The organism is Trueperella bonasi (assembly GCF_030811535.1).
Classification (GTDB): domain Bacteria; phylum Actinomycetota; class Actinomycetes; order Actinomycetales; family Actinomycetaceae; genus Trueperella; species Trueperella bonasi.
On the sequence record NZ_JAUSQX010000001.1, the window covers coordinates 1727612 to 1785282 of the forward strand.

Genomic DNA, 57671 nt, shown 5'->3' on the forward strand with positions numbered 1-57671 from the left:
GATCCTCGATCCGCTTCGCGAACTCGACACGGTGGCCTACCTGCGTTTTGCCTCCGTCTATTCGAACTTTGAAACGCTCGAAGACTTTGAAGAAGCAATCCGGGAACTGCGAAGCTCGCAATTCCCGGAAGATTCCCAGGCGCCTGAAAGAACGCAAATGCTAGATAACTCCAGCGAAGATGCGTAAGCCTAATCGCGGCCCTGATCTGACTGATCTTGAGCCTGGGAGCCGCTGCCATCATCATGTCGTGGAGCCGAATGGGCGCTCAGCGCCGATAGGCTGGATTTTGCGCTCGCAGCCTTTTCTTTCACGGCACTGACGTAGCCATCTATCCTGTCTGCAGTGCGATGCGAAGCCGCGGAAGCCCGATCGCGCCACTGGCCCGAAGCCAATTCCAAATTCTCCAACTGCTCCTTGACACGGCGGCGCATCACCTTACCAAGCTGGGAACGCGGAAGATCATCGAAAATCGCGATCGACTTCGGCATTGCATAGTGGGAGAGCTTATCCTCGGTCCACTGGCGAACAGCATCGAGATCCACATTCGCACCGGGCTCGAGCACGAGAGCTGCCACCACGGCTTCGGAGAACGAATCGGTCGGCATGCCAACCACGGCAACGTCCACCACGCCCGGCATATCGCGAACCGCTGACTCCACCTCGGAAGGGTAGACGTTGAATCCGGAGTTGATAATCATTTCCTTGCGGCGATCGGCCATAATTAGGAAACCGTCATCCCAGCGCGCGAGGTCACCCGTATGTAACCAGCCATCCCGGATGGCGATGTCGGTCTCTTCCGGATTCTTATAGTAGCCGGAGAAAACTTGCGGTCCGCGCACGCAAATTTCGCCGATCTCGCCCTCGCCGAGCTCCTTGGTCGGATCGTCTTGGTCAACAACCTTGATCTCAGTCGACGGGAAGGGCAATCCCAACGTGGATGGCCGGCGTCGTTCGCTCACCGGCGAACCAGAAATCACTGGCGAGGCTTCCGTCATGCCGTAGCCCTCAATAATCAGGCCGGACTTTTGTTCCCAGCGAGCCGCCAGCGCAGGATCCAACGGCATTGCTCCGCAAACCGAGTACTGGATCGTGGAAAGATCAGCCTGCTTGCCTTCATCGATCGCGTCCAGAATCTTCTTAAACATCGGCGGTACCCCGCCAAAGAACGTGATCGGATGGCGTTTGTGAGCGGCGAGTAGAATATCCACATCGAAAGTCGGGATCATCACCTGGGTTGCAGCCATGTACACGCACACGAGCATCGATAGCTGAAGACCGAACGCGTGGAAGAACGGAAGAACCGCGCCCACAGTTTCCGTGCCGCGAACCATGTCCACCAGCCAGGCGTCGGCCTGCTTCGTGTTCGACAACAAATTGCCATGCGTGAGTTGCACGGCTTTCGGAGTGCCCGTGGTTCCTCCAGTCATCAACAGCACGGCGAGGGACTCGACGTCGGGGCCCTCTTCACGCGAAAGATCAAGCGGCGCATTGTGCTTGACCTGGTTATCCCAGGAGTGCACGCCCGCCGGCACCTTACCGCGCAGCTTATTACGCTGCTGACGAGCAGCCTTAACCGGCAATTTCAGTAGGAACTGCGACTTCGCTGGCAGCGCCTTGGTCAAATTCACGGCCAGGTATGTGCGGCCCTTAAAGTCGCCGTCCACGATCAGCTTCTCGAGCGTCTGCTCCCAGCCGATGACGACCTTGGAACCAACAAGTTCAATTTGATCTTCGATCTGCTTGCGAGGGGCCAGCGGATTGTGCTCCGCGAGAGTCACGCCAAGAGCCATCGCCGCATAGAACAGCACGTAGTGCTGCGGACAATTCGGCAAGATTGCAGAAATCACATCGCCGCGCCGAACACCAACCATCGTCAAAACTTGCGCCGCGCGTTTAACCTCATCCAGAACTTCAGCATACGTGTATTCCCGACCAAGGAAATCAATCGCCACCCGCTCGGGGAAATCCTCGGCTGCGGAGAACAAAAGCTGGTCGATCGTCGTCGTTACCGGTTCAATCTCGGTTGGAACACCCTCGGGATATCGAGAGTGCGCGCGTTCCATGTTGGTCATTGATGTCCCTTTCGCAGATACTCCTCTAAGGTTACGCGAACGTAACCACGAGTGCTTGGGTAATCACTCACGCGTGAGCAACCGCAAACGAATATGCGCCTTCGCGTGCTCGAGCCTATCCAAAATTTCGGGCGGAATCCCGGCCGCAGTGTCGGTGACCATATAGCCGTATTCGCCGCTCGTCGCCAAGGATTGGAATGTCACGTTCACGCGATGTTCGGCAAATAGGCTGTTGACATCCGCAAGCGCGCCCGGCGTGTTCCAGTGGAACCACACCACGCGGTGAAGCGACTCGGCAGTGGGCGATGCCGAAATATTCGGGATGTTGACGGACATGTCAGTCGATCCCTTACGCCAGTAATTCATCATCTTCATGGCTACAAACTGGCCGATCGATTCTTGGGCTTCGAGGGTGGAACCGCCGATGTGGGGTGTCAAAATCACGTTGTTGAGCCCGATGAGCGAGGAGGAAAACGGATCGCCGTTAGCTAGGGGCTCGGTGGGGAACACGTCCACGGCCGCGCCCGCCACCTTGCCGGAGGTCACGGCCTCTCGCAAGGCATCAAGATCCATCACGTGCCCGCGGGCAAGGTTCAAGATCACCGCGCCGTCCTTGAGCTTCGCAAATTTTTCGGCGTCAAAGTAGCCGGTGTTAGAGCCGCGCCCGTCGATATGCAAACTGACGACGTCGGCACGTTGAAGCAGCTCATCCAGCGAAACCGGCGCCGCGTTGCCGAGCGCAAGCCGTTCGGCAATGTCATGGAAGATCACTTTCATTCCGAGCGCTTCAGCGACGACGGAAAGCTGCGAGCCGATCGAACCGTAGCCGATAATCCCGAGCGTTTTTCCGCGAACCTCGTGCGATCCGTCGGCGGTTTTTTCCCAGATTCCTTGATGGAGGGCCGCATTCTTCGACGGTATCTGGCGTACCAGCGAGATCAGCTCGCCAATTGCGAGTTCTACCACCGAACGGGTATTGGAGTAGGGCGCGTTAAAAACGGCGATTCCATGATCGGCCGCGGCTTCTAGGTCGATCTGGTTGGTGCCAATGCAATAGGCGCCGATGGATGCCAGCTGCGGGCAGGCGTCGATGACCTCGCGGGTCACGTTCGTCTTGGAGCGGATCCCAAGCATGTCGAAACCCTGAAGCGTTTCGATGAGCTCTTTGGTTTCGAGGGAGCCGGAAATCCGGACCACCTCAACCCCGTAGCGTTCGAAGACCTCATCGGCACTGGCATGCGGATTTTCTAGGAGAAGGATTCGCGTCACAACATCACTCTTTCTTTGCACCTTGCCCCTGTGTAGCTATAGGCCGTGGGGCAGTGCGCTTCGGTACAGAACGTCTAGCCGGCGCGTGGGGCGCGTCATGGCCACGTACAGATCGCCGGGCCCGTCAGCCAAAACGGCGTGGGGTTCAACGAGCACGACGACGTCGTATTCCAACCCTTTTGCCATTCTAGCGGTGAGCACATGTATTCTTGCCGAAATTTCAGTTCCGGTGCGATCGAGCGTCCAGTCACTGAGAATGGGCGAGGCTGCCAGTGCATCCCCGACGGCGCCGTGCTCGGCTTGCGCGGTGATCACGGCGATCGAACCGCGCCCTTCGCCGAAGTCTTCGTCGAGCTCGCGTGCAGCTTTTTGGACCAGCGACACCAATTCCGCTTCCCCGCCTTGCGTGCGGCGGTAGGCTCCTTCAAGGTCGCGCGCTGGCCGCATGTGTCCGACGTCGTAACCCGCGCATTCCATGACGCGCGCGGCGCGTTCGAGCACACTTGCCGGCGTGCGGTAGGAGATCGTCAACTGTTCCACGCGATGGAACGTCGATAGCTCACCGAGTGCCTCGTCCCACCCACCTGTTGGGGCGCCAGCTGGCCGCTGGTCAAGATCGCCGACGAGCGTCATTGACTTGGCCGGGTTTCGCCGGGCGATCATCCGCCACTGCATGGCCGAAAGTTCTTGGGCTTCATCAACGACGACGTGCCCGTACGTCCACGTGCGATCGGCGGCTGCGCGTTCTGCCAACGTGTGCCCGGAAGCGGGGGTGCCAAGGCGCTGCGTCATCATCTGTGAATTTACGATACCGCCACCCAATCCCATCGAATCCATCGTTTGAGCGACGTAGTTGGACAGCTCGTTTTCTTCAATTTGCTTGGCGTTGCGCTTGGTGCGTTCGGCATCGGAGAGGAATTCGCCAAGGTGCTCGGCAAGTTCGTCCACGATTGGGATATCTGCCGCGGTCAGGCCCGATTCGCGCTCGCGGCGCAAGAGTTCGCGTTCGCGCTGTGACAGTTCTGGTGCGATGCGCTCGAGCAGCTCGGGCCAGTGGTAGATGCGTTTTAGTAATTCGGTTGCCGAGCTGGGCATCCAGTGCAGGTTGATTTCCCGGCGCGCATCCTTCGATTCGGCGACATCGGAGATCAACCAGTCCGAATCTTCAAGAGTTGTTTCAAAAGCGTTTGCGAACTGCTGGGCAAGTTCGGTGACCAGCTTTCGGGCGTATATGTCCCGCGCTTCGTTGTGTGGTTTACCGCTACGGCGGGCGCGGCGCTGTGCGTCGTCGACCATGTCCGGAGTGAGCCGCACGCGCTTGCCGTTGATCTTGAATGAAACCGTTTCCTTCAACGGTTTTTGGACGATCCGCGAGATTGCGCGCTTGGCGTATGTTGCCCACTGCGCGCGCCCCTTGATTTCGGCAACTTCAGCGCTTTCGCAAGCGGAGACGGCGACGCCGGGCACCATCGCTTCGATGGTTGTGGAGACTACGTCGGACTCGCCAAGTGATGGTAAAACCTGATCGATATAGCGCAAAAAGACGGGGGAGGGCCCAACGATGAGCACCCCGGAACGGGCGAGTCTTTCCCGGTGGGTATACAGCAGGTAGGCGGCTCGATGGAGCGCCACGGCAGTCTTGCCCGTGCCCGGCCCGCCTTGCACCACGAGGATTCCGCTGGCATCAGCGCGGATGATGCGATCCTGTTCAGCTTGAATTGTGGCCACAATGTCGCCCATTTTGCCGTCACGCGCCGCGCTCATCGCCGCGATGAGCGCGCCTTCACCCGTGAGATTCAGGCCCGAAGAATCGGCCTCTTGTGACAGGAGTTCATCTTCGACTCCGGTCACTTCCCGAAACCTGGTCTGGATATGCCGCCGCCGCACAATGCCAGCCGGATGTGCCGCCGTCGCCTGATAAAACGGTTCGGATTGTGGAGCGCGCCAATCGGTCAGCAAAATTTCTTGATCGTCGTCACGAAGCGTCATCCGCCCAATATGCGTGACGTTGCCGCCCTCGTGATCTAGGCGACCCATGACAAGCCGGTTTTCCAAATTGCGCAGACGAATCAAATTATCTTCGTAGTGGGTGGCAAACGAATCCCGTTCCGACACAGAACTCGGCGTGCCACCACCACCTTGCCCGCGAACCCGCGCAAGCTGCTCGGTGTAATACTCGCGCTGGCGATCAAGGGCCTGATAGGCAACATCAACGAAGGCTTGCTCTTCGGCAATGGCCAGATCAATGGCAGATCGATTCTCGTGCAATCGTGCTCCCTGGGTCGGAATATGGCAGTCAATTATTCCTGAATTGCCACCCCGATTGCCAACTCGTGTCCTAACCCACAGCCGGTTAACGCGCGGAATAGTTAGCCAACTGCCAAGCGTTATGAGAATGTAGAAGCGGAGGCATTTTTGACTGACTTTTTCACTCTTGACTCGATGGCAAGCGGCCTAAGTGTAGACACGCTTGTGATCAACCTCGTCGACCCTTTGATCGACGCCGGTGACACCGCGCAGGCCATTAACGCCACCATTCAAACCCTCGACGACGAACCAATCGGCACTTTCGATTCGGACGCTATTTTCGACTACCGAGCCCAGCGCCCAATCGTCAGCTACGCCGACGGGCACCTCGTGGGTGTCACGGTGCCATCGGTGCGCCTCTCACTGGTCACGGACGTGCACGGGAAAAACTTCCTCTACCTTTCCGGCCAAGAACCCGACTTCCGTTGGCGCGAAATCTCCGAAACCATTATTGACATCATCGAACGCTTCGGCGTTCAGCAGGTGTATTCATTCGCCGCCATGCCAGCCCCAGTGCCGCATACCCGGCCCGTCGACATGCTGATCCGGGCCACGGCCGGTGACCATCCCGTCGTCGAAGGATTTGCTGAACACTACGCCGAACTTTCCGACGTCTTCGAATACATGGCGGCGGAAAAAGAAATTCCCGTCGTCAACATTCGCGTCCGCGTGCCGTTCTACCTGGTGCGCGGAGACAGTCCATTTTTTGCCGGAGCGCTCGCGGCGATTAAAATGCTGGCTGCCCGCGGCGGCCCAACGTTCCCGCTCGGTGACCTTGAACAACTCGAGGACAACCAGCAAAAGGCGATCGCCGAATTGCGGGAGGAGGGCTCGGATTTTGATGCGCTCATTAAAAAGCTCGAACATGACTATGACGAATCCGAACTTGGCTTCGTCACCAACGAAGAAATCGTGCCGCGCATTCCCTCGTCGGATGAAATTGGCGACGCCGTCGAACAATTCCTGGCCAGCCAGGACTCCTCACCTTTAGACCGCGTCCAAAAGAGCAAGCAACCACCTCAGTTGGGTGATCAGTACTCAACCGACCAGTACGCGGGAGACCTGCGGCGAATCGGTGAAGATCTACGCAGGGCTAGTCCCGCAGCGCAAGAATCGGCTGGCGAAGAGCTGGCAGATGATGACCAGGCAGCGCAACCGCCAACCGGCATTCAATCCGAGAATCCCGAGATCGAAAACAACGAGGAAAACGAGGGAGAATGACCCGCCACAAAGTGGCAGTTTTCGTCTGGCTCATCGCCGTTGCCGTATATGCGGTTGCCGTAGCGGGACGAACGTCCTTTGGCGTTGCGGGCCTTACTGCAATCGACCGTTTCGACATCAGCGCGGCAACTCTTTCCCTATTCACGGTTGTGCAAGTAGGCGTGTATGCCGCCGCTCAAATCCCGGTGGGCCTGCTGCTCGACAAATTCGGCCCCAGAGTACTACTCGGAAGTGGCGCAATCATTCTCGCCGCTGGCCAGGTGGGGATGGCACTGGCAGACACGGTGGGATTCGCGCTCGCGGCCCGCGTATTAGTGGGCTTGGGTGACGCTACGGCCTTCACATCCGTGATCCGAATCGTTCCATCGTGGTTTGCCCCTCGCCGCGCCCCGCTGTTTACTCAGCTGACGGGTATCATTGGCGGGCTTGGACAGTTCATTTCTTCGGTGCCTTTTGCGTATCTGTTGGCCAACGTTGGATGGGCGCCCGCCTTTGGCGGACTTGCGATTCTGGGCGTTGCTGTTTCCGGCCTTGCCTTTGCTTTCATTCGTGACACGCCAAAGAAATGGACGCTGACGCACATCGAAGAAGATGACGAAGACCTCGCTCGGCAGATGACCTCCACCGTTTCCGACACTGACGACATGACGATCAGCCAAACCCTTCGCGAACCGGCGTCGTGGCTTGGCTTTTGGACACACTGGGTGGGCAACTTTCCGCAAACCGTGTTTTTGCTGTTGTGGGGCGTGCCCTTTCTTCAGATCCATCAGGGAATGAGTCAGGCCGGTTCTTCAGCAATTTTGCTTGTGGTAACGGGCGCTGCGATCATTCTTGGCCCCTTGGTTGGCGAGTTAACCGCACGCCATTCAATGCGCCGGATCTGGATCGTCAATGGGATCTCGTGCACGCTGGCAGCGGTATGGGCACTGGTTTTGGTGTTGCCTGCACCCGCTCCACTGTGGATGATCGTCGTGCTGCTCGTCGTGATCGCGGCCACCGGGCCCGCTTCGAGCATCGGCTTCGACTATGCGCGCACCTCGATTCCGGTCCGCCGCCTAGGAACTGCCAATGGGCTGATCAACATGGGTGGTTTTATCGCCGCGCTCATCACGGCCTGGCTGATCGGCGTCGTTCTCGACTGGTCTTCGCAAGGGGCGCCGTTGGGGGCAGGCGATTTCAAACTCGCGATGTCCACCCAGGTGTTCGCGTGGATCGTGGGCATGGTGATGCTTGAGGTTTTCCGGCGCAAAACCCGCAAGCGCGACGCCGAACGCGGCATTACCGTTCCACCTTTGCGCAAGGTAATAGCGCGGTATCAGGCCCGATTCGAGGCGCGCAAGGCGGCCGCGCGCGAAGCTAAGCGCCGGCCTCGTTAGCTGGCGGCCAACCAATATCGCGATCGTAGAGCAGGCGCGCACCGATCGCCGCTTCCTCGAGGCGTTCTTGACTGACGACGACGGTCGGTAGCGGCAAGCGCCCAACGTGGCGGGAAATTTCGGCAAGCGGTAGGCGGCGGTGCGAGGCAATCAAGATGACGTTGCCGAACCTGCGGCCCTTAACGATCGCGGGATCAGAAATTCCGGCAACGTGCGGAAATGATTCGCGCAAGGCGCGTACTTCCCGATACACCGGGGCTAGACCGGCTTCGCCTGCGATGTTCAGGCAATAAAGGCCCTCAGAGTCAAGCAGGTCCGCCGCCTTGCGATGCGCCTCGACGGTGGCCAGGTGATGAGGGATACGCCCGGCGGCAAACGTGTCGCGGACGATCAAGTGCCAGGTGCCCTTGTTCGTGTCCAGGGTTTGGCGGGCGTCTTCTGCTCGAATGCGAAGGAGTGGCGCTGAGGGTAAGTCGATCCAGTCCCGGACGAGCGTGGCTAGTTCGGCGTCGATCTCAATGGCAAGTTGCCTCGAATTTGGGCGGCTTGCTTCGAGCGCCCGGGCCAAAGCGCAGCCCGCGGCCCCAAGGTGCAGTGCACGCAAAGGCCGCCCGGCGGTAAACATCGCGTTAGTTGCGATACGGATTTGTTGCATGTATTCGAACTCGAGATGCGCGGGATCTGCGAGGTCGACGGCCGAGGACTCCACGCCGTCGACGTAAATGGTTAAAAGACTGCCGCTGTGCTCCACTTCAATGGTAGACATCGAGGTTCGGACGCTGCGGGGCGCATCTTGTTTGTGACGAGGCATGCGATCCAGTGTAGCGCTTAGATGTCGGAGCTAGCGCGTAAACTGGCTGTGAAAGGAGCACAGATGTCCAGGGGCCCGCGAAGCGAACGTGCGAAGCGAAATTGGGGGAGCGACGATTCCCAGACCAATATTTTGCACGTAGACATGGACGCCTTCTTCGTGTCCGTAGAGCTGCTCTCGAGGCCAGACTTGGTAGGCAAACCCGTTGCAGTGGGTGGGCAAGACCGTGGTGTGATCGCCGCTGCCTCCTATGAGGCTCGGCGGTTCGGGGTGAATTCGGCGATGCCGGTGGGGCAGGCGAAGCGATTGTGCCCCGAGCTGGTGATTTTGCCGACCAGCCACGGCCTTTACGGCAAAGTATCGAAGCGGATCATGGGGATCTTGGAGGATGTCACGCCACTAGTTGAGAAAATTTCTGTGGATGAGGCCTTCCTTGATGTGCGCGGGGCTCGCAAGATCTTTGGTACGCCAGTGCAGATCGCTCAGCACATTCGGGAAACGATACGGGCGCGGGAAAATGTTCCGGCGTCGATCGGCATTGCCTCAACCAAACACGTTGCGAAAATCGCCTCCGCACACGCCAAACCCGATGGTCTGCTCCTGATCCCGCACGAGCAGACCATTCCCTTTCTACATTCCTTGCCCGTTGGCGCGCTGTGGGGAGTTGGGCCCGTGTCGCGCGAAAAGCTTGAACGTAAAGGAATTAAAACCACCGGGGATCTGGCTGCCCTGGGGGAACACCGCCTTCGCCGGCTTCTTGGCGATGCGGCTGGTTCGCACCTGTATGCGCTCGCGATGGGGCACGATCCGCGTGCGGTCACTGTGGAATCGGTGGAAAAATCGGTGAGCCGCGAGCAGACCTTTTTCGATCCGATTATCGAGCGGAAGGAAGCCGAGCGGGTTTTGCTCCACTTGGCAGACGACGTCGCGCGTAGGTTGCGGCTACAAGAATTCGTGTCGTGGACGATCGGAATCAAAGTGCGCGCTGACGCCGATTTTTCGACCATCTCGCGTTCGGTGACTCTTGGCGGGCCCACCGATTTGGCAAGTGAGATTTATGCGGCGGCGCGGCGGTTATTTGCCGGGGTGGAAATCCCAGGTGGCGGGATCCGGCTGATTGGTGTGCGGGCCGAAAATTTGGCGAATCCCAGCGCTGGCGTGCAGATGTCAATCGACGACGACGGCCGGCGCGGCAAAGCCGAGGCTGCTATGGACTCGGTGCGGCAAAAGTTTGGTGGCCAGATCTTAAAACCTGGTTCTTTGATTGGCGAGGTCGAGGATCCGCGGGCTCTTGAATAGAGTTTCGTTACGGGCGTGAGCTCCCACTTTAGCCTCGTCAAAATTTTGCTGTATCCTGAATGAACGAACAGATGTATGGGGGAACCATGGCTCTTTCTGATTACGAGCGGAAGATGCTCGAGCAGCTTGAGGCGCAACTTGCCGATGATGATCCGAAGTTGGCCGAATCGCTTGCAGCTAAGGAAAGCTCGGCGATGCAAACTGCGATTTCTCCGAAACATCTTGTTGTTGGGCTGATTGTTGCCGTAGTTGGGCTGCTCGTCGTGCTCGGTGCTGTAGCGATTGATCAGATTGTGTTGGGGATTGCTGGATTCGCCGTCGTGTTTGGCGGATTTTGGTACTTGGCGGCCGGCATGGAACGCGTAGAAGCACCGGCTGGTTCGGGCCAGGCGCAACGAAAGTCCCGCACTTCTTTTATGGAGCAACAGATGGATGAGTGGCGCAAGCGCCAGCAGGGCTAGATCTTTTCATTCCCTGAATTAGCGTGGGCGCTCCCTTCCCGCGATACTTACTCTCACTCCTGCGATACCTATTTCATTCCCGCGAGATTTTTATTGGCACGTAATGTGGCGCCGCAATGATGCAAGTATCGCGCCACGCCGGCCGTGGGATGGGTAAGGCTCCCGTGTCGGCTATTACCCCGATTGGTCGCGTGCCAAACTTATCGCGTCCCAAATTGGTCGTGTCTCGATTTGATTGCATGCCAAATCGGTCATCGCGCAAGTCTGTTATCCCCCAAATCGGTCATGTACTAGACCGGATACAAATCATGGCGTGAAAATTTCATGACTATGGGTGTGCACATCGATGCTCGTGGCTAAAAACCGCTTTTCCTCACGATAAATTCCCGCTCGATGTTAAACGTGCCCTTGATAAGTGTATGGTGCCCGGATTGTGATGGACCCTTCCTAACCCGAGCCGCACCCAGCCCCAAAAACTTCCCACAGCCCAAATTTTGGCTGCCAAAGTGAAAAATCCCTCCACCAGATTTTTTGTTGATTTTCCGCGAAATATTCCAAAACTAAAGCGTGTTTCCTCTTGTAGTTGGAGCAAAGTGGAGTAAAGTGGGGTGCAAGTGGGAAAAGGGGGTGGATTGTGTTCCTAGGTACGTACGAACCACGGCTTGACGACAAAGGGCGCCTCATCCTCCCTGCGAAATATCGAGACCAGCTCCAAGGCGGGCTCGTTATGACGCGCGGGCAGGAACACTGCCTGTACATCTTTCCCATGTCGGAGTTCGAAAACATGCTGGAGCGTTTGAATCAAGCACCGATGACATCCAAGGAAGCACGCACCTATAAGCGCGTGTTTCTCTCGGGTGCCAACGATCAGATTCCAGACAAGCAGGGCCGCATCACCATTCCGGTGGCGTTGCGTGACTATGCCGGTCTTGAACGTGAGGTTGCGGTTATTGGCTCTGGTTCACACGTGGAGGTTTGGGATCTCAACGAGTGGAATTCGTTCTTGAACGAGAACGAATCTGAGTTTGCGGATAGGGAAGACGAGCTCATCCCGGGAGTGTTTTAGCCCCGAGGTCGGTCGGCCTTCCACCGGTGTCCTGAGGTAATTCCCCAACTTCAGGCCGGCGGTGGGGGACCAATCGATCTCGAGCAGAAGGAGGATCGGTGCGCACAGCTGATAACAACGAGCTTCACCAGCCGGTCCTTACGCGTACCCTCCTTGACCTCCTCGCGCCCTCGCTCGCCGGCGATGCGGTGATGATTGACTGCACGCTCGGCCTGGGCGGCCACACCGAGGCATTTTTGCGCGAGTTCCCGCAGTTGCGCGTCGTCGGCATTGACCGCGACCCTTCGGCCATTCGCCTCGCTTCCGAGCGCCTTGAGCCGTTCGGCAGCCGGTTCGTGGCGGTTCATAGCACTTATGACGACGTCGATCTGGTTGCCGCCGAACACGGGCGCGACGGGAAGGTTGACGCGATCCTCATGGACCTAGGCGTGTCCTCACTCCAGCTCGACGAGGCGGATCGCGGTTTTTCTTACGCTCAGGATGCGCCGCTGGATATGCGGATGAATCCCGAAGCGGGCCGCAGCGCAAAAGAAATTCTTGCTACGGCCTCCCATTCTGAGCTTTCACGCATTTTACGGGTCTACGGCGAGGAAAAGTTTGCCGCGCGCATTGCAGAGGCGATCATCCGGCGTCGGGAAACCAAGCCGTTGGAGCGCACCGGCGAACTGGTGGAGATTGTGCGCGAGGCGATACCAGCAGCTGCTCGCCGCACTGGCGGAAACCCGGCCAAGCGCACCTTCCAAGCTCTGCGCATTGCCGTGAACGAGGAGCTCGAGATCCTCGAGTTAGCAATCCCGCGAGCAATCGAGGCGCTGCGTGTGGGTGGGCGCCTCGCGGTGGAGTCGTATCAGTCTTTGGAGGATCGCATCGTCAAGGAAACGTTTGCCAAAGGTAGCGCATCGACGACGCCGGCCGGTCTGCCCGTCGAGCTCGATTCCCACAAACCCTATCTTCGCCAGCTACATCGCGGAGTTGTCAAAGCCAGTGAAGAAGAAATCGCGGAGAATCCACGCAGTGCATCCGTCAGACTTCGCGGCGTTGAACGAGTCGCACCTACACCGAAACACCTATCCATCCCGAACCGAGGTAACCGATGAGCACAGCACTCAATACCCAGCGCGCATTTGCGGCGCCCAGCACACGCCCCGTCATCGAGATGCCGGGATTGGAAGTTGTGCCCACACCCGCGCCGGCACGCGGTTTCTTCGGCACCGTTTTCGTTTGTTTGGCATTGTTCGTAGGTTCGATTAGCGTCGCGTTTCACCTCAACACGCTCATGATTCAGGGCGCATACGACGTGAAAAACATTAATGTTGAACTGAATGAAGTGACAGCTCGGGAAGCCACCTTGGAAAAGGAGGCGATCGGGGTGTCCACTCCTCATGAATTACGTAAACGTGCGAGCTCGCTGGGGCTGGTTCCGGCCGAAGCTGCTTTGCACATTGATCTTGAAACCGGGGTGATCACCGCCCCGGCGAAGAAGTAGGGGATTGGTGCATGGCCAAGTCGCAGGACCAGCAGGTGGGGGATGCTCTTCGTAGCAGCCTCCGCCGCGGTCTTGGCTCTGGAAAAGGTTCAGATGCGCGGGCTCGGCACACCACTCGGCGGCGGTTGAATTCGGTGGCGGTGCTCATTCTCTTCGCCGCTATTTTGCTGTCTGTTCGGCTTGTTTATTTGCAGGTGGTGCAGGCTGACACGCTGTCGGAAACGGCGCGCGAGTTCAGATCGCGCTCATATCCGATTGAAGCTAAGCGCGGTGATATCTACGATGCCAACGGCGCTGTGCTGGCAACGTCCCTTGAGCGGTATAACGTGCGTGTTGATCAGACCGAGATTGTTGATTACGTGAGCCGCGATGAGGACGGCAAGATTGATGGTGCCGGTGCGGCGGCGGCCGCACGCGAGCTTGCGCCTCTTGTGGGGATCGATCAGGCTGAGTTGGGCGGTCTGCTCATGGGCGGGCCGAAGAAGAGCCAGTGGCAGCTTGTGGTTTCTGATATTTCGCCCGATGAGTGGCGGGAGATTAACAGTCTCGGAATCCGGGGAATTTATCCGGAGCGGTTTATGCAGCGCCAGTACCCGAATGGGAACGCCGCGGGTACGGTTTTGGGTTATTTGGGCGAGACGGAGGATTCGACGACGCCGACCGGCCGGTCTGGTATTGAGCAAAGTTTTGAGCAGGTGCTTGCTGGCACGCCGGGTTTGGTTCAGTTTGAAGTGGGGCCTAGTGGCACGGTGTTTCCGAATTCGCAGCGGCATGAAACTCCCGCTGTTGATGGTGGGGACGTGCATTTGACCATCGATCGAGATTTGCAAAGGGCCACGCAGGACGCGCTCGATGGTGTTGTTTCGGGTAGTGGCGCCGAGTGGGGTACGGCGATCGTGATTGAGGTGGGTAGCGGGCGCGTTCTGGCTCTTGCTGATTCTAATTCTCCTGATCCCGCCAACCTTTCGGCCACGGATCCGCGGCACTGGAATTCGCGCGCAGTCTCAGCGATTGTGGAGCCGGGTTCGACTGGCAAAGTGATTACTTATGCGACCGCGTTGAATGAGGGTGCTGTCGAGCCACTTGACCTGTTTCACGTGTCAACTCCGATGAAAATGCCCAACGGTGAGGTGATTCGCGATAATGATCCGCACCCAGCAGAGAATTTGACGGTGGCGGGAACGCTTGCGAAGTCGTACAATACCGGGCTTGTCCAGATTGGCGATCTGGTACCGGATGAAACGCGCTATCAGTATCTTCAAGATTTTGGGATTGGACAAAAGACTGGAATTGAGCTTCCGGGTGAGCAGTCGGGTACTTTGCATCCGGTTGAGAGCTGGGGGCCGCGAGGGCGCTACACGACGATGTTTGGCCAGGCATGGAGTGCCACAACACTTCAGCTGGCTCAGATGATGTCTGTGGTTGCGAATGACGGCGTGTATATTCCGCTCCACATCGTTGACGGCGTTGAGTCGCTTGACGGTGAGTTTACGCCGACGACGGTGGGCGAGTCGCGCCAGGTGCTCACAGCTGAAACGGCCGATGAGATGATGGAGATGATGCAAGCGGTGACCGACCCGTATTCGACGGGTTGGCGTGCCCGGGTTGACGGTTATAACGTGGCCGGCAAGACGGGAACGGCTCAGGTGCCGGATGCTTCGGGTGCGCTGACGAAGCGTGCGGGAACGTTCGTTGGTGCAATTCCTGCGGAGGATCCGCAGATTGTGTTCGCTTCGATTGTGTATAACGCCGGTGGCGCCGGATACGGTGGTGATACTGCGGCGGTGGTGTTTGCGCAGACGGCCGAGTTTGCGATGCGTCAACAGAAGATTCCGCCGTCTACCGAGCCGCTCGTGCGTCTACCGTGGTCGGAGACCGAACTTATTGAGGGGGTTCCCGGTGCGTCCTGAAAACAAGGTGCGGGTTAGTTTGGCCGATATTGCGAGCGAGCTTGGCTGTGCGAACTTGCCTGATGGCATTGTGACCGGGGTGAGCGCCGATAACCGGACGATTCAGCCCGGGGATCTTTTTATTGCGAGCCGAGGCCGAACGGTACACGCGGCAAGTTTCGCGTGCTCGGCTATTGCGGCTGGTGCGGCAGCGATTCTGACGGACGCGCAGGGCGCCGAGCTGATAAATAATGAGATGCTTGGCGCGGAGGCGCCTGTTAGTGTGCCGTTGCTCGTCGTCGAGGATCCCGCGGCGGTTGCGGGGCAGGTGGCTTCGCACGTCTACGGCAATCCGGCGGCACAGTTGACCACGTTTGGTGTGACGGGCACGAATGGTAAAACCTCCACGGTGTACATGATTGACTACCTCTTGCGTCAGCTTGGGCGAAGGACCGGCCTGATCGGCACCGTGAGCGTCACAATAGGGGGCGAGGCGGTGCCGGCTGCGCTGACCACACCCCAACCGGTGGACTTGCAAGGAATGCTCGGGGTGCTCGTCGAGCGCAGCGGGAGCGATCTGGTGATGGAGGTTTCCTCGCACGCGCTCGATCAAAAGCGTACGGATCCGCTGCGCTTCGACGTCGTTGGCTTCACAAATCTCACCCAGGATCACTTGGATTACCACGAAACTCTCAACGAGTACTTCAACGCCAAAGCCAGTCTGTTTGATCCGCAGCGTTCGGTGCGTGGCGTGGTGATTGTTGATGACGACGCCGGGGCGCGGCTTTACGAGGAGGCGGCCGAGAGGCGGCCGGGGGCGATTGTTTCGCTTTCGCTCAGTGGGCGCGCGGCTGATTGGACGGTCAGTTACGACGATCAGCAGTTTACGGTGGAAGGGTCGCGTGGGGTGCTGACAACGCATACGGATCTTCCCGGTCATTTCAATGTTGCTAACGCTGCGCTTGCGCTGGTGATGGTGATTGAATCCGGTGTGGATCCGGACGTGTTGGCGGAGGCGATTGCCCAGGGTGGGGTTTCGCCGGTGATTCCGGGCCGGATGGAAGTCGTGAGCGAACGCCCGTATGTGGTGGTTGACTTTGCCCACAATACTGACGCCTTGGAAAAGGCAATGCTCGCGGTGAAGTGCGTTCGGCCAGGCAGGCTCATCGTGGTGACGGGCTCGGCTGGAGATCGCGATCGTGGTAAGCGCCCGATGATGGCGCGCGCAGTTGCGGACCACGCCGATCATTTGATCGTCACCGACGACGATCCGCACTCGGAAGATCCTGCCCAGATCAGGCGGGAAGTGATCGCGGGCATCCCCGAGGGTTTTTCTTGGCAGGAAATCGCAGATCGCGCGGAGGCGATCCGCACTGCGATCCGTGACGCACATGAGGAGGACGTTGTGCTTGTTGCGGGGCGAGGCCATGAGACAATCCAGGACGTTGCAGGCGAAGCTATCGAGATCGACGATCGGATGGTGGCTCGCGAAGCTCTAGGAATGGCGGAAGAAACATGATCCCGATAAGCCTTTCGCAAGCGGCGATGGACGTTAAAGGTACGCTTGATGGCGCCGGTGATGAGATGGTCACGGGCGTCGTTTCAGATACCCGGCAGATTCGCGGAGGCGAGCTTTTCGTTGCCATTGCAGGTGAACGGGTGGACGGTTCGAGCCTTGCGGGTGCCGCGTTTAAAGCTGGCGCGGTAGGTGTTCTGACGGCCAACGCGAAGGTTGCCTTGGACTCGGGGGCTCCGGTGGATCGCATCATTTCAGTTGATGATCCACTCCTTGCGCTTGGCTCGCTCGCCCGGGAATCATTGCGCCGTGCACGCCAGGCCAATCCTTCTTTGAAAGTCGTGGCCGTGACCGGTTCGGTTGGTAAAACGACGACGAAGGACCTGCTGGCCTCCATGCTCGCCATCCGTGGCCCGATCATTGCTCCACCCGGATCGTTGAACAACGAGCTTGGCTTGCCCCTTACGGTATTGCGAGCGGGCGCGGACACCGCCACGCTCGTGTTGGAGATGGGTGCGGACAGGATTGGAAATATCGAGTATTTGACCTCGATTGCCCCGCCGGATATTTCGGTGGTGCTATCGGTGGCACGGGCACACTTGGGCGAGTTCGGCGGAATCGAGAATATTGCGAAGGCGAAAGCCGAACTGGTGATCGGAACGAAACAAGGCGGCGTCGTGATCCTGAACGGAAACGACGAACGCGTGCGCGCCATGGCGAACTTAACGGAAGCGGACGTCTACTTTTTTGGGGTGCAGGGGCTTCCCGGTCCACATGCTGAAGATGTTCGCCTTGATGATAGCGGCCATCCGAAGTTCACGTTGGTTACCTCTCGCGGTAGAGCAGAAGTGACGCTTGGGCTTGTTGGCGAACACCACGTGGCGAATGCGCTTGCGGCGGCGGCCGTGGCCGCAAGTTTCGGGATCGGCCCGGAACAGATCGCTCAGGTGCTGGCAAATAGCGGGCCCGTAAGCCCGCACCGAATGGCGGTGAGTGAACGCAATGGCGTTCTGATCATTGACGATTCCTATAACGCTAATCCTGATTCGATGCGGGCAGGCCTCGATGCTCTTGAGAGCTTGGGGCGTGACCGCCGTAAGATTGCCGTGATTGGCGCGATGCTCGAACTCGGTGAAGCATCGGACGCCGAACACGCAGCGATTGGTGATTACGCGCATAAATCGGACGTTGATATCGTGATCGCGGTCGGTGAACATCTGCAGGCGCTGGTAGAGGCGGCGAAATCGCACGGTATTGACGTGCATGAAACCGATGCGGACACTGCACTGGCTGTGCTTTCCCCGATTTTCCAGCCCGGTGACGTAGTCTTGTTCAAAGGTTCTAATGGTTCTGGCGTGTGGCGCGTTGTAGAAGCGTTGCTGGGAGAGGATAGCTAAATGCTTGCAATTCTCATAGCGCTGGCAACGTCGCTCATCATTTCGCTGTTCGGCACGCCGCTTCTGGTGAGATTTTTGAAGCGGCGATCTTACGGCCAATACATTCGTGAGGACGGGCCAACCACCCACTTAGTCAAGCGCGGTACGCCCACGATGGGCGGGATCGTGATCATTGGCGCGACTGTTATCGGGTATACACTGGCCAATCTCGCCACCCAGCGACTTCCGAATGCCTCCGGCGTTCTCCTGCTATGCCTGATGGTGGGCATGGGCCTGATCGGTTTTCTTGACGACTACTCAAAGATCCGAAATGAACGCTCCTTGGGCCTGACCCCGATGGGGAAAATCCTTGGGCAGGGCGTGGTTGGCGTTGCGTTCGCGGTGGCATCTCTCCAGTTTAAGAATGACCTGAATCGTACGCCGGCCTCGATGCGCATATCTTTTGTACGCGATACGGAGATGAACCTCGCGTTTGCAGGCACGGCTATTGGCGTGGTGTTATTTGTGATCTGGGCAAACTTCCTGATCACCGCGTGGTCGAATGCTGTGAATTTGACGGATGGGCTTGATGGTTTGGCCGCGGGTGCGGCCTCGATCGCGTTCGGCGCCTATACGGTGTTGACTATTTGGCAGTCCTATCAATCCTGCCTGTCGGTGGTCAATCCTGCGCCCGGGTGTTACGACGTGCGTGATCCGCGAGATCTTGCGATCGTGTGCGCGGCAATTGTGGGCGCCTGCCTCGGTTTCCTGTGGCACAATACCTCACCTGCCGCGATCTTTATGGGGGATACGGGCTCACTGGCACTTGGCGGCGCATTCGCGGGCGTGTCAATCCTGACCCAAACCCAGTTCCTCGCTGTTTTGATTGGCGGCCTGTTCGTGATCATTGTGATGTCGAACGTCATTCAAGTGGGCTCGTTTAAAACAACCGGTAAACGCGTATTCAAGATGGCGCCGCTGCATCATCACTTCGAGCTTAAGGGCTGGAAAGAAGTAACGATCGTGGTGCGTTTCTGGCTGATCGAGGCATTGCTCGCAGCCGTTGGTATGGGCCTGTTTTACGCGGAATGGTTGGCGCAGCAATGATGATTCCCGGTGCCCGCGACTTGGACGGCTTGCGGATCGCCGTTTTGGGGCTCGGCGTCTCGGGCCGGGCAGCCCTCGAAACGCTTTCGACGCGGGTGAGCGCGCAGCTATCTGCCTGGGATGCTAACGCCACGGCCCGCGAAGCGTTCGCCGATCTTGACGGCGGTGCAAACGAGGATCCGGATGCTCTTCTTGATGAGCTACTTGCCTGGAATCCCGATGTTGTGGTGATATCCCCGGCGTTTGCCATGGTGGGCACCGAGTGGGGGCGGCTGCGTGACGCCGGCGTGAAAGTGTGGTCAGAAATTGAACTTGCCTGGCGCCTTCGTGCCGCGCACGCGGACGGCAGCTTCGCGCCGTGGCTGGCGGTGACCGGTACGAATGGGAAAACGACGACGGTCTCCATGCTTGCCTCCATCCTCCAGCACGCCGGATTACGCGGCGTAGCCGTTGGGAATGTGGGCACGCCAGCGGTAGCGGCAGTTAGCGCAACCGATGATGACGCACCACAAGCATTTGCCTTCGAACTTTCCTCCTTTCAACTCGCAGCCACGGAATCGATGGCTCCGGCCGCAGCTATCTGCCTCAATTTCGCCGACGACCATTTGGAATGGCATGGAAATCGGGAACACTACCGCGATTCGAAGGCGAGCATCTATGCAAACGTGCACGGCCCCAGGATTTACCCTGTTGGTGAGCAAGCAGTTGAATCCATGGTGCTCGATGCCCCGAAGCTCGAAGGCGCCTACAACGTCGGCATCGCGATAGATACCCCGTTGCCGGGGCAGATCGGCCTGGTTGAAGACGTGATCGTGGACCGCGCTTTTGTGGCCGATCCCGCGCAGGCCGAAGCACTTTTCGAGCTTTCGGATCTGGCTCACCTGGCGGCGGATAACGGCGTTTTGCCGTTCCACATCCTGAAAGATGCCCTAGCAGCAGTAGCCTTGGCACGATCAATCGAGGTAGCACCGGAACACATTGCTGCCGGGCTGCGAGCCTTTTCGGGTGGGCGCCACCGGTTGGAATTGGTGGCAAACATTGACGGCGTGCGATACATCGACGATTCCAAAGCCACTAACGCTCATGCTGCACAGTCAGCGATTCGCGTGCTGGAAAACGTGGTGTGGATCGTGGGCGGGCAAGCCAAGGGCGCAAGCTTCACCGAACTCGTGGCGAAAGTAGCGCCGCACCTGCGCGCCGTCGTCGTGATTGGTGTGGATCAGGAGCCGTGGCGAAACGCGCTTGCAGACGCGGCAGTGCCCGTTCACTACGTCGATCCCGCTGCGGACAAGCCCATGCGCGAAGCGGTGGCGCAGGCCCAAGCTTTTGCACATTCGGGCGATACCGTGCTGCTCGCGCCCGCAAGCGCGTCGATGGACCAGTTCGCGTCTTACGCCGATCGCGGCGAACAGTTTGCGAACGCCGTGCGAGACCTCGGGGGTGAACATGGCAGCTATTGATGCCAAACCGCTGACTGAAAATGGCCGAATGCGGCGCGATGCCGTTCATCAGGGTCTGATGGTCGTGCTGCTCAGTACGGCGGCGCTGGTGGCTATCGGCCTTGTGATGGTGTTTTCTGCCACCGCTCCCGCTTCGATCAGGGTGGTGGATGCAAACCCGGACCAGGCACTGTTTTCCGTCGCAATTCGGCAGGTTATTTCAGCAATCATCGGTATCGTTTTTGGGATTATTCTTGCGGTACTGCCCGCGCGAATCTTCAATTCTTCGCTCGCACACGGAGCGCTCGGCCTGGGCGTGCTACTGCAAATCGGCGTGCTCCTTCAGGGCGGCGAAGGTGTTGGCGGAAACAATAACTGGCTTGATATTGGCCCGATCGCGATCCAGCCATCAGAGTTTTTGAAACTCGCAATGGTCGTCTGGCTGGCCTATATGCTCAGCTGCCTTACCTTAAAAGAGATCCGAACTCCGCAAATGCTGGTCATTCCCACGCTCGGATTTGCGGCGGCAATCGGGGTGGTCGCCCTCGGTGGTGACCTGGGAACGGCGCTGATATTTGCCATGATCGCCCTGGGCATGTTCTGGATTGCAGGGGTGAGGGGTAAACATCTTGTGTTTCCGATTCTGATCGGCGGATTTTTAGGCGGTATTTTAGTGGTGGCTCGCCCCTCGCGCTTGCGGCGAGTGGGGGATTTTTTTGGAGACCTCGTGAGCCTTCCCGACATCCATTCGCCCACGCAGATTGAATTTGCGCAGTTCGCTTTCGGATCGGGTGGAGTGACCGGCGTCGGTATTGGTGCTGGCAAAGAAAAATGGTGGGACCTGAAAGAGGCGCATACCGATTTTATTTTTGCCGTGGTGGGTGAAGAACTCGGCCTATTGGGCGTGTTAGCCGTGATCGCGTTGTTCTTGGCGCTAGGTTGGGGCCTGAAACAGATCGCGTTCAATCATCCGAATAGGTACGGGCAGCTGGTCACGGGTGGTGCGGCGATGTGGCTGTGCGGGCAGGCTTTTGCCAACATGCTCGTGGTGGCGGGCTTGCTCCCCGTTTTCGGCGTGCCGCTACCATTTATTTCCTATGGAGGTAGCTCGATGATTGCCACGCTTGGCATGGTTGGCATCGTGACCGGAAGTGCCCTGAGCGTGCCGGGGGTGAAGGAGAGCTTCCGAGTTCCCAGTAGACTAGCTCACGGAGCACGAACGCTTGTGAGGAGAAACGGATAATGCCGAATATCGTTCTTGCTGGTGGTGGAACAGCCGGGCATGTAAACCCGCTGCTTGCTACCGCGAATGCTATCCGAGAAGCGAGCCCGGACAGTCACCTCGTGGCGGTGGGCACGGACTCTGGTTTGGAGGCGAGCCTGGTTCCCGATGCTGGGTTCCAGCTGGAAACTATCGAGCGAGTGCCGCTTCCAAGGTCTATGTCGCTTGATATTGCGCGGCTTCCCATGAGGATTCGGGGCGCGACGACGGCGGCCGGCGCAATTTTGGATCGGCACCGGGCTGACGTGGTGGTCGGCTTTGGCGGATACGTGTCAACACCCGTGTATCTGGCTGCTCGGAAGCGAAAGATCCCGGTGGTGGTGCACGAAGGTAATGCTCGGCCCGGCATAGCGAATAAAGTGGGGGCACGCTTTGCGGCCACGGTGGCGTTGACCTTCCCGTCAACTCCGCTTCGCGCGAGAAAGGGCATCACGGTGTGCGTGGGCTTACCACTCAAGCCGGAGATTGAGGAGTTGGCCGCCCGCCCGGGTGGGCGGAAAGCTGCACGTTATGAGGCGGCTGCGCGCTTTGGGCTTAATGCGGAGGAACCGATCTTGTTGGTAACGGGCGGTTCTTCGGGAGCAAAACACCTGAATGACGTGTTTGCTGCAGCGGCCGGTGACATTCGAAGTGTGGGTATCCAAACAATTCACGTGACCGGGCGCGGAAAAGATGCACCTGTGCGAGCCAAGGCCCCCGATTCGGGTTACGTTGTGATCGACTATGTGGACGATATGGAAAACGCTTATGCGGCTGCCGATCTGGCGGTTTCGCGGGCGGGAGCCGGAATGGTGGCTGAGCTTTCTGCGCTCGGGCTGCCTGCGGTGTTTGTTCCGCTTCCGATAGGCAATGGTGAGCAGGCGCTCAACGCGAAGGACGTGGTGAACGCGGGAGGTGCGATCATGATAGACAACAAGAAGCTTGATGTGCGAGCAGTCCGAGATCGTATTATTCCCCTATTTGAGGCAGATACGCTACAAAAAATGTCCCAGCGTTCAACGGGTGTTTCGCCGCTTAATGCGGCTAGCAGGTTGTCGGAGATTGCGCTCCATCTTGCCGAGGCCGTGCGATGAAATACCATCTGATTGGCGCTGGTGGCGCCGGGATGTCCGTGGTGGGCCAGCTGTTATTGGAGGCCGGGCACGAGGTGAGCGGCTCGGACCGCGGTGAATCTGCGAATGTTGAGCGCTTGCGGAAGGCCGGCGGGAAGATTGCGATCGGGCATGACGCCGCCAATGTTCCGCCAGGTGCCGTCGTCGTGGTTTCAACCGCGATCAAGGCCGATAATCCAGAGTTCGCGGTCGCCAAAGAACGCGGCCAAGAGATTATCCACCGTTCTCAGGCGCTGGCGATAGCTGCGGCCGGTAAGGATTTTATTGCGGTGGCAGGCGCGCACGGTAAAACGACGACGTCGGGCATGCTCGCCGTCGCATTCGACGCGCTTGGGCGTGATCCATCCCGGGCCATCGGTGGTCAGCTTGCCGGCGGGATGTCGGGCGGGCATATGGGCGAAGGCTCAATGTTCATTGCTGAAGCTGATGAATCCGATGGCTCCTTCTTGAATTACTCGCCGCGCGTGGCTCTCGTGACGAATATCGAACCCGATCACTTGGACCACTTCGGTTCGGAAGAAGCGTTTCACGAGGCTTTTGCACAGTTCGCCCGCAGGATCGAGTTCGGCGGATTGTTGATCTGTTGCGCCGATAGTCCAGGTGCTTTTGACTTGGCGAAGCGCGCACGGGCAGCTGGGATGCGCACGTGGACGTACGGCCGGGGTGAAGGCTTGGAACACCACGCGAAGATTACCGACGTGGATGGGGGAGCAGCCCTCCAATTCCGTGGCAAACCGATCAAGCTACGGCTGGCAGTTCCGGGTGCACACAATGTTTTGAATGCTACGGGTGCGCTTTTGGTGGGCATTGAACTTGGCGAAGATGCGCAAGACATGGCCGACGCGTTGACGAATTTTCGTGGCACGGGGCGCAGATTTGAGCGCCGAGGCGAAAAGGCGGGGCGCACCGTCGTCGACGACTATGCCCATCACCCAACCGAGGTGCGGGCCACCCTCGAAACTGCACGCGAGGTGACGGCAGGTGGCGTGCGGGTCCTGTTTCAGCCACACCTGTATTCGCGCACCGAAAACTTTGCAAAAGAGTTCGCGGATGCGTTGGCGTTGGCGGATTCCGTCGTCGTAACGAACGTGTTCCCCGCGCGAGAAGTGCCAGAAGATGGTCGTGAATCGGATGCGATTACTGAGCTTTTGCCCAAGGCGGAGCTGGTTGCGGATCGGCACGATGCCGCGCGGCGGATCGCTGAACTTTCCAAGCCCGGTGACCTGGTGATCACGATGGGCGCGGGAGACATCACCGAGATGGCCGACGTCGTTTTAGGAGCCCTATGAGGGCGCCTCGCCAGCCTCGTAAACCAAGCCGCTTGACCACCCAGTCGCCAGTGCCGCGCGAGGGCGGGGGAGAGTTGCCTGCCAAACGGCGGCCCACGATGGAAGACCATATTCCAACCGCGCCCGCGCCAGAAGTGTGGCACGACTGGGAGGACGTCGAGGATGCCGAGTGGTACGAGGACCCGGAAGATCTGGCGCAGGAAGTTGCTCTGGAGCGCCCCGATAACGACGACGGCGCGCGCGTTGAGGCCGGCGAGACCGATGACGCGAAACCAGAGGATCTCGCCGAGGGCACACCCGAGGAGCTTCGTGAGGGCGCGGTACAAAGCCGGTCGAAGGCTTTGGCGAAAATTAGCGAGCTCGAGCTGGGTAAGCGAGCGGGAATGCTGTGGGCCCAGACCAGGGCACACGTGTTAGAGCGAAATGACTACCAGGATGGCGGGAATTCGATCAGTCTCGATGCGCGGCGGCAGGAGCGGCGCAGAGAAGAAAAGAAGATCCGGCTCAAGCGCCTTGGCATTGTTGCAGGTATTCTTGCCGCCGGTGCTTTTGTGGCCTGGCTGCTGCTCGGTTCCCCGCTTACGCGCTACGAATTCGATGCGGCGGATATTACGGGATATTCAGAGCCTTCGATTGTTAATCGCGCTCAGGTGGAAGAAGTCGTGGCGCGGCGCGATGGTGATTCGGTTCTTTTATTAGACGAGCGCACGTTGGAAAACGAGATCGTGAGTGAGATTCCCGAGATCGCTACCGCGAGTGTGGATCGGCATTTCCCAGACGGCCTTTCCGTGGCAATTACCGAGGCCGTTCCCGTTGCGTGCATGTCTGCAGATGAGGGATGCGTAGCGGTCACCGAGAGTGGGGATTATCTAGATATTCCGCCGGATCTGGCAAGTACGCTGCCGCGAATCGGCGATATCGGTGCGGAGTTGGATTCGGCAGCTGCGGTTGCGGATGCGCTTGCCGTACTTGGAACGCTGTCTGCATCCACGCGCGCTTTGGTATCCGAAATTTCCATTGCAAACGGTGATTTAGTGACGATCAACTTTACCGATGGGCGCAGTGTTTTTTGGGGCGGGCTGGATCGCAACGATTTTAAGTCTCAGGTGCTTGACGCGCTTGTGAACCAGCCGGCCAGCCACTACGATGTGTCGATCCCGGAAGCTCCGGTCAGCAGATAAAGCGCAGACTTTGCTGCAATTGGGCAACACACCGGCGATGTCGTTGAAAATCGGCGCGCGCAACCGTACCTTTCTCGCGAGGTTGGAGCCAAAATACTTCAAGTTCAACTTGAAGTTTGGAAGGAATAGCTTATGTACGCGTTGAACAACTCGGCGAATATTAAGGTCGTTGGCGTTGGCGGAGGCGGCGTGAATGCTGTTGACCGCATGATCCAAGACGGCCTTGCAGGCGTCGAATTTATTGCGGTGAACACCGATAGCCAGTCGCTTGCCAAGTCCGAGGCGGAGACGAAGATCGACATCGGCCGAGACGTTTCTAATGGTCTTGGAGCCGGTGCGGATCCGACTGTTGGCCGCCGGGCGGCCGAGGAGAATATTGACGTCGTTCAGTCCACTCTCGAGGGTGCGGACATGGTGTTCGTGACTGCCGGTGAGGGTGGCGGAACCGGTACGGGTGCCGCTCCCGTGATCGCCAATGCGGCCCGTGAATTGGGAGCGCTGACCGTTGGTGTTGTTACGCGCCCGTTCTCCTTTGAAGGCTTGCAGCGCAATCGCAACGCGAATGAAGGCATCGCTGCTTTGCGTGAAGCGGTTGACACGTTGATCGTGATTCCGAATGACCGCCTGCTTGATGTGACCGAAGAAGACCTGTCGATCATTGAGGCCTACCGGCTGGCTGACGAGGTTTTGCATAACGGTGTGAAGGGGATTTCCGATCTGATCACGATGCCGGGCGAAGTGAATGTCGATTTCGCGGACGTCAACACGATCATGAAGGATGCCGGCACGGCGATCATGGGGATCGGTTCGGCGAACGGGCCGGATCGTGCGCTTCGCGCAACCGAGAATGCTATTTCTTCGCCTCTGCTTGAGGCTCGCGTTGACGGCGCGCATGGCGTGTTGCTCGCATTTACGGCCTCCACCGATTTCACTCTTACCGAGTATGCTGAAGCGTCCCAGCTGGTCAAGGAAGCTGTCGATCCGAATGCCAACATCATTATCGGTCTGATCATTGATGAATCGCTTGGTGATGAGGTCCGCGTGACCGTCATCGCTGCGGGCTTTGACGAGTCGAAGGACTACCTGATGAGCGGCCAGGAGCCTGACAAGCTTTCGGTACCCGTGGCTGCGCAGGCCACGCGGGCGGAAGCGGCACCGGAGCCGGCTGCTCCGGTGGAAAATCCCGTTGTTGAGCCCCAGGAGGCACAGCCGGCAGAATCTGCCCACCGCCCAAAGGTTAGCGGGGGTAACGAAGAGCGTTCGCTTGAGGTTCCCAAGGTGCAAGAAGAAAAGAGCCGCAGGCCCGACCTCGATATTCCGCCTTTCCTCTTCGGCGACGAGTAAACTGCTCGACGGTGAATAAAGGCGCCGAATAAAAACTTTTCCTTCTATCCTCTCTCTGAACCCAATGTTCCCCGGCACTTCGCCGGGGAACATTGGGTTTCTTAGTCAGATGGGTGCGTTATTTACCCTTGTGTCCCATGTGTTCTATCGCCGTTTCGGTAGAGAAGCTCAAATCCGTGAAAAAACCTTGCTACTGAGCCTTACGATCGACGCTCGCACCCTTATTACGGTTTTTGGCAGGTTATTTTCACGGATTTTTGGCCACTTGATTGGATGTCCGGGAGAAAAAGAACTCTCTAAATCTTTGGGAGTGCTGCCCACGCAGTGCGGGGCCGTCCCGCAGTGCGGGGCCGTCCCGGGGGTCCATCTCGCCGATGGGGATCGGTAAGCCACGAATTCCCGGATTTTCAGTGGCTTATCGATCCCCGGGCGACTTATCGACCTCCGCGGGAGTGACGGATCTGCGCGGGGACGTTTACCGCCGCCACAACAGATCGGCGAAAGCCTGAGAACAAACAAAACGAGTGGCCAATGAGCTGAATTTTGGCACAATAGCACCATGGACGAAGGCACCACAAACACACCGAGAACGAGCGGGCTTGTTGACTGGATCGATCCGAGCCTCCTACCACGCGGCGTGAAAGTTGGCTTCACCTCGAACGTAGGCGGCGCATCAACCGGTGATCATGCCTCTTTCAATCTCGGTTTTCACGTGGGGGATGACCCTGGCGCGGTGAGCGCAAACCGCGGCCTGCTCCAGCGCGAAATAGGGGTAGAACTCACCTGGATGTCACAGGTCCATGGCAAGACCATCGCTCGAGCAAGTGAGGCAAGCCGAGGAGAGCTCGGTTATCTGAGCGTGGGTGAGGCGGACGCCGTCGTCGTCGAAACCGGGCAAGCGGCGGCTGTCATGGTTGCCGACTGCGTGCCACTCATCGTGGTGACCGACGACGGTAAGCGCGGCGCGGCCGTACACGTGGGACGAGCGGGCTTCGATCTTGGTATCGCGCATGCCGTACTGGATGCGCTCGGCACGGTCGACGTCGTCGCTTTCCTTGGCCCGTCCATAGCCGGAAGGTGCTACGAAGTAGGCGAAGAGCTAGCCACGCAGTTTGACTCTCGCTGGCCGGGTACGGCCGTAACAACTCGGTGGGGAACACCCGGGCTCGACATCGCAGGCGGACTCGAACGGCAACTTCAGGCGTGCGGCGTCACGAATATCCACAGATCACCCGTGTGCACGTACGCATCACCCGCACACTATTCCCACCGCCGGGCCACTCACGAGGGCAGAAAAACGGGCCGCTTCGTCGGGCTGGTCCACATTGGGTGAACGACACACCGAGTATCATCGCCGTTTCGTCCCGATTCTCTAATAGTTTGGAGGAAGCCGAATAGGAAGGGATCACCGATGGGCTTTTTTGACAGGCTCGCTGCCAAAGCAACACCTTATGCCGACGAGTACGACGACTACGAAGAAGAATACGGTGATGACGACGCCGGTGATTACGACGGTGAAGAGTATTACGACGACGCCGAGGTGGCCAGCCTCCAGCCCGTAACTTCGGCTCCCGAGGTTGCTCGTATCGTTACGGTGTGGGTAGCGTCTTTCAATGAGACGGAAACATTTGCGCGCGAATACCGCAACGGACTGCCGATCGTTCTCAACCTTTCCGAGGCGCCGGACGCCCAACGCAATCGCATCATCGATTTTGCGCTCGGGCTGACCTACGGACTCGAAGGCGTCTTCAGCCATATCTCAGACGACGTGTTCCTCCTCACCCCCAAGAGCGTCAAGATCGAGACCCACGGCTCGGAATCCCAGCACTACTTCAAGTAAGGCCTGGCATACTCAATGTCGATATTCGGCACCATATTATTTTGGACGTGCCAGCTATACACGCTCGTCCTACTCGCCCGGGTGATCCTAGATTTCGTTCAAATCTTGGCGCGCGATTGGTATCCGACGGGCGCGTTGCTCGTGCTCGCGAACCTTGTATACAAGCTGACAAATCCGCCGCTACGCTTCCTCGGTAAATACATTCCGCCGCTGAACCTTGGTGGTATCAGCTTAGACTTGGGGTTTATCGTGTTGTTCATCGGTGTCCAAGTGATACAACGGATATCGATTTACCTATAATCGGCTAGCAAATGATAGTGCGAGCGCGTTCGGACCGTGCGTTTGTGATAAATTAGACGATCGAACGACGTGTTAGATGCGTTATTAAGTAGGCGGATGCCGCTTCGCTGAAGTAGGCTAACCGGGGAACGCAAGCTAAGCCGCAGGTCACGCTTGCCGTAATAGTGAAATATGAGGTGAAGGATATGGCTCAGCTTACCGAGCATGATGTCATCAATATGCGCTTCAACGACGCCAAGCGTGCTGAAGACGGATTTGATAAGGATCAAGTTGATTTCTTCCTCGATGAGGTGGCTGAAACCATTGCCGCCTTGACGAAGGAGAAACAGGAACTCGAAGCTCAGCTTCAGGCTGCGCAGGCTCGCGTGACCGAGCTTGAGAACCAGTTGGGCCATGCGCAGCCACAGGCGGATGAGCATGCTCCGACGGAGGCGGCTTCCACCGCGACATTCGCGCCAGTTAGCGATAGCGAGCAGGATCAGGCTCAAAACGCCACGGCGATGCTCTCGCTTGCACAGCGTTTGCACGATGAGCACGTGGCTAATGGCCGTGCGGAGGGTGAGCGCATTATCAGCGAGGCAAATGCCGAATCTGTGCGCATCATTACCGAAGCCGAGGAAACCCACAACCGCACGCTCACGAAGCTCGAAGAAGAGCGTTCGTTGCTTGAGCGGAAGATTTCTGAATTGCGTGAGTTCGAACGCGATTACCGTACGCGTCTGCGTAGCTACCTTGAGTCGCTGCTCCAGAACGTCGAATCGCAAAACCAGCAGTAGGATTCTTGTCGAAAGAAGGGCACGGTGAGCGCCCTCCTTTCGTGTCCGCTATGAAGAAACTCGCTTTGCCACTTGCGCTTGGCCTGATTGTCATCGTGGTGGATCAAGCGTCGAAGCAGTGGGCGCTTGACGCGCTGTCGGGTGGCCGGACTATTTCGGTTTTCGGAGATTTTCTATCTTTTGAACTCGCTTTCAATTCGGGTGCCGCGTTTTCTTTTGGTAGCTCTGCCACCTGGGTTTTCACCCTAATTTCGGCGGTTGTGTCCGTTGCGTTGCCGTTTTTTATGGGGCGTTTTGGGCTGACTGGACGAATCATTTTGGGAATCGTGTGGGGCGGTGCCGTTGGCAATCTGATCGACAGGCTGGTGCGTGAACCGGGTTTCCCGGGCGGTTACGTTGTTGACTTCATTAATTACAACGGCTGGTTCATCGGTAATGTTGCCGATATCGCCCTGGTTGTTGGGCTGTTGGCACTGTTTTTGGTAGAAGTTTTTGCCGACGACGACGCCACCGGCGGCGTTGAAGCTAAGCCTGCGGCTGTGGCCGGCGCAGAGGATGGTGCCACCGAAGATACCGATACCGAACTCGATCCCGTTGAGGTAGACGAGGAGTGAACACGTATCTCGTGCCGGATGGCCTTGCGGGTGGGCGGGTGGATGCCACGCTCGCCACGATGACGGGCCTGTCGCGTGCGAAGTGCGCGGAGTTGATAGACGCCGGGGAAGTGCTGCTCGATGGTAAGATTCCGAAGAATTCAACCCGCGTGGCTGCGGGTGGGGTGCTGGAGGTACGTTTGCCGGCCGCCGAGCCCGCCGTCGTCGAAACTCCCGTGGAAGGCATGGGAGTCCTGTACGAAGATGCGGACCTGATCGTGGTGGATAAGCCAGTGGGTGTGGCCGCGCATGCTTCGCACAATTTTGAGGGGCCGAACGTGCTGGGCGCCTTGCTGGCGGCGGGGGTGACGCTCACGACGTCGGGCCCGCAGGAGCGCCAGGGGATCGTGCACCGGTTGGATGTGGGCACGAGTGGGGCGATGGCCGTTGCTAAGAGCGAGCTGGCGTATTCGGTGCTCAAGCGGGCGTTTCGGGATCGCACGGTGAAGAAGACGTATCATGCGCTGGTGCAGGGGCATCCGGATCCGATGTCGGGCACGATTGAGGCTCCGATTGGCCGGGATATGCGCCACCAGTGGAAAATGGGCGTACGCGCGGATGGTAAGCACGCAGTGACGCATTACGACGTGATTGAATCGATGGCGGGGGCCTCGCTGGTGGAGGTCGATTTGGAGACCGGGCGCACCCACCAGATTCGGGTGCATATGGCGGCGATTAAGCATCCGTGCGTGGGTGATGTGATGTATGGGGCTGATCCGGTGCAGGCGGAAGCGCTTGGTTTGGAGCGGCAGTGGTTGCATGCTTGCGGGCTTGGATTTGCGCATCCACGAACGGGGAAGTGGCTCGAGGTGGAGTCGGGGTATCCGCAGGATTTGGCGCGGGCGCTGGCCATGGTGCGAGAGGGCATGTACTAGTGGCGCGCGTGTGGCAGATTGTGAGCCGGCAGGAGCTTGAGCGGATTTTTGCGATCCGGGTGAAGGTGTTTGTTGAAGAGCAGAAGGTGAGCCACCAATCCGAGGTTGATGATCTGGACTTTTCCGAGACGACTTTGCATGTTCTTGCAACCGTGGATGGGAAGGACGCCGGTACTGCGCGGCTGATGATCGGCGGGCCCGGGCAGGCGAAGGTTGGCCGGGTGGCCGTGCATGAGTGGGCGCGGGGCATCGGCCTGGGGCGGGCTGTGATGGAAAAGATCCACGAGCTGGCGCGCGAGCATGCCGCTGACGACGACGGTGTGGTTCGCCTCGAGCTTTCTGGCCAGGATAACGCGATCGGCTTTTATGAGCGGCTCGGGTATGAGGTGACCACGGGGGAGTGGTATCTCGATGAAAATATTTGGCACCAGGATATGCATTTGATTTTGCGACGCGCCGAGGGGCGCTAGTTTTGGGCGGTCCATCTGCCGGTGTGCATAGATCACAGGGCGGGATCAAAAAGTGTCGGAGGCGGTCAATAGACTGGGTGCATGGCTAAGAATTTTGTGCATCTTCACGTTCACACCGACTACTCGCTTCTCGATGGCGCGGCAAAAATTGACAAGCTGGTAGCCGAGGTTGCGGCGCTTGGCCAGCCCGCCGTCGCGATTACGGATCACGGTAATTTACACGGTGCGTACGAGCTGTACAAAGCTGCCAACAAGGTTGGTATCAAGCCAATTATTGGGCTTGAGGCGTATATGACGCCGGGAACCTCGCGCCACGATAAGACGCGCGTGTTTTGGGGTACGGAAGCCCAGCGTTCCGACGACGTCTCCAACCGCGGCACTTACACGCATTTCACGTTGTTGGCCGAAAATAATACGGGCATGCACAACTTGTTCCGGATGGCTTCGATTGCGTCGATTGATCGGACGATCGGCAACTATGCGCGAATTGATCGTGAGCTGCTGGAGACGTATCACGAGGGCCTGATCGGGACGGCCGGGTGCCCGTCGGGGGAGATTCAGGTGCGCTTGCGCCTAGGCCAGTACGAGGAGGCGCTGAAGGCTGCCGGGGAGTTTCAAGATATTTTCGGCAAGGAGAATTTCTATTTCGAGCTGATGGATCACGGGATCGAAATCGAGCGTAGGGTTCGCGATGATTTGCTTTCGATTGCGAAAAAACTTGATGCGCCGCTCCTTGCGACGAACGATTCGCACTATGTGACCGAGGATCAGCACACGGTTCAAGAAGCGATGTTGGCGCTGAATTCTGGCACGACTTTGAATGATCCGAACCGCTTCCGCTTCGATGGTTCGAGCTACTATTTGCGCACGGCCGAGGACATGTGGAACACGTTCGGGCATGTCGATGGCGCGTGTGAGAACACGCTGGAGGTGGCCGAACGCTGCAATGTCAGTTTTGATGAGGATGCGAATTACATGCCCGAATTCCCCGTACCTGAGGGGGAGAGCGAAGATTCGTGGTTTGTGCGCGAGGTCAACGCCGGTTTGCATCGCAGGTACGGTTCGGAGATTCCTACCGATGTGCGTGAGCGCGCGGACTACGAGGTTGACGTGATCGTGCAGATGGGATTCCCCGGCTACTTCTTGGTGGTCTCGGATTATATTCGTTGGGCGCGCTCGCAGGGGATTCGGGTGGGGCCGGGCCGTGGATCGGGTGCCGGTTCGATGGTTGCCTATGCTCTGGAGATCACCCAGCTTGATCCGATCAAGCACGAGTTGCTGTTCGAGAGGTTCTTGAATCCAGAACGTATTTCGATGCCCGATCTTGATATTGACTTTGACGATTCGCGCCGCGATGAGGTGATTGAATACGTCGAAAATAAGTATGGGCATGACAAGGTCGCTCAGGTAGTGACTTTTGGTACGATCAAGTCCAAGCAGTCGTTGAAAGATGCGGCCCGTGTGCTTGGCTATCCGTATGAGATGGGTGAGCGCTTGACGAAGGCGATGCCGCCCGCTGTGATGGCTAACGATATTCCTGTGAAGGATCTGTTCAATAAGGAACATCCGCGCTATGCGGAAGCAGTTGAGATCCGGGAGATGATCGAGGGTGATCCGGATGCGAAGAAGGTTTATGAGCTTGCTTGCGGGCTCGAGGGAATGACGCGCCAAACGGGCGTTCATGCCTGTGCTGTGATTATGTCTTCCAAACCGCTGACGGACGTCATTCCGCTGATGAAGAATAAGAAGGACGATCTGATCCTGACTCAGTTTGAGTATCCCGAATGCGAGGATCTGGGCCTGATCAAAATGGACTTCCTCGGGCTGTCGAATCTGACGGTTATTGAGGGCGCGCTGAAGAATATTCGGGAAAACGGTAAGGAAGCGCCGGACGTCGACACCCTCGCGCTGGATGACAAGAAGACGTACGAGCTGCTCGCGCGCGGTGAAACGCTAGGAATTTTCCAGCTCGATGGCGAGGGTATGCGAACCTTGCTGCGGCAAATGAAGATGGATACCTTTGCCGATATTTCGGCTGTTTCTGCCCTGTATCGCCCAGGCCCGATGGGCGCGAATTCGCACACGAATTATGCGTTACGTAAGAATGGCTTGCAGGAAAAGACTCCGATTCATCCTGAGCTCGAAGAGGCGCTGGAGCCGATTCTGGGATCGACTCACGGTTTGATCGTGTTCCAGGAGCAAGTGATGCGTATCGCGCAGCAACTTGCGGGCTTTAGCCTTGGCCAAGCCGATATTTTGCGTAAGGCCATGGGTAAAAAGCAGTCTGCCGTGCTGCAGGAGCAGTTCCAGAGCTTTTCTGACGGCATGGAAAAAAATGGGTATTCGAAGGAAGCAATCAAGACACTCTGGGACGTACTCTTACCGTTCTCGAGCTACGCGTTTAATAAATCGCATTCGGAGGCCTACGCTCTGGTTTCCTATCAAACCGCGTATTTGAAGGCGCATTTCCCGGCCGAGTTTATGGCGGCTTTGCTGACGTCGAAGATGTCGGATAAGACGAAAGTTGCCACCTATTTGGCTGAATGCCGCAGGATGGGAATTCGGGTTCTTGTACCAGACGTGAACGATTCGGCGCCAGATTATGCGGCTGTTGGCGACGAGATTCGCGTCGGGTTGCGGGCCGTGAGGAACGTGGGAACGAACGTCGTGGAAGGAATTATTAAGGCGCGTGAAGAGAAGGGGCGCTTTACTTCCTTCCAGGATTTCTTGGACAAGATCCCGCTGTCAGCGTGCAATAAGCGCTCGATCGAATGTCTGATTAAGGCGGGCGGTTTTGACAGCCTGGGTGAGAGCCGGCGTGCCTTGGTGACGATCGTTGATGAGGCGATTGATTCGGTGACTCCAGTCAAACGCAATGAGGCCGCGGGCCAGTTCGATTTGTTTGCCGCTTTGGGTGGCGATGAGGCTGAGGGGCAAGGCTTTGAGGTCTCCGTGCCGGATATTCCGGAGTGGGATAAACAGGAAAAGCTGAATTTTGAGCGGGAAATGTTGGGCTTGTATGTGTCGGATCATCCGCTTTCGGGAATCGAGAATTTCCTTAAGCGAGTTGCTGATACCACTGTTGTTGACCTTCACGATGAGGAAGCGGTTACCAACGGCAAGCCTGTGCGGATTGCCGGGCTGATTACCTCCGTTCAGACGAGAATCACGAAGAATGGAGGAAAGGCGTGGGCGGCGGTCACGTTGGAAGATCGTACCGGTCCGATTGAAATCTTGTTCTTCCCGAACACGTATCAGCAGGTATCGTCGATGCTGATTCCTGACAGCGTGGTCGTGGTGGATGCGACAGTTTCCATTCAGGAAGATAAGCCGCTCTCGCTCTATGCGAAGTCGATGTTCGTGCCGCCGCCGGGTGATCTTGATATGGATCTGCCCGTGGATTTGCAGATAGATGAGCGTATGTGTGATTCGGCCAGGCTTGACAGGCTTGCCGAGGTGCTCGGGCGTTATCCAGGCCAATCCGCCGTGCGAGTGCATGTGAAGAATGGGAATAAGACGACCGTCGTGCAGCTCGCCGACGAGTACTCGGTTGCACCCGAGCCCAGCTTGTACACCGACCTCAGGGTGCTGCTCGGGCGGGACTGCGTGATTCGGTAACGGCCCACGCGCTAGCGGGCCCTGATGGCGTGTCCTTCTGCCGTCAGGGCCCGTTCCTGTTGCTGCGAGTACCAACGCCTGTTTGCTTCTAGGAGCACCAATCGGCATAGGGAGCACCCATCGAGGGGTGTTGTGACCCGTTTGGTGCTCCGCTTGGCCGCCTTCCGCAAAGGGGGCACCAATCACTTATGCGGGGAACGTTTAACGTCCTCCTTATGAGTGATTCCTGCCCGGTTTGGAAACAGGCGCCTTGCCGCTAGGAAGTGCAGCCGCGTGCTGGGTGCTAGCGGGTTTGAGCGACGACGCGGATTGAGTACCCGCCCACGCTCACTACATCGCCGGCCTCGAGCTTGTGGGCACGGCGAGTCTCAACCTCACCATTTACGGACACCTCGCCAGCCTCGATGAGGTCACGGGCATGCGCGCCACTCTCAGCAAAATTCACGAGCTTGACTAACTGGCCAAGCTTAATCGGCAATCTGACAGGGAAATCTTCCATGGCATTATCGTGCGTCACGAATGGCATCGATAGCAACCTGCGGGTGAGTCTCGTCGCTATCACGGCCGCTATCTCCGCCAAGCGTTACAGCTTCGCCAGCCTCTTCAATATCCCCAGGCTTTGTAGTTTCGCCGCCGCTCATATCTTCACTCTGCGAGCCCGTACTATCCCCGGCCCCGTCATCCTTCGAGATCGCCGCGATTACCGCACGATTTCCGCGCCGAGCACGCCACACGAAAAACACCACTAGCAGCGCAATCGCACCGACGACAACGATAGGCGAGCCAGCAACCGCGCCAATCGCAGCAGACCACACCGCCCATCCGATCGTCGTATAAATGAGCGCCCAAGCCAGGGCGCCAGGAATCATAGCGGGAGTGTAGCGCGGCCAACGCATGCGGATCAGGCCCGCGCTCAGCTGTACTAAGGTCTGAAAGCCAACGGTCAAGAACGACAGGGGGATCAGGGGCCAGCCTCGCCGTTGCAACACTTCGATCGCATGTTCGGTTGAAGGCGCGTGAATCCGCTTATACAAGCGCAAGCGCCAGCCGCCATCCGGCCGCCCGCGAGTCATGATGAATTTGCCCATGTAACGGCCGATCCAGTACGTCGTCTGCGCACGCGTAAAAGCGCCAAAGAACAGGAACAGGTAAACGAACACGACTGGTCCGTTGTTGATGAAGTCCATGATTGGGTCGATCACGTTAGCCACATCGCTACTGTACGCGACACCCTGTATTTTTCCTAGGCACTAGCCGGCGCGCATTCCTCACAAAGTCCGTAGATTTCCAGATCGTGGGATACTTGTGTGAAGGAGTGTTGTTTAGCGACTTCCTCTGTGACGGACTCGAGTTCATCGATGGTTATCTCAACGGTTTTCCCACAAGATCTGCATATTAAGTGATGGTGGTGCCCGTCGTGTTCGCAATACCGAAACAGCTGAACGTCTGAATTCTCCTGCCTGAGCACGTCGATGCTGCCGTGTTCGGCCATTGCTTGAAGATTGCGATAAACGGTTGCGAGCCCTACGCTTTCGCCGCGTTCGACGAGGAGTTCGTGAATGCGTTGGGCTGGCAAAAATTCGTCGGTTTCACGCAGCAGTTCGCTAATTGCGCTGCGTTGGCGGGTCATTCTCACGCGTGGTCACGTCCAATCTTTGGCCGATGAGGCTCAGAAATCTGAATGCCTTGAGTCTACCGTGGACGAGCCGCCGTTGGGATGGGGGTGATAGTGGCGTGGCCGGCTCGTTAGGCGCAACAGGAGTGGCCTGAGCAGAGCCACCAGCCCGTAGATCGTCACCATGAGCACGACGATTGTCGCACCCGGCGACCACGGTTTGATGTACGTGATCGTCAGCCCAGTAAGTGCAGTCACGACGCCGATGACCATCGCCGCGTGCATCGTGGTTTTAAACGAGCGGGTTACGGTCTGGGCGATTGCTACTGGCACGATCATGAGCGCAGACACGAGCAAAGCCCCAACGATCCGCATGGCGACTGCTACCGTGAGCGCGGCCGTGACCGATATGAGTACCGAGAGTAGTTGGGTTGGCAGTCCGGATGCGCGCGCAAATTCCTCGTCATAGGACAGGGCGAAAAGCGCGGGCCGCAGCCCAAGACCGATTGCCAGTATGAACGCGGCTAGAACGACGGTCAAGATTGTATCCATGCGCGTGACTGTGGAGATTGACCCGAACAGGTAGGCGTTGAGGTTCGACGTCGTTCCGCCGGCGATCCCGATCAGTAACACGCCGCCGGCGATGCCGCCGTAGAACAAGATTGCGAGTGCGACGTCGCCAGATGCGTGCCCGTGCGTGCGCATCCATTCGATCAGGAGAGCCCCGAGAACTGAGACGACGATCGCGCCTGGTACTGCCCAGGCGTCTCGGTCGGCAACGCCCGCAGCGGAGGCGGCAAGCCAGCCTAGAGCGACGCCGGTTAGCGCGACATGCCCAATACCGTCGCCGAGCAAGGTCAATCGGCGTTGGACGAGGTAGGTTCCGACGACGGGTGCGGACAGGCCTACGAGGAAGGCGACGATCAGCGCTCGTTGCATCAGTGTTGACTGGAGCATCTCGGCGATGATCATAGGGGTCCTTCCAGGTAGGGCGAGCGGAAGTGCGGTGCTTCGCTCGCGCCAGCGTGATAGCCGGAGCCGCGCAGGTCGGCGATCTCCGTGGTGTGTTCGCGTACCCGCCCGGCGTCGAGGATGAGCGCTTCGTCGATAAGTTCGAGGTATTCATGCACTTCGTGCAATACAAGAACCAGGGTCTTACCCTCGGCTTGCTGCCCGCGCAGAACCTCTAAGATGGCCTGCCGAGAATCGGCGTCGACGCCCGCGAAGGGTTCATCCAAAACGATCATGTCAGGGTCGCGAACGAGGGCGCGTGCCGTGAGGATGCGTTGCTGTTGCCCACCGGAGAAGGTTTGCACGGATTCGTGTGCTCGGTGGTCGAGGCCAACTTTGGCGAGCGCTACCAACGCCTTTTCTTTGGCGCCGCGTGGTGGGCGCAGCCGGTTTCCGTAAACCAGCCCGCCGGTAACGGCTTCGAGCGCGGTTGCCGGGACCCCCGACGTCGCTGTGACCCGCTGCGGCGCATAGCCGATTCGGCCCCACTCAACGCTACGCCGAGACGCCAGATTCTTGCCGAATAGTTCAATGCGCCCAGCGCTCATGGGAATAGCCCCGACAAGCGCACGCAAAAGTGTGGACTTGCCGGAGCCATTCGAGCCAACGATTGCTAGCGTGCGCCCGGCCTGAAGTTCAAAGTTAATCCCAAGCAGGATGTGCGCTGAACCCAGTTCGACGTGGACGCCGCTGGCACTGATTGCTGTGCCCACCGCGTGTTAGCAGCCCATCGACTTACGCAGGACTTCCAGATTCTGTTCCATCACCTCAATGTAGTCCATGTCCGGATTACGTTGGGTTGCGGCTGGATCCAGAATTTCGACGGCGAGGTCCGCCTCGTCGCCAATCGCTGTGGCGGTCTTGACTTCGCCGTCGGAGGTTGCGAATACGGTATCGAGATCGTGTTCTTCCGCGAGTTCAGCCACTTCGCGTACTCGTGCTGGGGAGGGCTCAATCTCTGGATCGAATCCTGCGATGCCGATTTCATTGAGGCCACCTTCGAGTGCGAGGTAAGCAAATGCCTTGTGTGAGACCAAGAAGGTATCGGTACGGCACTGCAGACCGTTGAATGAATCGAGCTCATCGGCAATGGCCTGGAGGCGTTCTTTCACCGCATCGAGGTTTGCCGTGTAGGTCTCCTCGTTATCCGGATCGAGCGCGATCAGCTCGGTAGCCACCTGATCGGCCGCGAGGATCATACGGTTCGGATCTGTCCAGAAGTGCGGATCGTGGGTGCCGTGATCGTGGTCGTGACCATGGTCGTGATCGTCGTGTTCGTGGGCGTGGTCATCGCCGTCGTGGTCGTGATCGTCGTGTTCGTGGGCGTGGTCATCGCCGTCGTGGTCGTGATCGTCGTGTTCGTGGGCGTGGTCATCGCCCTCGTGGTCGTGGTGGTGATGCGGATCGCCACCAAGCTCTTCGTAGGGGAGCAGATTCACGTACTCGCCAATGTTCACAGCTTCCTTCTCGGAAGCTTCGATTGCGCTATCGATCGCTGGGGAAAGCTTTTCGATGTACAGCACCAGGTCGGAATTTTCCAGATCGGCAACTTCGCGCGGTGAAAGTTCAACGCCGTGCGCGTCGGCACCCGGCGGAGTCAAATCGGTGATTTCAACATTCTCGCCGCCGATTTCTTCAACTAGGAACGTGAGCGGGTAGAACGACGTCGTTACACTGATCGTCTCGGTCGCGGTGGTTTCATCGGAGCCGCTGGTAGGCGCCCCATCGGTTTCTTCGGTGGCGTCAGAACACGCGCTAAGCGCGAGTGCGCCGGCAAAAAACAGCCCTAAAATCTTCTTTGTATTCATTTATGCAGTCTTTAGTAACTGAGAGCCATTGTCAACTAGATACGGGGGTGGTGGCATGTTCCACACGCTCCTATTAGGGCGGTTGAGCCGATCCCGCCTAGAATAGTTGCGACCTTATGGCCACCGGGTTTCCGGTGCATGCTGCGGCAGCCAGTCGCGGCAAGTTCGTCCGCATCATCCAGATGTGGAAAAGAAAGGAGCGAAACAGTGGCCAAACCGGCACCTTCGCGTCTCGATCAAGTGATCAACCTCGCCAAGCGCCGCGGCTTCGTATACCAGTCGGGCGAAATCTATGGCGGTTCGCGTTCCGCATGGGATTACGGACCACTCGGCGTCGAACTTAAAGAAAACATTAAACGCCAGTGGTGGAAACGCAACGTCCAGGGCCGCGACGACATCGTCGGCCTGGACTCCTCGATTATCCTCCCGCGCCAAGTCTGGGAAGTTTCCGGGCATGTGGAAACCTTTTCCGATCCGCTCGTCGAATGCCTCAGCTGCCATAAGCGCCTGCGTGAGGATGAGCTGAAGGAGATGTATGCGCAGAAGAACGACGTCGCTGAAGACGACGTCGCAATGGCCGACGTGCCGTGCCCGAACTGTGGCACTCGCGGCCAGTGGACCGAGCCGCGCGCGTTTTCCGGCCTGCTCAAGACGTTCTTGGGGCCCGTCGACGACGAAGCCGGGCTGCACTACCTGCGCCCGGAAACCGCGCAGGGTATTTTCGTGAACTTCGCAAACGTCATGACCTCCGCGCGGATGAAACCGCCGTTCGGCATCGGCCAGACCGGCAAGTCCTTCCGCAACGAGATCACGCCGGGTAATTTCATTTTCCGCACCCGCGAGTTCGAACAGATGGAAATCCAGTTCTTCGTGCCACCGGGAACCGACGAGGAATGGCACCAGCGCTGGATCGACGAGCGTCTATCCTGGTACACAGATCTTGGTATCGACCCCGAGAACCTGCGCCTGTACGAACACCCGAAGGAAAAGCTTTCGCACTACGCCAAGCGCACGGTGGACATCGAGTACCGTTTCGGCTTCCAGAACAACGAGTGGGGCGAGCTTGAGGGCATCGCCAACCGCACCGATTTTGATTTGACCAACCACTCGGAGGCCTCGGGTAAGAAGCTCGAATACTTCGACCAGCAAACCGGCGAACGCTACATTCCATACGTGATTGAGCCGTCCGCCGGGCTGACCCGCTCTCTCATGGCCTTCCTCGTTGAGGCCTACGCCGAGGACGAAGCGCCGAACACCAAGGGTGGTGTGGATAAGCGCGTTTTGCTCAAGCTCGATCCGCGACTCGCGCCGGTCAAGGCCGCCGTGCTGCCGCTGTCTCGCTCAGAAAAGCTTTCGCCGCTTGCCAAGGAGCTCGCGGCCGAGCTGCGCCGGCACTGGAACGTTGATTTCGACGACGCCGGTGCGGTCGGCCGACGTTACCGCCGCCAGGACGAGATCGGAACGCCGTTCTGTATCACCGTGGATTTCGATTCGCTGGACGATAACGCCGTGACCATCCGTGATCGGGACACGATGGAGCAGGTGCGCATCCCGGTCGATGAGGTGAAGACCTACCTGGCCGGTAAGCTCGTGGGCTGCTAGTGAGTGAACAACCAGTTGGGGCCGGCTCGCATGCGCATTCGCATTCGGGCCGGCTCGATCTTGCCCCGAAGGATCGGCGGCGGGTCCAGCTGATTTTGGCGGCGATCGTGGTGCCGATAGCGGTGTTGACGATCGTTGGGCTGGCGATGCTGTGGCCGCGCGGGGAGACGCCGGTTGGCTCCGTCCAGTTGACGGCTCCGGGCGTTGAGATGGCCGTCGGCGAGGTGACCTCGGTGGCGGAGATGGACGAACTGGGCCAGACTCGCGTGCTGATGGACGTGGACGGGGTGGAAGTGCCCGTGCACGTGCCCTTCGACATCGTGGACAACGGGTTGGACGTGGGCGATCGCATCACGGCCATGTTTAACCCGACCGCACTAGACACGGGCACGCCCTATATTTTCGTGGATTTCGTGCGTGATTTTCCGCTTGCTGTGTTGCTCGTGCTGTACGTGTTCGTCGTGCTGCTCGTGGCCCGCGTGAAAGGGCTTGCCGCGCTTGCCGGCCTGGCCGCCTCGCTCGCCGTCGTTGGAGCGTTTATGCTGCCGGCGCTCATGGTGGGCAAGGAGCCGCTACTCGTGGTGATCGTGGGCGCCTCGGCGATGATGTTCGCTTCGATCTATCTTGCGCACGGCGTGTCGATTCGAACGACGACGGCCGTGCTCGGAACGTTTGGCGGGCTGATTATCACCGGCGTGCTGGCGGCCTGGGCGGTGGAAGCCAATAACCTGACCGGCACGCTTTCGGGCGATGCGATCGCGCTGTATGGCGAGCTTGGGTATTTGAAGATGAGCGATATTTTGCTCACCGGGATTGTGCTCGCCGGGCTTGGTGCGCTCAATGACGTGACGATCACGCAGGTCTCGACAGTGTGGGAACTGCATTCAGCGAATCCGGCGGCGAGCCGGCGCAGGGTTTTTAGCCAGGGCATGGTGATCGGGCGCGACCATATTGCCTCGACCGTGTACACGCTGGCCTTCGCCTATGTTGGGACCTCGCTGCCGCTGTTGATGAGCGCAGCCCTGGTGGATCGCGGGTTTTTGGATTTGATGACGGTGGGGCAGATTGCCGAGGAGATTGTGCGGACGCTCGTGGCGTCGATTGGGCTGGTGCTTGCGATTCCCATGACGACGGCGATTGCCACGTGGCTGGCTCCCGTTGCTCCGGCGAAGCGGGTGTTGGCGAAATGAGTAACTTTCCACGGGCGCCCGAGCGGGTGGCTGGGCTGGTTGGGCGTGTGGCCGGGCTGACTGAGCTTGAAGCCGGGCCCGGGGTGGTGGCCGGGCCGCGAGGTGACGGCTCTGAAAATTGGCCGCTGGCTGTGCGGATCGGCAACTTAGCACTTGGCACGCCGGTGATGCTTGCGCCAATGGCCGGCGTGACCAACCCGCCGTTTCGTCAGCTGTGCCGCGAATTCGGTGAGCAGGCGTTGGCTGATTTGGGCGTTGGCGCGCTGAGGCAAACTGGCCTAGATGGGCGCAACGCTTCGCAGGTTGATCAGGGCTTTTCAGAAATACCCTCTTTCAGACCGGGGAGCTATGCGCCTGCTGGACTGTACGTGTGCGAGATGATTACCTCGCGTGCATTGATCGAGCGTACGCCGGAAACCATGAGGATGATCGAGCCGGATATGGGAGATCCCGTTCGGTCGATCCAGCTGTATGGCGTGGCGCCGGCGGCGATTGCGGAATCCGTGCGGCTGTTGGTTGGTAATGGTTGGGCTGATCATATTGATCTGAATTTTGGCTGCCCGGTTCCAAAGGTAACCCGCAAAGGCGGGGGATCGGCGCTGCCGTGGAAGCATGATTTGTTTGCGGAGATCGTTGAGGCCGCGGTGAAAGCAGCGGAGGCCGAGTCCGGGGGAGCCGTGCCCGTGACCGCGAAGTTCCGCATCGGGATCGACGATGATCACGAGACCTTCCGCGATGTTGCGCGGATGTGCGAGGACGCGGGGATTGCCGCGCTGGCCCTACATGCCCGCACGATGGCACAGCATTATTCGGGCCAGGCCCGCTGGGAAGCGATTGCTGAGCTTCGCGCGATGACCGATCTGCCGGTGTTTGGCAACGGGGATGTGTTCGAGGCCGAGGACGCGCTAGCGATGGTCGAAGAGACCGGGGCCGTTGGCGTGGTGGTTGGGCGCGGGTGCCAGGGCCGCCCGTGGCTGTTTTATGATCTGGTGGCCGCCGCCCACGGCAGGTCAGCTCGCTATCGGCCTTCTTTAGGCGAGGTGGCGGACGTGATTGTCCGCCACGCGGAATTGTCGGTGGAACATTTTGCCGATGAGGGCCGTGCGATGCGGGAGATGCGCAAGCACGTTGGCTGGTATTTGCGCGGATTCTCGGTAGGTGGCGAAGCGCGCCGGGATCTCGGGTTAGTCGATTCGCTCGACGATCTGCGCCGGCAGCTTGGCCGCTTAGATCTGCCCCAAGATTATCCCGAAGCGGCCGAAGGTAAGCGCGGGCGGGCCGGCGGAGAGAAGCGGCCGCATCTGCCCGAGTTCTGGCTGGACTCCCACGAGCTCAACGAGGCCCAGCGAGCTAAGATCCACGAGGCCGAACTCGGCATTTCCGGCGGTTGACCCGGATTTTTCGGTGGCCGACCGGCCGGGCTACTCAGCACCCCGCGCATTTCTGCTGAGTTTTTGCTGTTTTTCGGCTGTTTCGTTGATCAAAACGCTCAGATTCAGCACAAATGATCGGTGGTCCGAGTATCAACGGGAAATCAGCGCCAGATCCAGGCCGCCTCGCCGGGCGGAACTACAAGATTCGGCCCGTTTTCCGGCAAAGCGATCATCGACGACACTAACACGCGCCCATCGTTCGGGATCTCATAGGGGTGGGGCCCAAAATTGAGCAGCATGGTCACGTGGTCGTTGGCGAGAAACACGAAGCCGTCATCAACCTTCGCCGTATCAATCAGAATATTCGCCTTATACATGCCAAGGGATTCCCGGAACCGCAGCGCGTGCCGGGTCGAAGGGCTTTGCAACTGCACATCTTTTTCAAAGTGAATCATCCCGGGCATATAACAGGTGGCGAGCAACAGGGCAGACCGGCTCAGCCGCCCCGGAATCCTATCTAAGACTTCCCACGTGGCATTCCACGACGGAAGCGTTCCACCCGCCCGAAACATCTGGAACGAGGCCAGCGCCTGCTGGCTATAGTTGGCCGCGTCAAGCTGGGGAGCTGAGGCAACCTCAAATCGCACCACATCGAAGTAGTCATCGAGAGCGTGGTCGGCAACGGCATCGAAGCTCGGGCCGCGAAAGTTGATGGAAAGGACGGCATCATCATCGGTGAATTTCACCCAGGCTTGCAGTTCGCGAACATCCCATCCCGCATGAACGTGCCCGCCGCTATCCGCACTCTCGCCGCCAACTGCCAGCTCACCATCCGCACTCCCGCCTCGATCGGCTATCCGCCCGCCGCCATCCGCATCGCCATCGCTCACCTCTTCGGTGCCCAGGTCCACCCCGCGGGCGCCCTTTTCGAACCATTGTGAGAGGATGCCAAATCGCTCATCGGCACCGAATCCCGCAGCCCCGCGTACAGCAAACATTCCCGCGCTTACATCGGGTAGAACAACGATTCCGCGTCTGCCTGCGCGTTCCATCACGGCGGCCACATAGTCAGGATCATCATCGGCTGACAGGCCGGGCATGGTCGTCACGTCGATGTCGTGGCGGGCCAGGTGGGAAATCAGTTCCACGGCCGCTTCGGTGGTGGGAACTTCTTCGGGTGTGGCGTGATACCAGATGTGCCGGTCAATCCAGGCGTTTTCGAATTGTGGCGCGCTGGCCAAGGGAGTCGATTGTGACACGTTGTCCACACCCACATTTTCCACATAGCTATTGTGCCATGAGATCCGGGTAAGGTTAATTCGTGAACTATTCGAGCTTTGATACTGCACGGTGGTCGCCGGAGAACAAGAAGAATCCTTCGCGCACGGATTTTGAGCGTGATCGGGCGCGGATCCTTCATTCCTCGGCCCTGCGCCGCCTGGGTGCCAAGACCCAGGTGCTTGGCCCGGAGTCCAACGATTTCATTCGCACGCGGCTCACCCATTCGCTTGAGGTGGCGCAGGTTGGCCGTTCGCTTGCAAAAATGCTGGGCGCTGATCAAGACCTCGTGGAGGGTGCTTGCCTTGCTCACGATATTGGCCATCCGCCGTTTGGCCACAATGGCGAGCGCGCGCTCGATTCGATCGCGGCCAGCATCGGCGGTTTTGAGGGTAACGCTCAGACCTTACGTATTCTTACTCGGCTTGAGCCGAAGCGATTTCACGACGACGGCCGCCCGGCCGGCTTGAATCTGACGCGAGCGATGGTGGATGCCACGGTTAAGTATCCGTGGGGTAGTGGCGAGGGACCATCGGGCAGGAAGTCCCGCAAGTTTGGTTTTTATGAGTCGGATCGCCCGGCGTTTGAATGGGCACGCGAGGGCGTCACGGGCACCGGCCAGTCGGCCGAAGCGCAGATCATGGACCTCTCCGATGACATCGGCTATTCGATCCACGACATCGAGGATGCAATTGTCCGCAGCTATCTGGTGCCGAACCAATTCCACACGAATCGCGAGGCCAAGCTGGAAGCGGTGATTGAGTCGACGCTCGGCTGGTATGGCAGTGTGGTTTCGGCCGATGATCTCGCGGCTGCCGCCGAGCGGCTGTTTGCCATGAAATCCTGGCCAGCAGACTATAACGGCACTTTGCGCGACCTCGCCCAACTCAAGGATCTTACTTCCGATCTGATCGGCCGTTTCGTCTCGGTGATCTGCACGGCAAGCCTCGAGGCCAGCGGCGGTGAGCCAATGATCCGCTATCATGCAAGCGTCATGATCCCGCCAGATACGCTCGCTGAAATTACGTTCCTTAAGGGCTTGGCCGTTCACTTCGTCATGGCGCCGCGCGAAACCGAACCGATGTATTACGAGGAGCGCACGCTCATCATGGATCTCGTGGACGCGATCAGCGAGGCACCACTCGATCGCCTCGAACGCCACTTCATTGAGATGTGGAAACAGGCTGGCGACGACGACGCCCGACTGCGCGTCGTCGTCGACCAGATCGCATCGCTAACCGACCAGTCGGCCCGGCTGTGGCATGCCCGCTACTGTGGAATGCTGCGGCACTGAGCGTGGAATGCTTCGGCACTGGGCCGAGCCGGGCGCTAATATAAGGGCGTGGCCGGCCTGATAAAGAAGCAGAGTATTGACGAGGTGCGCGATCGTGCGCGCATCGAGGATGTTGTGAGTCAATACGTTACGCTCAAGCCGGCCGGGGTGGGTTCGATGAAGGGCCTATGCCCGTTCCACGATGAGAAGACGCCGTCGTTCAACGTGCGCACGCACGTGGGCCGCTACCACTGTTTTGGCTGCGGCGAAGGCGGAGACGCGATTTCGTTCATCATGAATATCGAACATATTTCGTTCGTGGAAGCCGTGGAATTACTGGCGGAAAAGACGGGCGTCACGCTCCAGTACGAGGAAGGGGCCCGGCAAGTGGATCGCGGCCCGAGGGATGTGACGCGCTCGCGGCTCGTGGACGCGCATAAGATCGCCGAAGAGTTTTACGTCAAGCAGTTGGCCACCCCGGAGGCGGCCGAGGCCCGGGCGTTGCTGGCCGAGCGCGGCTTTGACGCCGATGCGATCGCACATTTTGGCGTGGGATACTCGCCGGATTCGTGGGACGCCGTCCTCAAAGAGCTGCGCCGTAAGGGATTCACGGAAAAGGAGATCGCGGCGTCGGGGCTGGTCTCGCAGGGTTCGCGCGGGGTTTACGACCGGTTCCGCGGCAGGGTGATGTGGCCGATCCGTTCGATTACGGGGGACACGATCGGCTTTGGCGCTCGCATGATCGGCGACGGCGATGGCCCGAAATACTTGAATACGCCCGAGACGATGATTTATAAGAAGTCGCAGGTGCTCTACGGGCTGGATTTAGCCAAGCGCAGCATTGCCCAGGATCGAAGGATCGTGGTGGTGGAGGGCTATACGGATGTGATGGCCGCACACCTGGCCGGGGTGCCGCACGCGGTGGCCACGTGCGGCACGGCTTTTGGCGAGGAGCACGTGAAGATTGTGCGGCGTCTTCTCGGCGATTCGGCGAATCCGGCGGCGGGCGTGATTTTCTCGGACGGTAAGGCCTTTGGCGGGGAAGTGATTTTCACCTTCGACGGCGATGAGGCCGGCAAGAAGGCAGCCCTACGCGCTTTCCAGGAAGACCAAAGCTTTGCCGCCCAAACCTTCGTGGCGATCGCCCCGGGCGGGCTCGATCCGTGCGACGTGCGGCTGGCCTTCGGTGACGACGAGGTGCGAAAGATGGTCGACGGGCGCCAGCCGCTCTTTGCGTTCGTCATCAAGTCGATCCTTGAGGGTGCGCCGCTGCATACGGCCGAGGGGCGCGCAGCCGGGCTGCGTGCGGCGGCCCCGGTGATTGCGAGCATCCGCGATCGGGTATTGCGCGCCGAATACGCCCGCGAGTTGGCCGGTTGGCTGGGCATGGATGAGCGGATCGTCTACCAGACCGTCGCCCAAGCAAAGCGCGTGCCGCCGCAGATTCAGTGGGCGGATGGCACGCCCGTCGAGGATCCGCAGCCCACGAATGCGCTACCACCGCGCGCTTCGATCAAGGATCCGATCGCGCGCGTCGAGCGGCAGGCGCTGGAGGTCATGCTGCAGCTGCCCGGGTTGGCTCGAGCGGCGAATGCTCAAGATTTACCCGGTCAAAGTTTCAGCGTGCCTACCCATCAGGCGGTACACGATGCGATTCGGGCGGCCGGGGGAGTTGTGCTGTACGAGCAGCGGCTCGAGGAATTGAAGTCGGCTGGCCACACTGAGGATCTGGAGGCTAAAGCCACCAGCTGGTATGTGGAGCGCGTGCTCGAGCAGGCAGATGGTGTGGTAGCGCAGGCGATCACGCAGCTGGCGGTGGAGCCGCTGCCGGAGGTGAGCGCGGATCGCCAGTGGCCGTATGTACGTGGGATCATGATGTCGCTGATCAAGCAGGGGATCACGCGCCAAATTGGTGAGGTGCGCGGCAGGGTGCAAAGGGCCGCCCCGGATTCCGAGGAGCAGACCAAGCTGTTCGAGCGCCTGGTGGAGCTTGAGAATCAGAGGCGGCTATTCGATGAAACGGATACCTGATCGGCGACGCCGTCGCCCGGATCTGCTGCGCTACTTCCCGTAACGCTCCACGAGGTTCGCGACCTTGGCGACCATGTCGGACACGTCCGCGCTGTCCTTGGCAGCCAGTCCGATGAGGAACAAGGTCATAGGAGCGCCGGGCCGGGAGGGGCCGTGGGCGATTTTCGCGGTGAGGTCGAGCAGTTCGTGGCGGTTCGCCTTGTATGAGCTGGCGTCGAGCCCTAGCTCTTCGGCCACGGCGTCCAACCATTCGCCCATGATTTCCATCTTCTTAGCTTCGTCGGTCATTGTTCCTCCTGTGGGTTATTTTCAGTCTCGCTAGCAGGTTCGGCACGAGTGTTAGAGTCCGCGTGACCTTCTGGCGTTACGTTAGCCTGAGTCCCAGCGCCCGCTGACTCGATTTGAGCTGCCTCCGCCGCCTTTTCTAGGCGTTCGAGTTCATGATCCAGCTTAGCCTCCTCGCGGGCCTGCCGCCGGTTGCGCAAGCGTTCGTTCACATAAGAGATCAGTACGGCGATCAAATACAGCCCGATGAGTACGAAGGCTTGGATGGTCATCGGCCAGGGCGATGGCAGCGGATTCGCGATTGCGGCAAACACGAACGCTAGCACAACGAACCAGCGCCAGTGCTTGAGCATCGTCTTGTACGACATGACGCCTAGGAAGTTCAGCACCACCAACACTTCGGGCAGTAAAAACGAAACCCCAAACGCCATGACGAGCCGCATGTAGAAGGTGACGTACGTCGTCGCGCGAATAAAGCTCGCCGAATTCTCGGGATTAAAGGACGTCAGAATTTCCACCGCGATCGGAGCCATCCGCATGCCGGAAACCACGCCGGCCGCAAACAACACCACGCCAACGAACCCGAAGCCGATGATGTGCCAGCGTTCGCGGCGTTTGAGCACGGGGGAGATGAAGGCAAAGAGTTGTAGCACCCACCAGGGGCTGGAGATGATGGTGCCGAGCCAGAGGGCTACGCGGAATTTGAGGTCGAAGGCGGCGCCGATTGTGTCGAAGTTGAGGATGGCGGCTTGGTCGGTGATGTTGGAGAGGGGTCGGGTGATGAACTCCATGGCCGGGTCATAGAGGTACCATCCGCCGATTGCGCCAATTCCGATTCCGGCTAGGGCGAGCAGGAGGCGTTTGCGTAGTTCGCGAAGGTGTTCGCGAATGGGCATGACTCCTTCGGGATTGTTGCGCTTGCGCCGGCTCACTGGGCTGATTGTTGCCCGTCGGTTTGGTCAGCGTTGCCCTGAGCTGTGCCGCCCTGCCCAGTACCAGCCTGGCCAGTACCGCCTTGAGCCGTACCGCCCTGGTCGCCGAGCTGCTGATTCATGCCGTGCACCTGCTGCGGATTACCAACCTGCCCAGTTTGCCCCACCTGCGAGGGCGGCAGCTGCTTGGGATCGTCGTCTTGAAGTTCGCGCAGCTCTTTCTTCATGATTTTGGCGGATTGGCCGATCGATCGGGTGATCTCGGGCAGTTTGGCCGAGCCGAAGACGATGATGATCACGACGATCAGCACGATGATGTGCCACGGTTTAATCATTGTGGTTCCTTTCCCGGACGGGCCGAGGTGGTGGTTGATAGTTTATTTTAGCGCTGGTTGGGCGTGCGGCGCTCGGGCGGCTTCTTGGGCGGGGTGGCGCCGGTTTGTTTGGCCCAGGCTTCCATTTCTTCTTGCACGGCTTCGCGGATCATTTGCCGGGGGTCTAGCCCGCGCATGTCGAAAGCCGATAGATCGACGTCGCCCAAACCGCTTGCTTGGAAATCGGCGCTTGTTTCTTCGCGGACGCGGGCGGAAAAGCCTTTGGCGGCGTCGACGAGTTTTCGGAATCCGCGCAACGCTCCAGTGATGGCCTCGGGGCCGAGCACGATGGTGGCGACGATGAGGATGATCAGGAACTCACCGCCGGAGATTCCAAAAAATTCCATACGTTTATCCTACGTTGTATAAGGGGTAACCTCTAGGTAGGTAAGCGAGAGCGGGAGGCAGTATGGGTACGACGCCGTGGCAGGATTCGGTGCCGGAGGTCAAGATGCGTGCGGTGCAGGTGGCGACGGCGCTGTTTTCGCTCGCGCGGTTTTTTGTGGAGGCGCCAAATCCGGAGATTACCCGCCGGTTTACCGATCCGCAGATGGCGGGGACGTGGCCGGTACGTGATGAAGACTCGTTGGCGGCGATTGAACAGATTGCGCGCGCCGACGAGATGGCGATCATGTTGAACGAGGATTTCAATCGGATGTTCGGCCCGGCGGGGGCGTTGATGATGGCCGAATCGGAGTATACGGGCGAGAATCATTTGCCGCTGGTGCAGGCCTTGAACCGAAAGTATGAGGAGCGCGGGTATCGGCCGCAAAAGACGGAGGGCTATCCGCGCGATCATTTCGCCGTGCAGTTGGGGTTCTTGGGGCATCTAGTGGCGAAGCTGGCCGATGAGCCGGGGGTGGCCGCCGAAGTGCGGGCGTTCCGGGCCGAACATGTAGATCGCTATGCCGATGACCTGCTGACCTTGTTGGATGCCCACGCGCGCACGCAGATGTATCGGGGCGTGGTGGTGTTGACGCGCCGGGCGCTGGATGCGTTGGACGAGGTTGTGGGCATGGTGGGTGCTGAGCCAGCGGGAGAGGTGCCTGAGGGAGCCGTGCCAACTGGAGACGGTGCCGATGGCTGACCACGTTTCCTCACTGTTGCGCTGGCTGTTTGCGCACGACCTCCCAAAAGAGGTGGTGCTTGCCTGCGAGCATACGGAGGTGCCGCGGCTTGGGCGCGGGCGGCAGGCCGTGGTGTGGAATGGGTGCCTGAAAGATGCGCCGGTGGGTTTTCCGGCGCAGATGTTGGCGTTGGGTGTGCAGAAGGTTGGCGTGTTGCCGTGTGGGGAGAACCCGGATGCGGTGGGGGAGCAGCTGGCGGAGTGGGAGTCGCTCACCCCGCGGTTAATCTACGACGCCGGGGCGCTCAAGCCGGGCATCTTCCGCGGCCCCGAGGCGCTTACGGTGGGGCAGATTCCGGTGCCAAGGCGCGTGATTATGGGGCTCGGGCTGCGGGATAAGCCGCCGTATTCGCTCAAGGGTGATGACACGGCGCGGACGTTGGCGGCCCTCGAAGTACTGACCGCGAAGGGGCTGGTGCGAAGGGGAGAGGGCCTCGATTCGAAACTTGGTGGCGTAAGGCTGGGCGTGAGTGCGTGTACGGCGTGTGGGGTGTGCGTGCAGGCGTGCCCTCATGGTGCCTTGACCTTGTTGCATCACGAGACGGGCTCCGTGCTGTGGCAGACCTCGGAACTATGCCGGGGCGAACAGAAGTGCGTGCAGTTGTGTCCGATGGAGGGGCTGTGGGTGCAGGGGGAGATGCGGCTGGCGGACTTGTTGGACGAGCCCGAGCGGCAACTGTTCGTGTTGGAGAGCGCGACGTGTGAAAAGTGTGGGGCACGGCATCCCGCGAGTGAGGGTGCGCTGTGCCAGGTGTGTGAATTCCGGCGCTCGAACCCGTTTGGGAGCATGGCCCCGCCGGCAGGTTTTCATCCTCGGTGAGATGCGCTGGTACACTGTTGCAGTCAGCCCCCATAGCTCAGACGGTTAGAGCAGGGAACTCATAATTCCTTGGTCACAGGTTCAAGTCCTGTTGGGGGCACTTTTGCTGGTTTAGCTCATTTCGAAACTGTTCCGAGCTGTGGATAAACGATTGATCTTCGCGGGGATATGCCATAGGCTCTTCTCGGAAGCAGGCATTGAAATAGGATGCCAGAGCGCCAATTCGAGGGACCTGACATCGTCGGGTCCCTACGCATTTCCGGTGGTTGCCTAAAAAGACGCTGAGAAGGAGCTCACTTGCTGATCGCATACTTGGACGAGATCGGTGAGCCTGGAGCATTTGTCTCAAAGGAACATGACAGATTCAATACGAGCCCTGCATTCGGTTACGCCGGGTTTGTAATCCCTGACGGCAAAGCGAGGGAGTTTGGCGCTTTATTTACAACCAAAAAGAGACAACTGTTCTCGCGTGAGATTGCGGAAGCAGAGGTTAAGAAGCCAGGTTCTGAATCCACGTGGGAGATGAAGGGAGCGAATTATTTTCATAAACATACTGATCGGAAGAATCCTGAACGTATCCGTATTTTTAATTCCTTAATTCACAACCTCCTAGGGTACGGAGGCCACATTTTCTACTATGCGGATGAAAAAGAGAGAGGGACGCCAAAACAGACGCGTTTGGATACCGACGCCCGAGAAAAAGGAGCGATGGAAGAGAGCTTAAACAGGTTGGCGCGTTATGCTGAGTCGCAAGATCAGAACATGCTCGTTATCATCGACCAAATTAACGAAAAAGAGCGAAAAATGCGAGCTCACAGAATATACGGGCACGTGTACAGCAGGAGTCAGACAGCCGATGAAATGAAACGAATCATCGAAGCTCCAATGCACTTGGACTCTGGAATATCAGGTTCAATACAATTTGCAGACTGGATCGCTGCAGTAGTAGGACGCGCTATCGATTATCACCTCATCGAAGAATCGAAGTTCGACTGGGTTCCTGCTGTCATCAGCTCCTTGCAGCCTCAGAAGAAAGCCTTCACTTACGAATCTAAACTTCACCTTTTTGAAAGAACGATCGAAGACATTAATCACTCGCAGTTGTTCTGCAAGGAGAGGCCCGTTTATCCAGCTCACCACGACCAATACTTCGACGCTGACACGGCCGAGAAAATGAAGCGCATTTTTTATTCTTCTCGAAGACAGGAGAGTCGGAAGGGGTAACTGTAGGTTTGGTCGACAGTTTCGTGGAAACTGAATTTATTAGAACCTCGTAATATTACCTCCGAAGCACAAAATTCTTTAATGTTTTAGGCATGGTCAAGGCCAGTGGCGACACAGCTATGTGGGAAACACCCTCCGGAGTCGAATAACAAGCACTTTGATTGCGAAAGTTACTGCCGCCGAATCTAGATTTAAAACTATGTTTATCAATTGGCACTGAGCACTAGGTGGTCTGATCTTATGGACCGGCTTTACGGATACTATGAGTGGGACGAGAACATCGGCAGTCCAGGTCAAAGGGAAGAAGGTGGATTGAGCTAAAGCCTCCATGGAGAGGAAGGAGTACTTTTGGCCACGCGCGCTTCATGCAGGTCGATGAACCTCTTGGGGAATATGAACCTCTTGGGGAATATGATGATTACTCGTACGAAAACACCTTTGTCACATCTGTGCGTCGGCGCGAAGCTGAGGATGATGGTCAATTAGAAGCCATCGTTGCTGGAGCTGTTGTCGGGCTCGGAGTCTATGTTGCCACCAAGGCGGCGCCGTACGTTACGGAGTGGTGGAATGGACGGGCTCGGCCCGCAATAAGTCAGAAGGTAAAGAAGTTTCGGCAGTTAGGTCAAAAAAGCGAAATAACGTCGAGAGCATAGAAGCAATTAAAACTCCTTCCTCGGAGGTATCGACCAATCGAGTGCAAGTTATGTCAGCTCAAGAGGCGATGGCCAGATTGATTGCGGGTGCGGCGGCGACCGCTTACGCTGATGAACAATTTCATAGGGTTCAATCTGTTCGGATAGTCGGTCTTGAAGACCATGGACAACTCGAAGCTCTAGTTAAAGAAATACCGGAAGATGAACTGAATAACCTCTGTTTGGAAATGGCGAAGAATCCTGAGCTTTTAGGAGATTCTCACTCGCCGATATCGCAAGCATGATTCCCTTGTCGGGGACTGTGGAAATAAGTGTGTAACTGGCCTGGATCGCTGACGTTGGTCGGGCGTGGAAGGTGGACGGGCGCCGTCGTCGTTGATCTCGTTACCGTAGGTTCCAGCCGAGCCCGGCGTCACACCGCCGTAAAGTTCCAAGGATGCAATCTCAATAGGCGGACACTTCTCGCAGAAAAGCGTCCACATGTTGAGACTCAATTCTAGCCCCTTATGCTACAGCGACGTCACCCAATGCCCGAAATCACATGTGAATCTAAGTGTTCACCCTATTAGACGTCTCTGGTGACTATCGCCTCAGCTGCCGGTCAAGCGGTCTTTCCTGAAAATTTCGCTCTTAAAATCGAGGGGTCAGCAACCGCACTCGAAAAGGACGGAAAACATGACGCCGTTTGGCTGGCTCATACTCACCTTAGGCATCCTCGTTGGCGGGGGAGTGGCCGTTATCGGAACGTACATCGGCAAACGCCAGATGAAAAGCCACGAACACTTCTTCACCGGAGGCCGCAACGTCACCATGTCGCTCATGACGGCCACGTGGATCGCATACGCCGTCGGCACCGGGCTGATCTTCTCACCAGCCGAGGCCGCCTACACTTCCGGAATGTCAGCGATGATTGGCTACGCACTCGCGCTCACGATCGCCTACCTCGTCTTTATCCCGGTCTCACGAAAAATCCGTGACCGCATTCCCGAAGGCCACACCATCGCCGAATACACCAAGGTTCGCTACAACACCCCGATGCAGCTGCTCACCACAATCGTCACCGTGATCTACATGTTCGTGCTCCTGGTGTCGAACCTGATCGGCGCGGCGCTCGTGTTTAAACACATGGGCGGGGTGCCGATGATCGTTTCCGTGCTTGCTATCGGCATTCCCACCCTGTACTTCGCCGGCGCCGGCGGCGTGAAAGCGGCAATCGTCACCAACGGCCTGCAGTCACTGCTCATCACACCGCTGATCATCCTGCCCGCCGCCTACATCCTCACCGACCTCGGCGGCCCGGGACCGATCTACCAAGGCGTACTCGAAAACAAGCCAGAATTCCTCAACATCGGCTGGGACGCCTCCACCCAATTCGCTATCATGATCATCTTTGCGGTCACCTCCGCGGAGCTGCTCAACCAGTCGCTGTGGCAACGCATTTACACGGCGAAAAACCAGAAAGTGATCAACCGTTCACTGGGAGCCGCAGCCGTGATGGTCTTCCCCATGACGATCGTCGCCGCCTTCCTCGGCTTCGCCGCCATCGGCCTTGACACCACCGTTCCCCACACGTCCATCGTGTCGGGCATGGTCATCTTCGAAAACACCCCCAGCTGGATCGCAGCACTGTTCGCGGTGGTTGTGGTGCTCGCGGCGTCGTCCACCGGCGGCGACGCTCTGGCCGGCTTTTCATCGATTTTCTCCTTTGACGTCGTTCGCACCATCAAGCCTTCCATCACGGCAAAGCAAGCGGTGAGCGCCGGACGAGTGGGTGTTGTAATCTTCGGACTGCTAGGAATGGTGATCGCCTATCAGGCGCCGTCGATCTTGTTCCTACTCTTGCTCGCAGACCTACTGGCGTGTGCCGCCGTTGTGCCCGTCATAGCGGGCCTGTACTCGGCGCGAATCCCAGCGTGGGGTGCGTTCACTGCGTGCGTCGTAGGAATCGTGGCCGGCCTGCCCATGTTCCTCGCCGGTCAATCCCTACCCTCGTTCGCAACCGCATTCGGGGCCGCCACACTCATCACCCTGATCAGCGCTGCCGCGAGCAAGAAGCGCTACAACTTCTCCAAGCTCGCCACCGAAATCGAAAACATTTCCTAGGAGGAAGCGCCGTGTATTCACAAACATTCTTCACCGTATTAATTATTGGCTCGCTCATTTCATTGTTCTTCGTCTACGGGTTCCAAGTGGGCGTGTTCGTCAAAGACCACCGGGACAGGCACGACGACGCCGACCAATCCGCCAGCTACGCCGATCTACCCGCCAACCACGCCGACGAAAGGAACTGATATGGAAGCCGCTGAAGCCCGCGTCATGATCTGGGAAAAACTACGCAAAGTAGCACGCCCCGATTCACGATTCTCCTGGGATTTCGCCGAATTTATTGCCGACTACGAAGGCTCCGACGAATGTGCCCGCCGCTTCGCCGAAACGGATGTGTACAAGAGCGCCGACGTCGTTTTCATCACGCCAGACAACAACCTCGAACACCTGCGCGAACTGCTGATCCGCGACGGCAAAACGATGATCATGACCAACTACTCAATCTCGCGCGGCTTCTTCCTACTGCGCCCCGAATGGGTGCCCGAGGGCCAAGAAATACTTGCCTCAACGCTGGATGGAGTACAGCGGTTCTGGCAACATCGCACCCTCGGACAGCTGGCTGCGGAAATTGAGCGAATCCCTGTGCTGGTATCGGGGGCGTCTGCGATCACGCCGTCGGGAATCCGATTCGGTAAAGGGCACGGCTACTTCGATCTCGAATGGGCCATGTTCTACACCAAGGGCCTTGTGGACGTGAATTCAACCGTGGTGGCCGTAGGGCACGACTGCCAAGTTGTTGACGTTCCGGTGCAGGTGCGGCCCTACGACACGGCGATTGACCTGATCGTCACGCCCACGCAGATCATCGAGACGCGCAACGAATTCCCCAAGCCCGAGCACGGCGTGATGTGGTACCTCCTCGAGGACGACATGCTTGGCCGAATACCGCCGCTACAGGAGCTGTGGGCCGAAGAATTCTGCAAGTAACCGGGCTTGGTGATTGCCGAAACAGCCTCTGACCTGCGCAATGTGAGAATACGGGCCGCTAATCTAACACGGTTTCGGTGTTTGGCGGATTTCGTGACAGATTAGCGCGGCCGGTATCTCGTAGAGCGGTGAACGCCTAGCGAAACTAACGCACAAGATTCGCTGACGCATCTACGCGTTCAGAATTCAGCCACACACGCGACCATTCCCGATTTCGCCAGAGAGCAAAAGGTTGTCTGCTCCAGGTAGATCAGAGGCTCATTGGGCAAAACGCCGCCCACCGGTTACTCGCCGTCGCGTATTCGTTGCAGAATTTGACGCGAGATCACTTAGTATTTCGGGACCATGAGTCCTCCTTTGGGCGTCATGATCCCAAAATGCCTGCTAGTAGGATTCAGAACTTGGTGCCCCACGAATCAAATCAATTCCTGCACTGGTTCCGAGAGCCGACGCACCCGCTTCGACGAGCGATACCGCCTGATCGAAATCCTTGATCGCGCCGGAAGCCTTGACCAGCACGCCGTCTCGAACCCTGTCAACAAGATACCGAAGAGATTCGTCTAAGGGGTGCGTTCGAGCCCGTGTCATTGTACCTAGCCACACTATT

54 protein-coding genes and 1 tRNA gene (1 of these 55 cut by a window edge) are annotated in these 57671 nt (G+C 58.5%); 39 read left to right on the forward strand and 16 right to left on the reverse strand.

Annotated features, from left to right (window positions below; all coding sequences use genetic code 11):
- A protein-coding gene (nrdR, locus tag J2S70_RS07905) for a transcriptional regulator NrdR (RefSeq protein WP_307683177.1) crosses the window boundary here: on the forward strand, positions 1-187 show its 3' portion. Its footprint begins 323 nt before the window's first position; 187 of the gene's 510 nt are visible here — the last part of the coding sequence; its start codon lies off the left edge, out of view; its stop codon occupies positions 185-187.
- A gap of 2 nt (positions 188-189) precedes the next feature.
- Here the strand turns inward: nrdR and J2S70_RS07910 are convergent, their stop codons facing one another.
- The 3 genes from J2S70_RS07910 to J2S70_RS07920 form a co-directional block, all read right to left on the reverse strand.
- Positions 190-2073: an AMP-binding protein gene (locus tag J2S70_RS07910; RefSeq protein WP_307683178.1), complete on the reverse strand. Its 1884-nt coding sequence runs from the start codon at positions 2071-2073 to the stop codon at positions 190-192.
- 63 nt (positions 2074-2136) lie between these two features.
- Positions 2137-3342: a phosphoglycerate dehydrogenase gene (gene serA, locus J2S70_RS07915; RefSeq protein ID WP_307683179.1), complete on the reverse strand. Its 1206-nt coding sequence runs from the start codon at positions 3340-3342 to the stop codon at positions 2137-2139.
- A 36-nt stretch (positions 3343-3378) separates the two neighbouring features.
- Positions 3379-5610, reverse strand: coding sequence for a HelD family protein (locus J2S70_RS07920; protein WP_307683180.1), 2232 nt, complete (start codon positions 5608-5610; stop codon positions 3379-3381).
- A 147-nt stretch (positions 5611-5757) separates the two neighbouring features.
- Here J2S70_RS07920 and J2S70_RS07925 point away from each other — a divergent pair, with 147 nt between their 5' ends.
- Positions 5758-6870: a PAC2 family protein gene (locus J2S70_RS07925; RefSeq protein WP_307683181.1), complete on the forward strand. Its 1113-nt coding sequence runs from the start codon at positions 5758-5760 to the stop codon at positions 6868-6870.
- A gap of 11 nt (positions 6871-6881) precedes the next feature.
- Positions 6882-8246, forward strand: coding sequence for an MFS transporter (locus J2S70_RS07930; RefSeq protein ID WP_307683182.1), 1365 nt, complete (start codon positions 6882-6884; stop codon positions 8244-8246).
- Here J2S70_RS07930 and J2S70_RS07935 read toward each other — a convergent pair.
- On the reverse strand, positions 8227-9012 hold the full coding sequence (locus J2S70_RS07935) for a spermidine synthase (protein WP_307683183.1): 786 nt from the start codon (positions 9010-9012) through the stop codon (positions 8227-8229). The two genes, J2S70_RS07930 and J2S70_RS07935, sit on opposite strands and share 20 nt — an antisense overlap.
- A gap of 108 nt (positions 9013-9120) precedes the next feature.
- On the opposite strand from J2S70_RS07935, the gene dinB reads away from it, so the two are divergent.
- The 23 genes from dinB (at position 9121) to dnaE (ending at position 35436) form a co-directional block, all read left to right on the forward strand.
- Entirely contained in the window at positions 9121-10356 is a 1236-nt protein-coding gene (gene dinB / locus J2S70_RS07940) for a DNA polymerase IV (RefSeq protein ID WP_307683184.1), read from the forward strand.
- An 86-nt stretch (positions 10357-10442) separates the two neighbouring features.
- Positions 10443-10817, forward strand: coding sequence for a DUF3040 domain-containing protein (locus tag J2S70_RS07945; RefSeq protein WP_307683185.1), 375 nt, complete (start codon positions 10443-10445; stop codon positions 10815-10817).
- Positions 10818-11451: 634 nt separating this feature from the next.
- A complete protein-coding gene (mraZ, locus tag J2S70_RS07950) occupies positions 11452-11883 on the forward strand; it encodes a division/cell wall cluster transcriptional repressor MraZ (protein ID WP_307683186.1) in 432 nt (143 codons plus the stop codon).
- A gap of 98 nt (positions 11884-11981) precedes the next feature.
- Positions 11982-12980, forward strand: coding sequence for a 16S rRNA (cytosine(1402)-N(4))-methyltransferase RsmH (gene rsmH, locus J2S70_RS07955; protein ID WP_307683187.1), 999 nt, complete (start codon positions 11982-11984; stop codon positions 12978-12980).
- Positions 12977-13369: a hypothetical protein gene (locus J2S70_RS07960; protein ID WP_307683188.1), complete on the forward strand. Its 393-nt coding sequence runs from the start codon at positions 12977-12979 to the stop codon at positions 13367-13369. Before rsmH ends, J2S70_RS07960 begins: the two co-directional genes overlap by 4 nt.
- Positions 13370-13380: 11 nt before the next feature.
- Positions 13381-15279, forward strand: coding sequence for a peptidoglycan D,D-transpeptidase FtsI family protein (locus tag J2S70_RS07965; protein WP_307683189.1), 1899 nt, complete (start codon positions 13381-13383; stop codon positions 15277-15279).
- Positions 15269-16777 carry a UDP-N-acetylmuramoyl-L-alanyl-D-glutamate--2,6-diaminopimelate ligase gene (locus J2S70_RS07970; protein ID WP_307683190.1) on the forward strand — a complete coding sequence of 503 codons (1509 nt, stop codon included), beginning with the start codon at positions 15269-15271 and terminating at the stop codon, positions 16775-16777. Before J2S70_RS07965 ends, J2S70_RS07970 begins: the two co-directional genes overlap by 11 nt.
- A complete protein-coding gene (locus J2S70_RS07975; RefSeq protein WP_307683191.1) occupies positions 16774-18171 on the forward strand; it encodes a UDP-N-acetylmuramoyl-tripeptide--D-alanyl-D-alanine ligase in 1398 nt (465 codons plus the stop codon). The genes J2S70_RS07970 and J2S70_RS07975 overlap by 4 nt, the downstream gene beginning before the upstream one ends.
- Positions 18172-19257, forward strand: coding sequence for a phospho-N-acetylmuramoyl-pentapeptide-transferase (mraY, locus tag J2S70_RS07980; RefSeq protein WP_307683192.1), 1086 nt, complete (start codon positions 18172-18174; stop codon positions 19255-19257). It begins immediately after the preceding gene.
- Positions 19254-20717 carry a UDP-N-acetylmuramoyl-L-alanine--D-glutamate ligase gene (murD, locus tag J2S70_RS07985; protein ID WP_307683193.1) on the forward strand — a complete coding sequence of 488 codons (1464 nt, stop codon included), beginning with the start codon at positions 19254-19256 and terminating at the stop codon, positions 20715-20717. Before mraY ends, murD begins: the two co-directional genes overlap by 4 nt.
- Positions 20704-21939, forward strand: a complete 1236-nt coding sequence (locus J2S70_RS07990) for an FtsW/RodA/SpoVE family cell cycle protein (protein ID WP_307683194.1) — start codon at positions 20704-20706, stop codon at positions 21937-21939. Before murD ends, J2S70_RS07990 begins: the two co-directional genes overlap by 14 nt.
- Positions 21939-23051, forward strand: coding sequence for an undecaprenyldiphospho-muramoylpentapeptide beta-N-acetylglucosaminyltransferase (murG, locus tag J2S70_RS07995; protein WP_307683196.1), 1113 nt, complete (start codon positions 21939-21941; stop codon positions 23049-23051). Before J2S70_RS07990 ends, murG begins: the two co-directional genes overlap by 1 nt.
- A complete protein-coding gene (gene murC, locus J2S70_RS08000; RefSeq protein WP_307683197.1) occupies positions 23048-24379 on the forward strand; it encodes a UDP-N-acetylmuramate--L-alanine ligase in 1332 nt (443 codons plus the stop codon). Before murG ends, murC begins: the two co-directional genes overlap by 4 nt.
- Positions 24376-25560 (forward strand): cell division protein FtsQ/DivIB, encoded by a 1185-nt coding sequence (locus J2S70_RS08005; protein ID WP_307683198.1) that lies wholly within the window; start codon positions 24376-24378, stop codon positions 25558-25560. Before murC ends, J2S70_RS08005 begins: the two co-directional genes overlap by 4 nt.
- Positions 25561-25692: 132 nt before the next feature.
- Positions 25693-26904 (forward strand): cell division protein FtsZ, encoded by a 1212-nt coding sequence (gene ftsZ / locus J2S70_RS08010; RefSeq protein WP_307683199.1) that lies wholly within the window; start codon positions 25693-25695, stop codon positions 26902-26904.
- A 559-nt stretch (positions 26905-27463) separates the two neighbouring features.
- Positions 27464-28237 (forward strand): polyphenol oxidase family protein, encoded by a 774-nt coding sequence (locus tag J2S70_RS08015; RefSeq protein ID WP_307683200.1) that lies wholly within the window; start codon positions 27464-27466, stop codon positions 28235-28237.
- A gap of 78 nt (positions 28238-28315) precedes the next feature.
- On the forward strand, positions 28316-28744 hold the full coding sequence (locus tag J2S70_RS08020) for a cell division protein SepF (RefSeq protein WP_307683201.1): 429 nt from the start codon (positions 28316-28318) through the stop codon (positions 28742-28744).
- Positions 28745-28759: 15 nt separating this feature from the next.
- Positions 28760-29044, forward strand: a complete 285-nt coding sequence (locus J2S70_RS08025) for a YggT family protein (protein WP_307683202.1) — start codon at positions 28760-28762, stop codon at positions 29042-29044.
- 185 nt (positions 29045-29229) lie between these two features.
- Positions 29230-29820, forward strand: coding sequence for a DivIVA domain-containing protein (locus J2S70_RS08030; RefSeq protein ID WP_307683203.1), 591 nt, complete (start codon positions 29230-29232; stop codon positions 29818-29820).
- Positions 29821-29870: 50 nt separating this feature from the next.
- Entirely contained in the window at positions 29871-30434 is a 564-nt protein-coding gene (gene lspA, locus J2S70_RS08035; RefSeq protein ID WP_307683204.1) for a signal peptidase II, read from the forward strand.
- A complete protein-coding gene (locus J2S70_RS08040; protein ID WP_307683205.1) occupies positions 30431-31348 on the forward strand; it encodes an RluA family pseudouridine synthase in 918 nt (305 codons plus the stop codon). Before lspA ends, J2S70_RS08040 begins: the two co-directional genes overlap by 4 nt.
- Complete coding sequence (locus J2S70_RS08045) at positions 31348-31818, forward strand: GNAT family N-acetyltransferase (protein WP_307683206.1); 471 nt, start codon at positions 31348-31350, stop codon at positions 31816-31818. The genes J2S70_RS08040 and J2S70_RS08045 overlap by 1 nt, the downstream gene beginning before the upstream one ends.
- 81 nt (positions 31819-31899) lie before the next feature.
- The gene (gene dnaE, locus J2S70_RS08050; RefSeq protein ID WP_307683207.1) at positions 31900-35436 is read left to right on the forward strand and encodes a DNA polymerase III subunit alpha; all 3537 of its coding nucleotides are present in this window, start codon (positions 31900-31902) and stop codon (positions 35434-35436) included.
- 283 nt (positions 35437-35719) lie between these two features.
- Here dnaE and J2S70_RS08055 read toward each other — a convergent pair whose 3' ends face one another.
- Genes J2S70_RS08055 through J2S70_RS08080 form a run of 6 tightly spaced genes read right to left on the reverse strand, consistent with a single transcriptional unit; the run spans position 35720 to position 39870 of the window.
- Positions 35720-35935 (reverse strand): RNA-binding S4 domain-containing protein, encoded by a 216-nt coding sequence (locus tag J2S70_RS08055; RefSeq protein ID WP_307683208.1) that lies wholly within the window; start codon positions 35933-35935, stop codon positions 35720-35722.
- Between the two features lie 4 nt (positions 35936-35939).
- The gene (locus tag J2S70_RS08060) at positions 35940-36647 is read right to left on the reverse strand and encodes a DedA family protein (RefSeq protein ID WP_307683209.1); all 708 of its coding nucleotides are present in this window, start codon (positions 36645-36647) and stop codon (positions 35940-35942) included.
- 32 nt (positions 36648-36679) lie between these two features.
- Positions 36680-37066: a Fur family transcriptional regulator gene (locus J2S70_RS08065; RefSeq protein ID WP_307683397.1), complete on the reverse strand. Its 387-nt coding sequence runs from the start codon at positions 37064-37066 to the stop codon at positions 36680-36682.
- A 39-nt stretch (positions 37067-37105) separates the two neighbouring features.
- Positions 37106-38023, reverse strand: a complete 918-nt coding sequence (locus tag J2S70_RS08070) for a metal ABC transporter permease (RefSeq protein WP_307683210.1) — start codon at positions 38021-38023, stop codon at positions 37106-37108.
- Positions 38020-38775, reverse strand: a complete 756-nt coding sequence (locus J2S70_RS08075; RefSeq protein ID WP_307683211.1) for a metal ABC transporter ATP-binding protein — start codon at positions 38773-38775, stop codon at positions 38020-38022. The genes J2S70_RS08070 and J2S70_RS08075 overlap by 4 nt, the downstream gene beginning before the upstream one ends.
- 6 nt (positions 38776-38781) lie before the next feature.
- On the reverse strand, positions 38782-39870 hold the full coding sequence (locus tag J2S70_RS08080) for a metal ABC transporter substrate-binding protein (protein ID WP_307683212.1): 1089 nt from the start codon (positions 39868-39870) through the stop codon (positions 38782-38784).
- 207 nt (positions 39871-40077) lie between these two features.
- Here J2S70_RS08080 and J2S70_RS08085 point away from each other — a divergent pair, with 207 nt between their 5' ends.
- The 3 genes from J2S70_RS08085 (at position 40078) to dusB (ending at position 44053) form a co-directional block, all read left to right on the forward strand.
- The gene (locus J2S70_RS08085) at positions 40078-41472 is read left to right on the forward strand and encodes a glycine--tRNA ligase (RefSeq protein ID WP_307683213.1); all 1395 of its coding nucleotides are present in this window, start codon (positions 40078-40080) and stop codon (positions 41470-41472) included.
- Positions 41472-42662, forward strand: a complete 1191-nt coding sequence (locus tag J2S70_RS08090; RefSeq protein ID WP_307683214.1) for a YibE/F family protein — start codon at positions 41472-41474, stop codon at positions 42660-42662. The genes J2S70_RS08085 and J2S70_RS08090 overlap by 1 nt, the downstream gene beginning before the upstream one ends.
- A 167-nt stretch (positions 42663-42829) precedes the next feature.
- Positions 42830-44053, forward strand: a complete 1224-nt coding sequence (dusB, locus tag J2S70_RS08095; RefSeq protein WP_307683398.1) for a tRNA dihydrouridine synthase DusB — start codon at positions 42830-42832, stop codon at positions 44051-44053.
- Positions 44054-44196: 143 nt separating this feature from the next.
- Here dusB and J2S70_RS08100 read toward each other — a convergent pair whose 3' ends face one another.
- Complete coding sequence (locus J2S70_RS08100) at positions 44197-45318, reverse strand: hypothetical protein (RefSeq protein ID WP_307683215.1); 1122 nt, start codon at positions 45316-45318, stop codon at positions 44197-44199.
- Between the two features lie 38 nt (positions 45319-45356).
- Here J2S70_RS08100 and J2S70_RS08105 point away from each other — a divergent pair, with 38 nt between their 5' ends.
- Both J2S70_RS08105 and dnaG read left to right on the forward strand, forming a co-directional pair.
- Positions 45357-46607 carry a deoxyguanosinetriphosphate triphosphohydrolase gene (locus J2S70_RS08105; protein WP_307683216.1) on the forward strand — a complete coding sequence of 417 codons (1251 nt, stop codon included), beginning with the start codon at positions 45357-45359 and terminating at the stop codon, positions 46605-46607.
- Between the two features lie 48 nt (positions 46608-46655).
- On the forward strand, positions 46656-48617 hold the full coding sequence (gene dnaG, locus J2S70_RS08110) for a DNA primase (RefSeq protein ID WP_307683217.1): 1962 nt from the start codon (positions 46656-46658) through the stop codon (positions 48615-48617).
- A 30-nt stretch (positions 48618-48647) separates the two neighbouring features.
- Here the strand turns inward: dnaG and J2S70_RS08115 are convergent, their stop codons facing one another.
- Genes J2S70_RS08115 through J2S70_RS08130 form a run of 4 tightly spaced genes read right to left on the reverse strand, consistent with a single transcriptional unit; the run spans position 48648 to position 50555 of the window.
- Positions 48648-48905: a DUF6457 domain-containing protein gene (locus J2S70_RS08115; protein ID WP_307683218.1), complete on the reverse strand. Its 258-nt coding sequence runs from the start codon at positions 48903-48905 to the stop codon at positions 48648-48650.
- Positions 48902-49834, reverse strand: coding sequence for a twin-arginine translocase subunit TatC (gene tatC, locus J2S70_RS08120; protein WP_307683219.1), 933 nt, complete (start codon positions 49832-49834; stop codon positions 48902-48904). The genes J2S70_RS08115 and tatC overlap by 4 nt, the downstream gene beginning before the upstream one ends.
- Entirely contained in the window at positions 49831-50169 is a 339-nt protein-coding gene (gene tatA, locus J2S70_RS08125) for a Sec-independent protein translocase subunit TatA (protein WP_307683220.1), read from the reverse strand. The genes tatC and tatA overlap by 4 nt, the downstream gene beginning before the upstream one ends.
- Before the next feature lie 47 nt (positions 50170-50216).
- A complete protein-coding gene (locus J2S70_RS08130; RefSeq protein ID WP_307683221.1) occupies positions 50217-50555 on the reverse strand; it encodes a Sec-independent protein translocase family protein in 339 nt (112 codons plus the stop codon).
- Positions 50556-50617: 62 nt separating this feature from the next.
- Between J2S70_RS08130 and J2S70_RS08135 the strand changes: the two genes are divergently transcribed.
- From J2S70_RS08135 to J2S70_RS08170, 8 genes are all read left to right on the forward strand, one after another.
- Positions 50618-51295, forward strand: a complete 678-nt coding sequence (locus tag J2S70_RS08135) for a TorD/DmsD family molecular chaperone (protein WP_307683222.1) — start codon at positions 50618-50620, stop codon at positions 51293-51295.
- The gene (locus tag J2S70_RS08140) at positions 51288-52154 is read left to right on the forward strand and encodes a 4Fe-4S dicluster domain-containing protein (protein ID WP_307683223.1); all 867 of its coding nucleotides are present in this window, start codon (positions 51288-51290) and stop codon (positions 52152-52154) included. Before J2S70_RS08135 ends, J2S70_RS08140 begins: the two co-directional genes overlap by 8 nt.
- A gap of 26 nt (positions 52155-52180) precedes the next feature.
- Positions 52181-52254, forward strand: a tRNA-Ile gene (locus J2S70_RS08145).
- A gap of 197 nt (positions 52255-52451) precedes the next feature.
- Complete coding sequence (locus tag J2S70_RS08150; protein ID WP_307683224.1) at positions 52452-53378, forward strand: DUF3800 domain-containing protein; 927 nt, start codon at positions 52452-52454, stop codon at positions 53376-53378.
- 562 nt (positions 53379-53940) lie between these two features.
- Positions 53941-54315: a hypothetical protein gene (locus J2S70_RS08155; protein WP_307683225.1), complete on the forward strand. Its 375-nt coding sequence runs from the start codon at positions 53941-53943 to the stop codon at positions 54313-54315.
- Between the two features lie 391 nt (positions 54316-54706).
- Entirely contained in the window at positions 54707-56134 is a 1428-nt protein-coding gene (locus J2S70_RS08160; RefSeq protein WP_307683226.1) for a sodium:solute symporter family transporter, read from the forward strand.
- 11 nt (positions 56135-56145) lie between these two features.
- Entirely contained in the window at positions 56146-56322 is a 177-nt protein-coding gene (locus tag J2S70_RS08165; RefSeq protein ID WP_307683227.1) for a hypothetical protein, read from the forward strand.
- Between the two features lies 1 nt (position 56323).
- Positions 56324-57064, forward strand: coding sequence for a 5-formyltetrahydrofolate cyclo-ligase (locus J2S70_RS08170; protein WP_307683228.1), 741 nt, complete (start codon positions 56324-56326; stop codon positions 57062-57064).
- 384 nt (positions 57065-57448) lie between these two features.
- Here the strand turns inward: J2S70_RS08170 and J2S70_RS08175 are convergent, their stop codons facing one another.
- Complete coding sequence (locus tag J2S70_RS08175) at positions 57449-57652, reverse strand: hypothetical protein (protein WP_307683229.1); 204 nt, start codon at positions 57650-57652, stop codon at positions 57449-57451.
- Positions 57653-57671: the final 19 nt, after the last annotated feature.

Excerpts from the sequence above, each read along its gene's own strand:
- J2S70_RS08115 (WP_307683218.1), bottom strand. The coding sequence starts at position 48,905 with ATGACCGACGAAGCTAAGAAGATGGAAATCATGGGCGAATGGTTGGAC.
- J2S70_RS08025 (WP_307683202.1), top strand. The coding sequence starts at position 28,760 with ATGTCGATATTCGGCACCATATTATTTTGGACGTGCCAGCTATACACG.
- J2S70_RS08080 (WP_307683212.1), bottom strand. The coding sequence starts at position 39,870 with ATGAATACAAAGAAGATTTTAGGGCTGTTTTTTGCCGGCGCACTCGCG.
- J2S70_RS08055 (WP_307683208.1), bottom strand. The coding sequence starts at position 35,935 with ATGGAAGATTTCCCTGTCAGATTGCCGATTAAGCTTGGCCAGTTAGTC.
- J2S70_RS08005 (WP_307683198.1), top strand. The coding sequence starts at position 24,376 with ATGAGGGCGCCTCGCCAGCCTCGTAAACCAAGCCGCTTGACCACCCAG.
- J2S70_RS08160 (WP_307683226.1), top strand. The coding sequence starts at position 54,707 with ATGACGCCGTTTGGCTGGCTCATACTCACCTTAGGCATCCTCGTTGGC.
- J2S70_RS07935 (WP_307683183.1), bottom strand. The coding sequence starts at position 9,012 with ATGTCTACCATTGAAGTGGAGCACAGCGGCAGTCTTTTAACCATTTAC.
- dinB (WP_307683184.1), top strand. The coding sequence starts at position 9,121 with ATGTCCAGGGGCCCGCGAAGCGAACGTGCGAAGCGAAATTGGGGGAGC.
- J2S70_RS08175 (WP_307683229.1), bottom strand. The coding sequence starts at position 57,652 with ATGACACGGGCTCGAACGCACCCCTTAGACGAATCTCTTCGGTATCTT.
- J2S70_RS08070 (WP_307683210.1), bottom strand. The coding sequence starts at position 38,023 with ATGATCATCGCCGAGATGCTCCAGTCAACACTGATGCAACGAGCGCTG.
- J2S70_RS08015 (WP_307683200.1), top strand. The coding sequence starts at position 27,464 with ATGGACGAAGGCACCACAAACACACCGAGAACGAGCGGGCTTGTTGAC.
- dusB (WP_307683398.1), top strand. The coding sequence starts at position 42,830 with ATGCTTGCGCCAATGGCCGGCGTGACCAACCCGCCGTTTCGTCAGCTG.
- murG (WP_307683196.1), top strand. The coding sequence starts at position 21,939 with ATGCCGAATATCGTTCTTGCTGGTGGTGGAACAGCCGGGCATGTAAAC.
- J2S70_RS08135 (WP_307683222.1), top strand. The coding sequence starts at position 50,618 with ATGGGTACGACGCCGTGGCAGGATTCGGTGCCGGAGGTCAAGATGCGT.
- murC (WP_307683197.1), top strand. The coding sequence starts at position 23,048 with ATGAAATACCATCTGATTGGCGCTGGTGGCGCCGGGATGTCCGTGGTG.
- J2S70_RS07990 (WP_307683194.1), top strand. The coding sequence starts at position 20,704 with ATGGCAGCTATTGATGCCAAACCGCTGACTGAAAATGGCCGAATGCGG.
- J2S70_RS08170 (WP_307683228.1), top strand. The coding sequence starts at position 56,324 with ATGGAAGCCGCTGAAGCCCGCGTCATGATCTGGGAAAAACTACGCAAA.
- J2S70_RS07910 (WP_307683178.1), bottom strand. The coding sequence starts at position 2,073 with ATGACCAACATGGAACGCGCGCACTCTCGATATCCCGAGGGTGTTCCA.
- J2S70_RS08030 (WP_307683203.1), top strand. The coding sequence starts at position 29,230 with ATGGCTCAGCTTACCGAGCATGATGTCATCAATATGCGCTTCAACGAC.
- J2S70_RS08130 (WP_307683221.1), bottom strand. The coding sequence starts at position 50,555 with ATGGAATTTTTTGGAATCTCCGGCGGTGAGTTCCTGATCATCCTCATC.
- tatA (WP_307683220.1), bottom strand. The coding sequence starts at position 50,169 with ATGATTAAACCGTGGCACATCATCGTGCTGATCGTCGTGATCATCATC.
- J2S70_RS07975 (WP_307683191.1), top strand. The coding sequence starts at position 16,774 with ATGATCCCGATAAGCCTTTCGCAAGCGGCGATGGACGTTAAAGGTACG.
- dnaE (WP_307683207.1), top strand. The coding sequence starts at position 31,900 with ATGGCTAAGAATTTTGTGCATCTTCACGTTCACACCGACTACTCGCTT.
- J2S70_RS08020 (WP_307683201.1), top strand. The coding sequence starts at position 28,316 with ATGGGCTTTTTTGACAGGCTCGCTGCCAAAGCAACACCTTATGCCGAC.
- ftsZ (WP_307683199.1), top strand. The coding sequence starts at position 25,693 with ATGTACGCGTTGAACAACTCGGCGAATATTAAGGTCGTTGGCGTTGGC.
- J2S70_RS08065 (WP_307683397.1), bottom strand. The coding sequence starts at position 37,066 with ATGACCCGCCAACGCAGCGCAATTAGCGAACTGCTGCGTGAAACCGAC.
- J2S70_RS07965 (WP_307683189.1), top strand. The coding sequence starts at position 13,381 with ATGGCCAAGTCGCAGGACCAGCAGGTGGGGGATGCTCTTCGTAGCAGC.
- murD (WP_307683193.1), top strand. The coding sequence starts at position 19,254 with ATGATGATTCCCGGTGCCCGCGACTTGGACGGCTTGCGGATCGCCGTT.
- J2S70_RS07945 (WP_307683185.1), top strand. The coding sequence starts at position 10,443 with ATGGCTCTTTCTGATTACGAGCGGAAGATGCTCGAGCAGCTTGAGGCG.
- J2S70_RS07960 (WP_307683188.1), top strand. The coding sequence starts at position 12,977 with ATGAGCACAGCACTCAATACCCAGCGCGCATTTGCGGCGCCCAGCACA.
- mraY (WP_307683192.1), top strand. The coding sequence starts at position 18,172 with ATGCTTGCAATTCTCATAGCGCTGGCAACGTCGCTCATCATTTCGCTG.
- J2S70_RS08140 (WP_307683223.1), top strand. The coding sequence starts at position 51,288 with ATGGCTGACCACGTTTCCTCACTGTTGCGCTGGCTGTTTGCGCACGAC.
- lspA (WP_307683204.1), top strand. The coding sequence starts at position 29,871 with ATGAAGAAACTCGCTTTGCCACTTGCGCTTGGCCTGATTGTCATCGTG.